Source organism: Streptomyces sp. LARHCF249 (assembly GCF_052871255.1).
In genome coordinates this window covers 56,523-111,896 of the sequence record NZ_JBIXJQ010000006.1, presented here as the reverse complement: position 1 = coordinate 111,896, position 55,374 = coordinate 56,523, and the positions used below count along the sequence as shown (strand labels likewise).

The window sequence follows — 55,374 nt, the reverse complement described above, 5'->3', positions numbered from 1 at the left end:
GCACCAGCCGGGCCGGGTCCGCGAGGCCCGAGGAGACGGCCCATTCGCGGACCGCCGCGATGTCCTCGAGCTCGATCAGGCCGACTCGGTGCTTGAGGGCGTCCGTCCAGGCGCGGCCGTAGCCGGTCGAGCCCCGGTAGTTGACCCGGACGACCGCGAAGCCGTGGTCCAGCCAGGCCGCCGGGGTCGCCGCGAAGGCGTCGCTGTCGTGCCAGGTGGGCCCGCCGTGGATCTCGAAGACCGTCGGGAAGGGGCCGTCGCCGTGCCCGGCCGGCCGCTGCGCGAGCGCATGGATCCGCCCGCCGGGGCCCTCCACCCAGACGTCCTCCACCGGCATCGAGCCGGGCGCCCGGAAGCCGGGCGGGTCCAGGACGGTCAGGCCCGAGGTGGACCGCACGGCCGGCGGCTCGGCCGCCGAGGACCACTGGAACTCCACCGTCCCGTCGGGGCGCGCCGTCGCACCCGACACCGTCCCCGGCGGCGTGTCCACGCGCATGAGCTCCCGCGCGGCCAGGTCGTAGCGCCAGAGCTCGCTGCGCGCCTCGAAGTCGTGCGCGATCAGCAGGGCGGAGCCGTCCGGGTACCACTCGGCGCTGACGTCGCCCGGCAGGTCGATCGCGAGCTCCTCCTCGGTGCCGGTGGCCACGTCCCACACCATCGGCTCCCAGCGGCCGCGCCGCTGGTGGCCGACGAGCAGCCGGGTGTCGCCCGGGACCGGCGCGAAGCCCAGTACCTCCAGGCCCAGGTCCTCGGAGCCGCCCCGGGAGTCGTCCAGCTCGGCGACGGTGGCGCCGTCGAGGGTGACCACGCGCAGCGCGGAGTGCATGGCGTCACCGTGCTCGGTGTGCTCGATGGCGACCAGGGTCCCGTCGTGGGACAGGTCGCCGACCCCGGCCGACTCGCGGTGCCGGTAGATCACGGCGGGCGCGGCGCCGTCCGGCCGGACCACGTGGATGGTCGTGCCGTCCTCGTCCGTGGAGCGGCCCACGACGGACGTGCCGTCGCGGCCGATGGCCAGCCCGGCCGGGTAGGAGGGCTCCAGCCCCGGGGTGGCCGGCTCGTCGGGGCCGCCGGCGAAGGGCTGGCGCACCCAGGTGCCGAACTCGTCGCCGTCGGTGTCGGAGAACCACCAGACCCACTCGCCGTCGGGGGAGAGGGTGCCGTCGGTGGTGCCGTTGGGGCGGTCGGTGGCCTGCCGCTGCACGCCGGTGGCGCGGTCCCAGGCGTAGAGCTCGAAGGTCCCCGTCGCGTTCGAGACGAAGAGCGAGCGGTCCGGAGCGTCCTCGGCCCACTCGGGCAGTCCGACGCGCGGTGCGCGGAACCGCTTCTCCCAGGCGGGCATCTCGGCAGCGGCGGTCTCGCCGGTGGTCAGTTCGGTGTCGCTGGTCATGCCCCCCATTCTTGCCGGACGCCGAGCCGGGATGCCGACTGCTCCGAACGGGCGCACAGTGGAACCCGTACGCGTGTTCCGTGTTCAGTGTTCCGAGGAGGAGTGATCATGGCCAAGAAGGCTCGCACCGGACACCACGGCCACCAGGATTCCGAGCGCGCGATGGCGAAGAACACCGCGGCCGAGGCGCGTGCCAAGGCCGCCGTCAGAGACGTGCAGTCGCTCTCCGCGAAGACGCGGGGCATGCAGCAGAAGGCTCAGGCCAAGCGCGGCTGAGTCCGGCACCGGTCACCGGCCCGCGCCCTCCCACGAGGGCGCGGGCCGCGTGCGTACGCTGACCGCATGCGGATGATCGTCCGGGGTGCCCGGCTGCTGCACGCCCACGGCCCGTCCGACGGCCTGTCCGACGGCCTGTCCGACGTGGAGGTCGCCGAGGACGGGCGGATCGCGCGGGTGATCCCGTACGACGACCAGAAGGAGCCGCCCGCCACGGGGACCCTCATCGAGGCCCACGGCTCGCTGCTCACCGCTCCCTTCGTCGAGCCGCACATCCACCTCGACACGGCCCTGACGGCCGGCGAACCGCGCCCGAACGCGTCCGGCACCCTCTGGGAGGGCATCGCCTGCTGGAGCGAGCGCAAACGGACGCTGACCCGCGAGGACGTGGTCGCGCGGGCCACCGAGGTGCTGCGCTGGCAGGCGGCGCAGGGCGTGCTGCACGTACGGACCCACTGCGACGTGACCGACCCGGCGCTCACCGCGCTCGACGCGCTGCTGGAGGTGCGCGACCGGGTCCGGGACGTCATGACCCTGCAGATCGTGGCCTTCCCGCAGGAGGGGATCGTCTCCTTCCCGGACGGCGAGGCGCTGCTGCGCGAGGCCGTGGCGCGCGGGGCGGACGTCGTCGGCGCCATCCCGCACTTCGAGGACACCCGGGAGGACGGGGTCGCGTCGCTGGGCATCGCCTTCGCGCTGGCCGAGGCGAACGGGCTGCGCGTGGACGCGCACTGCGACGAGATCGACGACGAGCAGTCCCGCTTCGTGGAGGTGCTGGCCGCCCTCGCGCTGCGCTCGGGCCTGCGCGAGCGCGCCACGGCCTCCCACACGACGGCCATGGGCTCCTACAACGGCGCCTACAGCTACAAGCTCCAGCGGCTGCTGTCGCGGTCGGGCGTCAACCTGGTCGCCAACCCGTTCGCCAACCTCAACCTCCAGGGCCGCTTCGACGCCTATCCCAAGCGGCGCGGGCTCACCCAGGTCAAGGAGATGCTGGCGGCGGGGGTCAACGTGGCCTTCGGGCACGACGACGTCATGGACCCGTGGAACGCGCTCGGCACCGGCAATCCGCTCCAGACCGCCCTCGTCGGGCTGTACGCAGCCCAGCTCACCGGTGCGGAGGAGATCCCGCTGGCCTTCTCGATGGTGACGGAGCGTGCGGCGCGGGTCCTGGGCCTGTCGGACGGGGAGTACGGCATCAGGGAGGGCGCCCCCGCCTCCTTCGTGCTCCTCCCGGCTCCGACCCCGCAGGAGGCGATCCGCCGCCAGGTCCGGCCCCGGTACGTCGTCGCGCACGGCACCGTCCTGGCCCGCACCCCGCCCGCCCCGGCCCTGCTCAGCTGGCCGGGGGAGCCCGAGGCCGAAGTCGACTTCAGCCGGTCCTAGGCTGACGCCCCATGACATGGACCCTTGACACCGCCGCGGCCCGGGCCGCCTTCCAGGTCGCCTCGGAGTACGCGGACGCGGCTCTGCTCGCCCACTCGGTCCGCTCGTACGCCTTCGGGGCCGACCACGCGCAGCGGCACGGCCTGGAGTACGACGCCGAGCTCCTCTACGTGTCGGCCCTGCTGCACGATCTGGGGCTGACGGCCCCGTTCGACAGCCATACCCTCCCGTTCGAGGAGGCGGGCGGCCACGTCGCGCGCGTCCTGACGGCAGGCCTGGGCTGGCCCGCGGCGCGCCGGGCCCGCGCCGCGGAGGTGATCGTCCTGCACATGAGGGACGACGTGACCGCGGCCGAGGACGTCGAGAGCCACCTCCTCCAGGTGGGGACGAGCGCCGACGTGTCGGGACTGCGCCTCGGCGAGTTCGACCCGACCTTCACTGCGGAGCTGCTCGCCGCGCATCCGCGGGGCGGCTTCGGCGCCTCGTTCCTCGCCCTGGCCGAGGACCAGGCGAAGCGCAAGCCCGACTGCGCGGCGGCCGCCTTCGTCGCGGGCGGCGCGGCCCTGCGCATCGCCGCGAACCCCCTGGACGCGGCCGCCGGCTAGCCCCAGGGCCCGGATCCCGGTCAGAGGCCGCGCTCGATCATGCCGATCAGGTCCTGGCCGGCGTCGTGGGCCTGGGCCCCGGTGACTCCGCGCAGCGGGCCGTCGATCATCAGGACGGCCAGGCCGTGGACCGCCGACCAGGCGAGGAACTCCGCGCCCGGGCGGCGTTCGGCGGGCAGCAGGCCCGTCTCCACGAGGCCGTCCAGGGCGGCGCCCAGGAGCTCGAAGGGGGTCAGCCCGCCCGCTCCGGCCCCGGTGGTGTCCGTGGCGTGGGCCATGTCGGCCGGGACGTGGAACGCGGTGCGGAAGAGGCCCGGCTCGGTCACGGCGAAGCGGATGTAGCCGGTCCCGACGGCGCGGAAGCGGGCGCGGGCGTGGGCGGCGCGGTCGCCGCCGGGGCCGTCGACGGGGGCCAGCCGGTCGATCTCCTCCTCCATCGTGAGCGCCGCCCGGGCCATGGCCGCCTGCGAGACCCCGTGCACCAGGGCCGCGCGGTCGGCGAAGTGCCGGTACGCGGCGTTGGGCGAGACCCCGGCGCGCCGGGTGACCTCGCGCAGCGAGACGGCGTCGGGCCCGCCCTCGCGGGCCAGCTCCAGCGCCGCGTCGAGCAGGGCGCTGCGGAGGTTGCCGTGCCGGTACGTGCTGCGCTTGATCGGCGGTGGAGGCGGCTCGGCGCCGGGTGTCGTCGCGGGCATGTTCTTTCTCCGCTCGATGTGGAGATGTGGACGGTGTTTACTTCCGGACATAGCCTACGGGCGAGAAGTGGACGCCGTCCACATTGCCTGCGGCCGGAGCGGCGCGGGCGGGTTCCCCGTGTGAGAACCGGGTGCGCGGGGCCCCGCCGGATAGCGTGCCCGCATGTCGTGGGACGAGGACGGAACACCGCACCCGCTCGCACTGCGCCGCGCCGGCCGCAGCGAACTGGAGCCGGACCGGCTGCCCGAGGTCCGGGAGCTCGAGGTGCTGGGCTGGGAGCCCGCGCCCGAGGAGCTGCGCTGGGCCTTCCTCCCGTACGTCTGGCCCCCGGCGGCCCGCACGTGGATCCCGGACCGGTCCACGCACTGGGCGGTGGAGACCTTGCTGGACGGCCAGGGCCACATCACGGCGGTCGAGGCCGCCCCGCTCCCCGAGGCCGACCTGCACGACCTCGAGGGCGAGACCGACACCGTCCTCGCCGGCCTGGGCCTGCCGCCCCGACCCCGGGGCCGGCTGTGGCTGCTGCGCCCGGTCGGCCCCTTCGCCACCGTCGGCGAACTCCTCGGCCACCTCGACGCGCTGGCCGCCTCACGGGGCGTGGAAACCCGGGCCTGCGCCGCGTTCCTCGCCCTGGTCCGCGCCGAACTCGAGGCTCTCGACAGGACCTAGGGAGAGGGCTGGTTCGTCGGGACCCGGAGGCTTCCGTAGCGTTCCATCCGCTGCCAGTGCAGGCGTGAACCGGCGATCGCGGTGAACACCGACTGGATGACGACCAGGTACATCAACTGGCGGTAGACGAACTGCTGGAGCGGAAGGCTCCACAGCGGCCCGGGCCGTTCCTTGTCGAGGTGGAAGGCGTAGAGCCCCATCAGGACCTGCAGGAGCAGGAAGGCGCACCACAGGCCGATGATGCGGACCGGGTCGAGGAAGATCAGGCCGAAGACGGCGAAGACGTCCACGACGGGCGCGAGCAGCGGCAGCAGGACCTGGAACATCAGCAGGTAGAGCAGGCCGCGGCGGCCCAGCTTGCCGGCCTGGCCCCGCTGGGTGAGGGCGCCCCGGTGCTTCCACATGGCCTGCAGGGTGCCGTAGCACCAGCGGTAGCGCTGCTTCCACAGTGCGCCGAGCGTGGCGGGCGCCTCGGTCCAGGCGACGGCCCGCTCCTCGTACACCACCCGCCAGCCGTTGCGGCACAGCGCCATGGTGAGGTCGGTGTCCTCGGCGAGGGTGATGTCGCTGACCCCGCCGACCCGCAGCAGCGCCTCGCGGCGGAACGCGCCGACCGCGCCGGGCACGGTGGGCATGCACTCCGCGAGGTCGAAGAGGCGCCGGTCGAGGTTGAAGCCGACCACGTACTCGATGTGCTGCCAGCGCCCGAGCAGGCCGCCGCGGTTGACGACCTTCGCATTGCCGGAAACGGCGCCGACGCGCCGGTTGGCGAAGGGCTGGACGATCATGCGGACCGCGTCCGGCTCGAAGACGGTGTCGCCGTCCACCATGACGAGCAGGTTGCACGTGGCCGCGGCTATGCCGGTGTTGAGCGCCGCCGGCTTGCCGGCGTTCTGCTGGCGGATGACCCGTACGCCGCGCAGGTTCAGGGCTTCGACGATGTCGGCGGTGCCGTCGGTGGAGCCGTCGTCGACGACGATGACCTCCACCTGGTGGTCCGACGCGAGCAGGGAGCGGACGGCCGCCTCGATGCCGGCGCTCTCGTTGTAGGCGGGCACGATGATGCTGACCGGCTCGGTGACCGGCCTGCCCCACGGCCTGCGGCGCGTACGGACATGACGGCGCGCGGCGACGAACACCGCGATCGCGCGCAGCACGCTGAGGGCGCCTGCCGCCCACAGCAGCCAGCCGAGCGCGTCGAGCACCCAGCCGCTGGCGCGCAGCGCGTTGATGAGGGCGAGCCCCTGCCACTCGTCGACGGTGGAGGCCGGCTTCACGGGTGCCGGCAGGCCCACCGCGTCGCTGACCGTGGCGAATCGGAAGCCCGCCTTCTTGAGGTCGGGCAGGAGCTGCTCCAGCGCCGCGACGGTCTGCGAGCGGTCGCCGCCCGCGTCGTGCATCAGCAGGATCTGGCCGTCCGTGCCCCGGGGAGTGGAGTTGGCGACGATCTGCGCGGTGCCCGGGCGGCGCCAGTCCTGGCTGTCCTGCGTGGTGAGGACGGTGAGGTAGCCGTCCTGCCCGGCCTCCACGACGGTGTTCCAGTCGGCGTCGGTCAGCGCCTCGTTGGTCGAGGAGTACGGCGGCCGCAGCAGCGGGGTGGTGACGCCGGCGGCGCCCGCGATGACGAGCTGGCTCTCGCGCAGCTCCAGGGAGCGCCGCCACGCGGAGGCCGCGCCGAGGTCGGTGTGGGTGAAGGTGTGGACGCCGATCTGGTGGCCGTCCTCGACGATCCGCCGGGCCAGCTCGGGATGGGCGGCCACCTGGGCCCCGACGGTGAAGAACGTGGCCGGCACCTGGTGGCGGCGCAGGACGTCGAGGATCTTCGGGGTCCAGACCGGGTCGGGGCCGTCGTCGAAGGTCAGGGCGATGGTGCGGGGTCCGGGACCGGCCACCCGTCCGGCCGCGCCCTCGACGACCGGGCCGCCGGAGCGGATCTGCTCGGGCACGGACGCCGACGAACCGGCCTCGCGCGGTGCCCCGTCGGCGGTCGTGTCGAACATGTGGTGGGCGTAGCCCTGGAGGAGCAGCGCCGCCGAGAGGGTCACGACGAGCACGGTCAGCAGCAGCCAGTGGGTGCGCAGGGGGACGTTGCGCACCGTGCTGTGCCGCCCGCGGGGGAGTCGGCGCCGGTTCTTCGACACGGGAGGGAGTGCTTCCTGCCTGTGGGGACGGGGTCGGGGTCTACGGGTGGGCGGTGGGTTTGCCGCCGCCTTGGCCGGGCCGGGCCGTCGGCTTGCCCTGGCCGGCCGAGCCGGAGCCCGGCGACGCCCCGTTCCCGTTGGGGGCGGGGGGCGTCGGGGCGGCCGTCGGGGCACCCGACCCGGTGGTGGCCTGGGATGCGGGGGCAGGGGGCGCGGGAGCCTGGGAGGCGGCGGGCGCCGCCGGAGTGCGGCGCGGTGCGGCCGAGGCCGACGGGCTGCCGGGCTCGGCCGCCGGGGCCTTGCTCGGGGCTGCGTCCGCACTACGGGGGGCGGGCAGGAACGGCGACTTGAGCGTCGGCCCGCCGAACAGCGAGCTGAGTACGAGGACCACGTACCCGGCGGCGGGCACGACGAGCAGCCACCCCAGGCGGCGGACCCGGCGCTGGCGCCGCCCCGAGGAGTCCACGAACACCGGGCTCGGCTCGGCCGCTCCGGCGGTGCTCGGGGAGGCCGCGCGGACACGCGGAAGCTCCAGCGTGTCGTCGTCCGCGTAACCCGGTTGTGGTCGCATCAGTGGGGTCTGCCTCTACGGGATGGGGCGGGTGGTCGGGGTGTCGTCGCGAGGCTGGGGCGGCGTCGGGCCGGTGCTCGGCAGGCCGGTCGGGCGGCCGGTCGGACGGCTGCCCGGGCCGGCTGGTGTACGGGTCGCTTCCGGATCCTCGGGGCGCTTGCCCGGCTCGGGCTTCCCGGACGGCTTCGGGGAGGCGGAGGCGGAACCGGAGGCACCGCGCGGTCCGGACGTCGGCTGCGCGGTCGGCGGGCTTCCGGGGGGCGCGTCCTGCCCGCCCAGGACGGGGGCGCAGTAGCCGGGTACGTCGGCCGGTCCTCCGGCCGCCGCGACCAGCGGGGCGAAGCGGCGCTCCGCGAGCACCTCGGCGGGCCCCCGCGTGCTCGGGGCGCTGTCCGCGGCGTAGGCGCGGCAGAGCTCGGCGAGAGCGGCGGGTACCGCCTCCGGCGAGTCGGCGAGCACCCCCGGGGGCAGCTCCCCGGGCCGGGAGGCCGACGCGGAAGCGGAGGGCGCCGGGGCGCTGCTCGCGGGCCTGCCGCCCAGGGCGGCGGGCAGATGGCCCGTGCCGGCGGCCACGGCGACTCCGCCGAGGGCGGTGGCCACGACGGTGGCCGCGACCTTCGCGCTCAGGAGCATCGCCGGGGTGAGCATGTTCCGCTTCCTGGGGGTGGCCACGGGGGTGGAGGCAGTGGGGGACGCAGGGATGGACGCAGCGGTGGAAACCTGGGCAAGACGGGCAGACCGAAACGCCGCCACGGCCGCTTGCTCGCCGGGCAGTTCACCGTCGCCCATGGGCGCGCAGACGGCGGCGAGCAGTCCCGCGAGGGCGTCGTCGCCGGGTACCGCACCGGCCCTGGCGCCGGCGAGCAGCTGCTCGGCCGTGTCGCGGTTGATCCGGCGGGATCGGTTGGTGCTCATCTCGCATCCTTCAGCGTCGAAGACGTCGTCGGTGTCACTTCCGGGGCGAAACTTGCTTCGAGCGGCTGCTGAGCACCGCCGGGGTCGGCATTCCGGTCTTCCTGCTGTTCGAGGAGCTTGGCGAGCTTGCGCAAACCCCGGTGCGCGGCCGTGCGCACCGCACCGGCCCGTTTGCCGAGCACGCGCGCCGCGCTCTCCGCGTCGAGGTCCATGACCACGCGCAGCAGCACGGCCTCGCCCTGCTCGCGGGGCAGCCGGGCTATCAGGGCGAGCGCGTCGGTGGTGGCGACCGTGGCCAGCGCGCTCGACTCGGTGTCCTCGGGGGCCCGCCGGTCGAGCAGGTACTCGACCGGCAGGTCGGCTGTCGGGCGCCGGCGCCGACGGCGCAGCAGGTCCAGCGCCCGGTTGCGGCCGATCGTCGTCACCCAGCCGCGGAACCCGTCGAAGTCCCCGTCGAACGTCCCCAGGTCGCGGGCGACCTGAAGCCAGGTCTCGGACGCGACGTCCTCGGCCTCCTGCCCGACCAGCACGGTCAAGTAGCGCAGCAGCCGCGGCTGCACCTGCCGGAAGAGCGCCCGGAAGGCCGCCTCGTCCCCCCGTTGCGCCGCTCCGACCTCCCCGGACATGTCTTCCGGGCGTCCTGCCTCGCTGTCGGCCTCGCCGAACTCCTCCGCACTGTGCACGCGGGCCATGATGCGGCACATGAATCCGGCAGTTCACCCGATGATCCAGATATCACCTGGTGTTTGCGCGAGGAGCACGCCCCAAGGCCTGGCCAAAGCCCGCCGGGTTGGGCAAGGATCGCGTCCGCACCACGCCACGCAGGTTCTTCCGGCACATCACGCCCTTCACAGGAGGATGTTCATGCCTCGCCGTACACCCAGCGGCCTGATCGCCGCGGCCGCCGCGACCGCGGCACTCGCCCTGGCCGCACCCGCCTCGGCGTCCCCGGCCGCCCCGGCCGCATCCCTCCCCCAGGGCCGCGTCTTCATGGTCAACCCCGTCCAGTCCTCCGGCGACCAGGCGCTCGCCGACGCCAAGGACTCCGCCGCCTCCGTGCCCGTTTCCGCGTACGCCACGGCCGCGCTGCGCAACCTCGACGCGAGCGGCGGGCTGTCGGGCAGGTGGGCCCGTGTCAGGTCGGACACCGGGACCTCCGCCAAGACCGCGGACGCGGCCTCGTACGACCGCCACGACGACCAGTTCGAGCAGGTCATGGCCTACTTCTGGGTCAACGAGGCGCAGGAGTACCTGCAGGGCCTGGGCTTCGGCACGGAGCTTCCCGGGGCCAACGACCGGGTCCAGCCGGTGCGCATCAACCAGTGGGGCGCCGACAACTCCTACTTCACGGACAAGAAGGACGAGATCCGCTTCGGCAAGGGCGGCGTCGACGACGCCGAGGACGCCGAGGTGGTCGTCCACGAGTACGGGCACGCGGTCCACGAGGCCCAGGTCCCCGGCTTCGGCACCTCCCCGGAGGCCGGCGCGATCGGTGAGGCCTTCGGCGACTACCTGGCCGTCGAGGTCGGCACGCACGCCGTCGCCCGGTACGGCTGGGTCCGTACGGCCGACGAGGCGTGCGTCGCGGACTGGGACTCGATCACCTACAGCGAGGCCCCGCACTGCCTGCGCCGGATCGACGGTTCCAAGGTCTACGCGGACCGGGTGGGCGAGGTCCACGCGGACGGCGAGATCTGGTCCCGCGCGCTCTTCGACATCCGGGGAGCCCTGGGAGCCAGGACCGCCGACCGCGTCATCGTCAACGCGCAGTTCGCCTTCGCGGCGGACACCAGCTTCACGGACGCGGCGCTGAAGACGATCGCGACCGCCGAGCGCATGTACGGCAAGAGCACGGCGGACGCGGTGCGCGGCGCGTTCCGGGCCCGTCAGATCCCTGGCGTCTGAGGGCCGTTGGCGGACGCCGCTCGGCCCCGGAGCCCAACGGGCCCCGGGGCCAAGCGGAATGTTCCGTTTTTGACCGTTGAGCGGACATGAAAATCCTCTCTCCGGACAAGAGCTCGTCAAATTCTTGTTGCATACCTGTCAATCGGACCCTCCTTCCTGGCACGCTCGCTGCCGCCCCCACGGCAACACAAGGAGACCGAGTGACCACCCACATGTCCTCATCCCCCACCTCCCGCAGCCGGACCCGCGTGCTGCGCACCGCCGCCCTCGTCGCGTCCGCGGCGATGGTCGCGATCGCCGTCCAGAGCGGCTCCGCCAACGCGGCCGCCGAGCGCGAGGAAGGAGCCACCGCCCTCCGGCTGTCGGCCTCCGCGCGCGCCCAGGCGATCGCCGCCGCGCAGACCGGAGCGGTCGGTACCGCGCGCGCCATCGGCCTCTCCGACCAGGAGGGCCTCGTGGCCCGCGACGTGGTCAAGGACGCGGACGGCACGGTCCACACCCGCTACGAGCGCACCTACGCCGGCCTGCCCGTCCTCGGCGGCGACCTGGTCGTCCACCAGAAGAAGGACGGCAGCCGCAAGACCACCAAGGGCACCGAGGCCCGCATAGCCCCCGCAGCCGCCCGCTCCCCGAAGGCCGCGCCCGCCGGCGCCCGCCAGGTGGTCTGGGCCGCGGAGGGCACCCCGGTCTTCGCCTACGAGGCCGTAGTCACCGGCACCCAGCCCGACGGCACCCCGAGCGAGCGCCACGTCATCACGGACGCGGCCACCGGCGCCGAGCTCTGGTCGTACGAGGCCATCGAGACCGGCAGCGGCACCAGCCAGTACTCCGGCTCGGTCCCGGTCGGCAGCACCCCGAGCGGGTCGGCGTACAACCTGGCCGACGCGGGCCGCGGCGGCCACAAGACCTACGACCTGAACGGCGGCACCACCGGCACCGGCAGCCTGTTCACCGACGCCGACGACACGTGGGGCGACGGACTGGCGACGAACCGGCAGACCGCCGCCGTCGACGCCCACTACGGCGCGGCCGTCACCTGGGACTTCTACCAGGCCGAGCTCGGCCGCAACGGCATCGCCGGCGACGGCAAGGCCGCGTACTCCCGGGTCCACTACGGCAACGCGTACGTCAACGCCTTCTGGTCCGACAGCTGCTTCTGCATGACCTACGGCGACGGCGCGGGCAACCTCAAGCCGCTCACCTCGCTGGACGTCGCCGGCCACGAGATGACCCACGGCCTGACCGCCGCCACCGCCAAGCTGAACTACAGCCGCGAGTCCGGCGGCCTCAACGAGGCCACCAGCGACATCCTCGGCACCTCGGTGGAGTTCTTCGCCAACAACCCGGCCGACGCCGGCGACTACCTCATCGGCGAGAAGATCGACATCCGCGGCAACGGCACCCCGCTGCGCTACATGGACAAGCCCAGCAGGGACGGCTCCTCCGCCGACTACTGGTCGAAGACCGTCGGCCGGCTCGACGTCCACCACTCCTCGGGCGTCGCCAACCACTTCTTCTACCTGCTCTCCGAGGGCAGCGGCGCGAAGACGATCAACGGCGTGTCCTACGACTCCCCGACCTACGACGGCTCCACCGTCACCGGCATCGGGCGGACCAAGGCCTACAAGATCTGGTACAAGGCGCTGTCGACCTACATGACGTCGACCACCAACTACGCGGGGGCGCGCACCGCGACCCTGCAGGCGACGGCCGACCTGTACGGAACGTCCGGCACCGAATACCAGCAGGTGGCGGCCGCGTGGACGGCCGTCAACGTCAAGTGACGCACTGACAGCCCGGTGCCGGGGCCGGGACACCGTCCCCCTCGGCACCGGTCGGCCCCCGCGTCCGCCCGGTCGCGCCGCCGGGGGACGGGGCGTCACGGCCCGGCGGAGAGCTCGCCGCTGAGGGTGCCGTGGATGCGGGCGCTGGCCTCGTTCAGGCCGGTGATCTCGACGGTCTTGCCCCGCTGGGCGTACCGGTGCTCGATCGCGTCCAGCGCGGCCACCGAGGACGCGTCCCAGATGTGTGCGCCGCTGAGGTCGATGACCACCCTGTCCGGGTCGCCGGCGTAGTCGAACTGCCCGACCAGGTCGTTGGAGGAGGCGAAGAACAGCTCGCCGGTCACGCAGTAGACCACCTGGCCGCCGTCCGGATCGAGGACGGAGGTGACGTTCGCCAGATGGGCGACCCGCTTCGCGAAGATGACCATCGCGGTGACGGAGCCCACGACGACGCCCACGGCCAGGTTGTGGCTGACGACCACGCACACGACGGTGACGACCATGACGGCGATCTCCCCGGTGGGCAGCCGCTTGAGGGTCTTCGGCGCGAGGGAGTGCCAGTCGAACGTCGCGAAGCACACCATGACCATGACCGCGACCAGCGCCGCCATCGGGATCTCGGAGACGACCGGCCCGAAGGCGATGCACAGCACCATCAGGAAGGCGCCCGCGAGGAAGGTCGACAGCCGGGTACGGGCTCCGGACACCTTCACGTTGATCATCGTCTGGCCGATCATGGCGCAGCCGCCCATGCCGCCGAAGAACCCGGTGACGATGTTCGCGATGCCCTGGCCGATGGACTCCCGCGTCTTCGAGGAGCGCGTGTCGGTTATCTCGTCGACCAGCTTCGCCGTCATCAGCGACTCCATCAGCCCGACGAGGGCCATGGCCAGCGCGTACGGGGCGATCAGGGTCAGCGTGTCCAGGGTGAGCGGCACGTCCGGCAGGCCCGGCACCGGCAGCGAGGACGGCAGCGCGCCCTTGTCGCCGACGGTGGGGACGGCGATGCCCGCGGCCACGGTGATCACGGTGAGGATGACGATGGACACCAGCGGCGCCGGCACCGCCTTCGTGACCTTCGGGAAGAACACCATCAGCGCCAGACCGCCGGCCAGCAACGGGTAGACGGCCCACGGAACACCGAGCACCTCGGGCACCTGGGCCATGAAGACCAGGATGGCGAGGGAGTTGACGAAGCCCACCATCACCGAGCGCGGGATGAACCGCATCAGCTTCGCCACCCCCAGCGCGCCGAGCACGATCTGGAAGACACCGGCCAGGATCACCGCCGCGATCAGGTAGCCCAGCCCGTGCTCCCGGTTCAGCGGAGCGATCACGAGGGCGACCGCACCGGTGGCGGCGGAGATCATCGCCGGCCGGCCGCCCACGACGGAGATCACCACGGCCATCGTGAACGAGGCGAACAATCCGATCGCCGGATCCACCCCGGCGATGATCGAGAACGAGATGGCCTCGGGGATCAGCGCGAGCGCGACCACCAGACCGGCGAGCACCTCGGTCCGCAGCACCTTGGGCGAGAGCCAGGCCGGCCGCGCCGGACGGCGGACGCCGCGCAGCCGCGCGGACCCGGACACGGGGGAAGAAGACACGGGCACAGACCTCGGGCTCGGGTGCACCCGAACCGGAAGACGGGCGCGCGGAAACGACAGGAAGGGCCTGATCCACTGAGTGGATCAGGCCCTTGACCTGGTCTTACGAAGTCGGGGTGGCGGGATTTGAACCCACGACCTCTTCGTCCCGAACGAAGCGCGCTGCCAAGCTGCGCTACACCCCGATCGCCACCCTTGCAGCGCTTGCTGCCCTGGCGACATCGATTACTTTAGCGGACCCTCGGCCGGAGACGAAATCCGGTTTTCACGGGGCCTTCGGCGTCAGCGTCAGGAGCGTCGCTTCCGGCGGACACGCGAAGCGGACCGGGGTGAACCGGTTGGTGCCGCAGCCGGCCGAGACGTGGAGGTACGCGCGGTGGCCGCCCGCCTCGTGCGCGGAGAGGCCCTTCACCCGCTTGGTGTCCAGGTCGCAGTTGGTGACCAGCGCCCCGTAGAAGGGGATGCACAGCTGCCCGCCGTGCGTGTGCCCGGCGAGGATCAGCGGGTACCGGTCGGCGGTGAAGGCCTCGAGGACCCGCAGGTACGGGGCGTGCACCACGGCCATCGAGAAGTCCGCGTCCGGCTCCGGGCCGCCCGCGACCTCCTCGTAGCGGTCGCGCTTGATGTGCGGGTCGTCCAGCCCGGTGAAGGCCAGCTCCAGGCCCTCCACCTTCAGTCGCGCCCGGGTGTTGGTGAGGTTGCGCCAGCCCGCCGCGTCGAAGGCGTCCCGAAGCTCCTCCCAGGGGTTGTGCACGGCCCCGACGACCGGCTTGTTGCCGTTCAGCCCGTGCCGGCCCTGGGCCTTCTCGAGCAGGTAGCGCCCGGGGTTGCGCAGCCGGGGCCCGTAGTAGTCGTTCGACCCGAAGACGTACACGCCGGGGAACTCCATCAGGGGGCCCAGCGCGTCGAGCACCTCCGGGATGCCCTCGGTGTCCGAGAGGTTGTCGCCGGTGTTGACGACGAAGTCGGGTCGCAGCCCCGCCAGGGACTGCAGCCAGGCGCGCTTCTTGCGCTGCCCGCCGACCATGTGGATGTCCGAGACCTGGAGCACGCGCAACGGGCGCATCCCCTCGGGGAGAACGGGCACCGTGACCCGGCGCAGTCGGAACGACCGCGCCTCGAAACCGGCGGCATAGGCCACGCCCGCGGCCCCCACCGCGGCGATTCCGGCAGCTGCCTTCAGGGGGACTCCGTAACGCGCACGCATGGCCCCATCGTCGCAGACCCGGAAAACCTGCGGGCGCCACCGCCCCCGCAGGTGGCAGACTCAGCTCATGACCACGCTCAAGGCCAAGCTCCAGGAAGACCTCACGACCGCCATCAGGGAGCGGAACGAGCTGCACTCGTCCACCCTGCGGCTGACCCTCTCCGCCATCACCAACCAGGAGGTCGCGGGCAAGGAGGCACGTGTCCTCTCCGACGAGGAAGTCCTCAAGGTGATCGCCAAGGAGGCGAAGAAGCGCCGCGAGGCCGCCGACGCGTTCGCCCAGGGCGGCCGTCCCGAGCAGGCCGCGCGGGAGACCGCGGAGGGCGAGTTCCTCGACACGTACCTGCCCAAGCAGCTGACCGACGACGAGCTCGTCGCGATCGTGGCGCAGGCCGTCGAGGAGGCCAGGGCGGCGGGCGCCGAGGGGCCGCGGGCCATGGGCGCCGTCATGAAGATCGTCAACCCGAAGGTCGCCGGGCTGGCCGAGGGCGGGCGCGTCGCCGCCGTCGTCAAGCAGCAGCTCTCCTGAGCCGTACGTGAAGAGGGGGCCCTCAGCCGGATCCGGCTGAGGGCCCCCTTTCGTTGCGCTGCCGCCTACTCGGTGTCGCGGCCGCCGATCATGCCGGGCGGCATCGAGATGCCGGGGAACGGGTTGTCCGGCGTGGTGCCGCCCGTCGTACCGCCGTCCGTCGTACCGCCGGGCCGTTCGCCGGGCTTGTTGTCTCCGCCCGGCTTGCCGGGCTTCGCGGGCCTGCTCGGGCTCGTGGCCGGCCGTCCGCCGTTGCCGGCGCCCGGGAGCGCGGGTTCCGGGATGCTGACGGTGGTGAAGGCGGGGGCCTCGCGTCCGGCCAGCGCGCCGGTGATCGCGTCCTTCCAGATCGGGCCGGGCAGACCGCCGCCGAAGACCTTGTTGTAGTACCGGCCGCCGATCTCGATGTTCTCCATCGTGATCTTCTTCGCGCCGCCCGAGCCGACCCACACCGCGCCCGAGATGTTCGGGGTGTAGCCGACGAACCAGGCGTTGTACCGGGAGTCCGTCGTACCGGTCTTGCCCGCGCTGTCGCGGTCGGTCAGGCCGGCCCGCTCACCGGTGCCGGAGTCGACCACTCCGCGCAGCAGGGTGTTGATGGTGTCGGCCGTCTCCGGAGCCATCGCCCGGTCGCACTTGGCCTTCGGCACGGCGAGCGCCTTGCCGTGCGCGTCGGTGATCGACTCGATGGCGACCGGGGTGCAGTAGACACCGCGGTTGGCGAAGGTCGCGTACGCGTTGGCCATCGTCAGCGGGGAGAGCTCGGCGGAGCCGAGCGCGATCGAGGGGGCCTCCACCAGCTTCTCGCCGTTGGCCGAGACCACCCCGAGCTTCTGCGTCATCTCCGTCACCGGGCAGAGGCCGATCTCCGAGATCATCTGCACGAAGTAGGTGTTGATGGACTTCTCCATCGCCGTCCTCATCGCGTACGGACCGATCTCGTCCTCGGTCTCGTTCTCGGCCGTCTGGAGCTTGCCGTTGACCGGCAGGTTGAGCCAGTTGCTGCCGTCGCACTTCTGCACCGGGCTCGGGTAGTCCATCTTGTTCGGCGCCGGGTACACCTTGGTCGGCGGCATGCCCCGCTCTATGGCGGCGGCCGCGATGAACGGCTTGAACGTGGAGCCGACCTGGAAGCCGAAGTTCGAGCCGCCCATCCGCTTGTCCACGGAGTAGTTGATCTGGGTCTCGTTCTTCCCGAAGCCGTACGGCTTGGACTGCCCCATCGCCAGCACCCGGCCGGTGCCCGGCTGGACCATGGTCACGGCCGTCGCGATCGAGTCCTCCTGGTAGACGTGGTCCTTGATCGACTCGTTGGCCGCGTCCTGGGCCTGCGGGTCCAGGGTGGTGCGGATCGTCAGGCCGCCCTGGTTCCAGACCTTCGCCCGCTCCTCGCGCGTCTTGCCGAAGACCGCGTCCGTCAGGAAGGAGTTCTTCACGTAGTCGCAGAAGAAGCCGGCGCCCTTGACCGCGGTGATGCAGCCGTTCTTGGGCTTGGTCACCTTCAGTACGACCGGCTTGGCCTTCGCCGCGTCCGCCTCCGCCTGGGAGATGTCCTTGATGTCGGCCATCCGCTGCAGGACGAGGTTGCGGCGCTTGGTCGCCTCGGTCACGTCGTTCACCGGGTCGTACCGGCTCGGTGACTGGACGACGCCCGCCAGCAGCGCGGACTCCTCCAGGGTCAGGTCCTTGGCCGGCTTGCTGAAGTAGCGCTGGGCGGCGGATTCGATTCCGAACGCCTGCTGCCCGAAGAACGTGATGTTCAGGTAGTTCTCGAGGATCTTCTTCTTCCCGAGCTCCTCCTCGACCTGAATCGCGTACTTCAGCTCGCGGATCTTGCGCCCGAGGCTCTTCTCCTGGGCCGCGCGAACCTTCGTCTCGTCGTCACCGGCCTCTTCGACGAAGACGTTCTTCACGTACTGCTGGGTGAGCGTCGAGGCACCCTGTGCCGCGCCGCCCTCCTGCGCGTTGCGGTTGACCGCGCGCAGGATGCCCTTGAGGTCGACCGCGCCGTGCTCGTAGAAACGCGAGTCCTCGATGGCGACGATTGCCTTCTGCATGTACGGGGAGATCGCCGTGAGGGGGACCACCTGCCGGTCCCGCGAATAGACAGTGGCGATCAAGCCACCTTCGGAGTCCAGAATGGTGGTCCGCTGGCTGAGCGGCGGAGTCTTGAGATTGGCCGGGATCTCATCGAATCCCTCGACCGTGCCCTTGGCCGCGAGCCCCAGGGCGCCTGCCGCCGGAATCGCCATGCCGGCCAGCACAACTCCGGAGAGAACGGACACCCCGAGGAACTTGGCGGCCTGCTGGCTCCCCGTGAGCCCGCCGCCCGAGCGCTTCTTTCCCATGGAGGGCAGCCTACGTTCTCATTCGCCGGACACGCGCGAATGCCTTGGCCTAAGCTGTCCTCAACTGTCACAGCAGCGCGGTGCGACATCAACCCCCCGGCTTGATTTTCACCCTTCCCGAATGGGGTGGACTCATGTCCGAATCCCGCTGTTGTGATGAGCACGCCCCGCTGGCGACTCGGTGATTTCACCCGAATCGCCGGAATGGTCGGGCATGTCGTCCGATCACTCCGTCGGGTGATCTGCCGCTTACCCATAGTCCGTTCGGACCATTCAAGATTGGGCCCGTCGGGGGTGTTGCACTGTGCTCGCCTTCCGTAACGTCCTCAACTGGCAGCGGTGAATATGCCGCTGCCGCCGTGGGGGAGCCTCGATTCGGGAGAGGACGGCGCCGGGATGGGCTGGGTTACCGACTGGAGTGCGCAGGCAGCCTGCCGCACTACCGATCCGGATGAACTGTTCGTTCAAGGAGCGGCACAGAACAGGGCCAAGGCGGTGTGCACCGGATGTCCGGTGCGGACCGAGTGCCTGGCCGACGCGCTCGACAATCGCGTCGAGTTCGGCGTGTGGGGCGGAATGACCGAGCGGGAACGCCGTGCGCTGCTGCGCAGGCGTCCCACCGTCACCTCGTGGCGACGGCTGCTCGAAACCGCACGCACGGAGTACGAGCGCAGTACGGGCATCCTGACCATGGATGCCGACGAGGAGATCGACGTTCCGTACGAGACGTACGCGGCAGCCGGGTAGATCACCCGGGCGCCACGTCGTACGAACGGCGAACGCCTATGCTCCGGCCGGAACCCCGGCCGCGAGTCGCTCTCCGATGGCCCGCAGCCCGGCGAGGTCGTGCACATCGCCGGGCAGGGCCGCCACTTCGGCCACTGCCACCTCGGGGTGCAGCGAGGTGAAGCGATCGCGTGTGCGCCGTTCGCGCGCGATCACCTGCATCCGTTCGGCGTGCAGCCGCAGCAGTCCTGCCGTGATCTCGTCCACGTCGGGGGCGGGGGAGCCGTCGTCGGCGGAGTCACGAAGTCCAGCTTTCCCGGACTCCTGATCGACAATGCCGCCGTCTTCAAGATTCTCTGCGGCGGCCAGGGCCCGTTCGGCGGACAGCTGGTCGGCGCCGCTGCCGTGCACCCGGTTCAGTACCAGACCGGCCAGCGGCATCTTCTCCGCGGCCAGCCGCTCCACGAAGTACGCCGCCTCGCGCAGGGCGTCCGGTTCGGGAGCCGCGACCACGAGGAAGGCCGTACCCGGAGCCTGGAGCAGCCGGAAGGTGGCGTCCGCGCGCGTGCGGAAACCGCCGAACATGGTGTCCATCGCGGCCACGAAGGTCTGGACGTCCTTCAGGAGCGAGGCACCCATCAGCTTGCTCAGCGTGCCCGTCATCATCGACATGCCGACATTCAGGAACTTCATCCCGGCCCGGCCGCCCACCTTCGCCGGAGCCATCAGCACACGGATGAACTTCCCGTCCAGGAAGGACCCGAGCCGCTTCGGCGCGTCCAGGAAGTCCAGGGCGGACCGGCTCGGCGGGGTGTCCACGATGATCAGGTCCCAGTCGTCCCTGGCCCGCAGCTGCCCCAGCTTCTCCATCGCCATGTACTCCTGCGTGCCCGCGAAGCCGGCCGACAGCGACTGGTAGAAGGGGTTGGCGAGGATGGCCTGCGCCCGCTCGCCGTCCGCGTGCGCCTCGACGATCTCGTCGAAGGTCCGCTTCATGTCCAGCATCATGGCGTGCAGTTGGCCGCCGTCCGCCGCTCCGGTCCCCACCCCGGCGACCCTGCGCGGGGTGTTGTCCAGCGAGTCGATCCCCATCGACTGCGCGAGCCGCCGTGCCGGGTCGATGGTGAGCACGACCGCCTTCCGCCCGCGCCCGGCCGCCCGTACGCCCAGCGCCGCGGCGGTGGTGGTCTTGCCGACCCCGCCCGCCCCGCAGCACACGATGATCCGGGTCTGCGGATCGTCCAGCAGCCCGTCGACCTCCAGCCGCGGCGGAGTGTCCAGGCCCACGGTGTCCACCCCCTCGCTCATGCGACCACCGACTGCTTCCGCAGTTCCTTGGCCAGCTCGTACAACCCGGCCAGATCCATCCCCGCGCCGAGCAGCGGGAGTTCGTACGCCGGCACGTCCAGCTCCGCCAGTACGGCGCGCTGCGCACGCTCCAGCTCCACCCGGCCCGCGTGCTCGGCGGCCTGTGCGAGCAGCGGTTCCACCAGCCGCTCGGCCAGCCCGCCGCGGCGCGCGCCGCCCAGGCCCGCCCGGGACAGCGCCTGGGCCACTCCGGCCCGGTGGTCCTCGGCCGCGGCCCGCAGGGTGTCCTCGTCCAGGTGGTGCGGGCGCACCATGTTGACGACGACCCGTCCGACGGGCAGCCCGGCCTGCCGCAGTTCCTCGATCCCGTCCGCGGTCTCCTGGACGGGCATCTCCTCCAGGAGGGTGACCAGGTGCACGGCCGTCTCGGGGGACTTGAGCACCTTCATGACGGCCTGGGCCTGGTTGTGGATCGGCCCGAACCGGGCCAGGCCCGCCACCTCGTCGTTGACGTTCAGGAACCGGGTGATCCGCCCGGTCGGCGGCGCGTCCATGATCACGTGGTCGTAGACGAACCGGCCAGCCTTGTCCTTGCGCCGCACAGCCTCACAGGCCTTGCCCGTCAGCAGCACGTCGCGCAGCCCGGGCGCGATGGTCGTCGCGAAGTCGATCGCGCCGAGCTTCTTGAGCGCGCGGCCCGCCGAGCCGAGCTTGTAGAACATCTGGAGGTAGTCCAGCAGCGCCCGTTCGGCGTCGATGGCGAGCGCGAAGACCTCGCCGGTGCCGCCGGGCGCTACGGCGATCTTCCGCTCCTCGTACGGGAGCGCCTCCGTCCCGAAGAGCTGTGCGATGCCCTGCCTGCCCTCGACCTCCACCAGAAGAGTCCGCTTGCCCTCGTGTGCGAGGGCGAGCGCGAGTGCCGCGGCGACCGTGGTCTTGCCGGTGCCGCCCTTGCCGCTGACCACCTGGAGCCTGCTCACAGCGTCCGAGCCTAATTCCTTCGCCTCGGACCGCAGGCACTACCCTCGCTCCCATGACCAAGAAGTTCGAATACGCGACCGTCCCGCTGCTGGTCCACGCCACCAAGCAGATCCTGGACACCTGGGGCGAGGACGGCTGGGAGCTCGTCCAGGTCGTGCCCGGGCCGAACAACCCCGAGCAGCTCGTGGCCTACCTCAAGCGGGAGAAGGCATGAGCGGCGTCGTCGAGGCGAAACTGGCCGAGCTCGGCCTGACCCTGCCCGAGGTCGTCCCGCCGCTGGCCACGTACCAGCCGGCCGTCCGGTCGGGCTCGTACGTCTACACCGCGGGGCAGCTCCCGATGGTCAAGGGCAACCTGCCGGTCACCGGCAAGGTCGGCGCCGAGGTCTCGCCGGAGCAGGCCAGGGAGCTGGCCGCCACGTGCGCGCTGAACGCCCTGGCCGCCGTCAAGTCGGTCATCGGCGACCTCGACAAGATCGCGCGCGTCGTGAAGGTCGTCGGCTTCATCGCCTCGGCCCCGGACTTCACCGCCCAGCCGGGCGTGCTGAACGGTGCGAGCGAGCTCCTGGGCGCCGTCCTCGGCGACAAGGGCGTCCACGCCCGCAGCGCGGTGGGCGTGGCGGTCCTCCCGCTGGACGCCCCGGTGGAGATCGAGATCCAGGTAGAGCTGGCAGCCGGAGCCTGATCCGCCCGGCGGGGCCGGGTTGCCCCAGGGCAATTCCAGCCCCGCCGGCGCGTGAGGCGCGGGGTGCGGGGCGGAGCCCCGGGAGGCCCGGCGCAGCGGGGTGCCCTCGAACATCGGGCCGGATGGTCGTAGCATCCGGCCATGTCGAATGGTCAGCAGCAGCCCAAGGCCCAGCCCCCCGCCGGAGGCCAGTGGTACCCACCGGAGTGGCCCGACCGCATCCGCGCGCTCTCCGACGGTTCCCTCGTCCCGGTGGAACCGAAGCGCGCCGCCACCGTGATGCTGCTGCGCGACACCCCTGCCGGTCCCGTCGTGCACATGCTGCGCCGCCGCGCCTCCATGGCCTTCGCCGGAGGCGCGTACGCATACCCCGGCGGCGGCGTCGACCCCCGCGACGAGGAACACCAGGTCGGCTGGGCGGGCCCGAGCCAGGACGAGTGGGCCCACCGCCTCGGCACGGACGCCCGTACCGCCCAGGCCATCGTCTGCGGCGCCGTACGGGAGACCTTCGAGGAGGCGGGCGTGCTGCTCGCCGGGGAGACCCCCGACTCCGTCGTCGGCGACACCACCGGCGACGACTGGGAGGCCGACCGGCAGGCCCTGGTGGCGCGGGAGCTGTCCTTCGCCGAGTTCCTGGACCGCCGCGGCCTGCGGCTGCGTTCCGACCTGCTCGGGGCGTGGGCGCGCTGGATCACCCCGGAGTTCGAGCCGCGCCGCTACGACACCTGGTTCTTCGTCGCCGCCCTCCCGGAGGGCCAGCGCACCCGCAACGCCTCCACCGAGGCCGACCGGACCGTCTGGATCCGCCCGGCCGACGCCGCCGACGGGTACGACAAGGGCGAGCTCCTGATGATGCCGCCCACCATCTCCACCCTGCGCTCCCTGGAGCCGTACGGGAGCGCCGCCGAGGCGCTCGCCGCGGCCGGGGCGCAGGACCTGGCCCCCGTACTGGCCCGGGCCGCCCTGGAGAACGGCGAGCTGGTGCTCAGCTGGCCCGGCCACGACGAGTTCACCAAACGAGTGCGCCACGGAGGCCCCTCATGACCGATGCCGCCGCACTCCCCGGCCAGCCCCGCGGAATCGTCACTTCCGGGCCCGCCACCGCCCGGGCCGTCAACATCCTGGCCCCCAACGCCTCCGCGATGACCCTGGACGGCACCAACACCTGGCTGGTCTCCGAGCCCGGATCCACCCAGGCCGTCGTCATCGACCCCGGCCCGCTGGACGAGGGCCACCTCCGCACGGTCATCGACGCCGCCGAGCAGGCCGGGAAGCGGATCTCCCTGACCCTGCTCACGCACGGCCACCCCGACCACGCCGAGGGCGCCGGCCGCTTCGCCGAGCTCACCGGCACCAAGGTCCGCGCCCTGGACCCGGCGCTGCGGCTGGGCGACGAGGGGCTGGCCGCCGGGGACGTGATCAGGACGGGCGGCCTGGAGCTGCGCGTGGTCCCGACCCCCGGGCACACCAGCGACTCGCTCTGCTTCCACCTGCCCGCCGACCGTGCCGTCCTGACCGGAGACACCATCCTCGGCCGCGGCACCACCGTCGTCGCGCACCCCGACGGCCGCCTGGGGGACTACCTGGACTCCCTGCGCCGCCTGCGCTCGCTCACCGTCGACGACGGCGTGCACACCGTCCTGCCGGGCCACGGGCCGGTCCTGGAGGACGCCCAGGGCGTCGTCGAGTTCTACCTGGCCCACCGCGCCCACCGCCTCGCCCAGGTCGAGACCGCCGTCGAGGACGGCTTCACCACCCCGGAGGCGGTCGTCGCCCACGTCTACGCGGACGTGGACCGCTCCCTGTGGCCGGCCGCGGAATGGTCCGTACGGGCGCAGCTGGAGTACCTCCAGGAGCACGGCCTGATCCCCGGCGGCCCCGAGCTCTAGGGAGCGTCGTCAAAGCGTCGGCCGCGGGGTCTTCCTGCCGTGCCGGGCCGTGTACTCGTCCGCGAGCCACGGTCCGAGGTCTTCGATGTACGTGCGCAGCACGGCCGGGTCCGCGACCGGATCCAGCGCCACGGCGGCCGCGGCCCGCATCTGGGCCGCGCGCTCCGGGTAGTACGTACCGAAGACCTCCGCGGACTCGGCGAGGTCGCTGGTCCAGCCGCCCCACCGCGGCATGACCAGGGTGAATCCGGTGCGCACCAGGCGCCGCGCGAAGATCCGGCTCAGCTTCCGGTACTCGTCCGGGGTCGAGGCGGCCTGCGCCCTGGCCCGCCAGGAGGGCAGGAGGTCGGCCAGGTCGCCGTTGGTCTCCCGGGCGAGGAGGCCGTCCGGGCGGTACCGGGGCAGGTGCTCGGCCAGGTCGGCGCCGAGCAGCGGGGTGCACAGGCAGGCGAGGAACCAGCCGAGGTCGTACCGTTCCGGCTCGCTGAGCAGGGTGTCCTTGTCGTAGAGCAGGATGCCGGCCCCGTCGATCACCGGGAAGTCCTCGTCGAGCCCGCGCGCCAGCACGTCGGCGGCGGCCCGGTCCTCGTCGGCGGGTTCGTGGTGCAGGGCGAGCAGCAGGTCGAGGTCGGACCGCCCGGGCCGGGCCGCCCCGCGCGGCACGGACCCGTACAGGTAGGCGCTGTGCAGCCGCCGCCCGTAGGCCTCGCTGATCCGCTCCCGCGCGGCGGCGACGACGGCCCTGAACTCCCCGGGCACCTTCCCGAGGGACCCCTCCCGCTCGAAGTACCCGTACGCGTCGAGACCCCTGTGCTCCATGCATTCCACTGTGCCTGACCAACCCGGCCCGGCCCGGGCACCAACCCGGCCCGGCCGGCGTGCGGAGCCCCTGCAACGGCGCCGCACCCGGACACGCGAAAGGGCCCCGCCTGTACCGGCAGGGCCCTTCACGAAAGGTCAGCGCGACCGCTTCGCGAGCCGCTCCACATCGAGCAGGATCACCGCGCGAGCCTCGAGGCGGAGCCAGCCGCGCCCCGCGAAGTCGGCCAGGGCCTTGTTCACGGTCTCGCGGGAGGCGCCGACGAGCTGCGCGAGCTCTTCCTGCGTGAGGTCGTGCACCACGTGGATGCCCTCCTCCGACTGCACGCCGAACCGGCGCGACAGGTCGAGGAGCGCCCGCGCCACACGGCCGGGGACATCGGAGAAGACCAGGTCGGACATCTGGTCGTTGGTCTTGCGCAGGCGCCGCGCGACGGCGCGCAGCAGCGCGGTCGCGACCTCGGGCCGGGCGTTGAGCCAGGGCTGGAGGTCGCCGTGCCCGAGGCCGAGGAGCTTGACCTCGGTCAGCGCGGTGGCGGTGGCGGTGCGCGGGCCCGGGTCGAACAGCGACAGTTCGCCGATCAGCTCGCCGGGGCCGAGGACGGCCAGCATGTTCTCGCGGCCGTCGGGGGAGGTGCGGTGGAGCTTCACCTTGCCCTCGGTCACGACATACAGCCGGTCGCCGGGATCGCCCTCGTGGAACAGGGCGTCACCGCGTGCGAGGGTCACCTCGCCCATGGAGGCGCGGAGCTCCGCGGCCTGCTCGTCATCGAGCGCCGCGAAGAGCGGGGCGCGCCGCAGAACGTCGTCCACGAGTTTCTCTCCTATGTCGACCAGCTCAGGGGACCGGTCCCCCATTTTGCCGGACGGCTCAAACAGTGCGATCAATCACTACCAAGGATGCCGGACGGACGCCCGTGCTGTGTGGTGAGAGACCAATCGGGGTGGTGTTACCTGAGGTCCGGGCGGGTGTCAGCGCCCGGCCTTAGGCTGGCCGGGTGTCCAATAAGCCGGTGAGAGCACAGGCCAAGGGGTCCGCGGGAGTGGTGGCGGCCCATAATTCAGCTGTGGGCGAACAAGCCTCCACGGGGCCGTCTGCGAAGGTCCCGCCCGCCTCCCAGGGCAAAGGTTCGGCCAAAAAACCCGCCGCGAGCCCTTCCGCGGCGAAGCCGGAATCCCGCCTGGCCATGGTCCGCCGGGCCCGCCGGATCAACCGCGAGCTGGCCGAGATCTATCCGTACGCCCATCCGGAGCTCGACTTCCGCAACCCGTTCGAGCTGCTCGTCGCGACCGTGCTGTCCGCGCAGACCACGGACCTGCGGGTGAACCAGACGACCCCGGCCCTCTTCGCGGCCTACCCGACCCCCGAGGACATGGCCGCGGCCGCTCCGGAGGATCTGGAGGAGCTGATCCGGCCGACCGGGTTCTTCCGGATGAAGGCCAAGTCCCTGCTCGGCCTCTCGCAGGCCCTGCGGGACAGGTTCGGCGGCGAGGTGCCGGGGCGGCTCGAGGACCTGGTGACCCTGCCCGGTGTCGGCCGCAAAACCGCGAACGTGGTCCTCGGCAATGCGTTCGGCGTCCCGGGCATCACCGTGGACACCCACTTCGCGCGTCTGGTGCGCCGCTGGAAGTGGACCGTGCAGGAGGACCCGGTGAAGATCGAGGCGGACATCTGCGCGATCTTCCCCAAGAGCGAGTGGACGATGCTCTCGCACCGCGTCGTCTTCCACGGCCGCCGGATCTGCCATGCCCGCAGGCCGGCCTGCGGGGCCTGTCCGATCGCCCCGCTCTGCCCGGCGTACGGGGAGGGCGAAACGGACCCGGAGAAGGCGCGCAAGCTGCTGAAGTACGAGAAGGGCGGCCAGCCGGGCCAGCGCCTGACCCCGCCCCCGGACTACCCGGGCCTCCCGGCCCCGCCGCTGGGCGCCCCGGCGCCGTAACAGGAACGAATCGGTACCCGCACCGCGTTTGGCGGTGTGGGAGACGGCGTGACGGAAAGACGTGGACAGGGGTGCCTATGACGCGCGGTAGCGACACACGGGACGAGACGGCGGCGGGAGCCCGTACGGGCGGCAGCACGACGCTGAGCACCGACGGCCTGCCCGCCTGGCTGGATCCCGTCGTCGAGGCCGCGCGGACCATCGAGCCGCCGCAGCTGAGCCGGTTCCTGCCGCCAGAGGACGGCCGCGGGCGGCAGTCCGCCGTGCTCGTACTGTTCGGCGAGGGCCCCCGCGGGCCCGAGCTGCTGCTCATGGAGCGTGCCGGCACCCTCCGCTCGCACGCGGGCCAGCCCTCCTTCCCGGGCGGCGCCCTCGACCCGGAGGACGGCGATCCGCACACCACCGGCCCGCTGCGCGCCGCGCTGCGCGAGGCGGAGGAGGAGACCGGACTCGACCCGTCCGGGGTCCAGCTCTTCGGGGTGCTGCCCCGGCTCTACATCCCGGTCAGCGAGTTCGTCGTCACCCCTGTCCTCGGCTGGTGGCGCACCCCGAGCCCGGTCGGCGCCGTGGACCCGGCCGAGACGGCCCGCGTCTTCACGGTGCCCGTGGCGGATCTCACGGACCCGGAGCACCGGGTCACGGCCGTCCACCCCAGTGGCCACCTGGGGCCGGGTTTCACCGTCGAATCGGCTCTGGTCTGGGGTTTCACCGCCGGGGTGATCGACCGGCTGCTGCACTTCGCGGGCTGGGAGCGTCCCTGGGACCGCTCGCGGCAGGTCCCGCTCGACTGGCGCGCGTGAGACGGTGACCCAGTGAACGTGCTGGACATCTTGTTGCTGCTCGCGGCCGTGTGGTTCGCGATCGTCGGCTACCGCCAGGGCTTCGTCGTCGGCATCCTGTCGGTGATCGGCTTCCTCGGCGGCGGCCTCGTCGCCGTGTCCCTGCTTCCGCTGATCTGGGACCGGGTGACCGACAACGGCACCCAGGTGTCCACCACGGTCGTCGTGATCGCCGTCGTCGCGATCATCGTCTGCGCCTCGATCGGCCAGGCCCTGACCACCCACCTCGGCAGCCGGCTCCGCCGCCACATCACCTGGTCGCCGGCGCGCGTACTGGACGCGACGGGCGGGGCCCTGGTCAACGTGGTCGCGATGCTGCTGGTGGCCTGGCTGATCGGCTCCGCGCTCGCCGGGACCTCCCTTCCCACGCTGGGCAAGGAAGTCCGCAACTCCAAGGTGCTGCTCGGCGTGTCGCGTGTGCTGCCCGCGCAGGCGAACACCTGGTTCTCGGACTTCAGCTCCACCCTCGCGCGCAACGGCTTCCCGCAGGTGTTCAGCCCGTTCTCCAACGAGCCCATCACCGAGGTCAGGGCGCCCGATCCGGCGCTCGCCCGAAGCCCCGTCACCGAGCAGGCCAAGCGCTCGATCGTGAAGGTCGTCGGCACGGCGCCCAGCTGCAGCAAGGTGCTGGAGGGCACGGGATTCGTCTTCGCGCCCGGCAAGGTGATGACCAACGCGCACGTCGTCGGCGGGGTCGGCGAACCGACCGTGCAGATCGGCGGAGAGGGCAAGCTCTACGACGGGAAGGTCGTGCTCTACGACTGGGAGCGCGACATCGCCGTCCTGGACGTGCCCAATCTGAAGGCCCCGGCGCTGGAGTTCGCCGACCGGCCCGCGGCCAGCGGCAGCGACGCGATCGTCGCCGGCTTCCCCGAGAACGGCGCGTACGACATCCGTGCCGCGCGCGTGCGCGGCCGGATCAACGCCGACGGCCCGGACATCTACCACCGGAGCACGGTGCGGCGCGACGTCTACTCGCTGTACGCGACGGTCCGGCAGGGCAACTCAGGCGGTCCGCTGCTCACGCCCGACGGCAAGGTGTACGGGGTCGTGTTCGCGAAGTCCCGTGACGACTCGAACACCGGCTACGCCCTGACCGCGGACGAGATCCGCGACGACATCCGGCTCGGCCGGAGCGCCGAACAGCGGGTCGACAGCCAGGGCTGCGCCCTCTGACACCGAGACGCCGGGCCCGCGTCGGGCCCGGCGAACCCGACGGTTCCTACGTCCGTGGATGGCGCAGGCGCGCCGAGACCCAGAGGGCCCGGCGGCGCAGGATGCGCGGAATCCCGAGGCGGAGGTCGTGGCCGTCGCGGCCGGTCCTCCCGCGGGGGCCCGGCGTCGCTGCCGAGCGGCGTTCGTGTGCGGTGTCACGGTAGTCGTGCGTCCAGCCCATACTCCGAGCTGTGCCCGTGCCCCATGGTCGGTAACCCCGTACAGGGCGGCCAATTGGCCTATGCGCGAGGCAATTGAATGCTTGTCATACTCATCAGCGGTCCGGTTCGGGGTCCTTGAGCCAGTTCACCAGCTCTGTCGAGAAGGCCACCGGGTCCTCCTCGTGCGGGAAGTGCCCGAGGCCGTCGAACAGCCGCCACCGGTACGGGGCTTCGACGTACTGGCCGGATCCGGCCGCGCTCCGCGTGCGCATCACCGGGTCGAGCGAGCCGTGCAGGTGCAGGGTCGGCACCCGCACCGGCCGCTTCATCCGCCGGTTGAACTGGAGGCCGTCGGGCCGCGCCATCGACCGCATCATCCAGCGGTACGGCTCGATCGAGCAGTGAGCGGTGGACGGGATGCACATCGCCCGCCGGTACACGGCCAGTGCCTCCTCGTCGGCGCCGTCCTCCTGGAGGCCCGGCCCGGACCAGTCGCGGATCAGCTCCGCCACGAGCGCCCCGTCGTCGGCGACGAGCTGCCGCTCGGGGACGAACGGCCGCTGGAAGCCCCAGATGTGTGAACTCGCCCGGGTCTGACCGAAGTCGGACAGCATCGCCGAACGCCAGCGGCGCGGGTGCGGCATGGAGGAGACGACCAGGCGGCGCACCAGCTTGGGCCGCATCACGGCCGCCGTCCAGGCGAGGTAGCCGCCCAGGTCGTGCCCGACGAGCGCGGCGTCCGGCTCGCCGAGGGACCGTACGACCCCGGTGATGTCGAGTGCCAGATTGGCCGGGTCGTAGCCGCGCGGCGTGCGGTCGCTGCCGCCGACTCCGCGCAGGTCCATCGCGACCGCCCGGTAGCCGGCGTCCGCGAGCGCGGTCATCTGGTGCCGCCAGGTCCACCAGAACTGCGGGAAGCCGTGCAGCAGCAGCACCAGCGGCCCGTCGCCGAGCTCGGCGACGTGGAAGCGGGCGCCGTTGGCGGCGACGTCCCGGTGCGTCACCGCCCGGCCGCCGGGCAGATCGAGCCGGATCGCCGAGGCAGCGGTGGGCGGATTGCCGGGGTCGGACGAGGGGGCTGTCATGAGGACGAGCGTGCCACACCCAAGGCCTTGTCACTCACCGGCCGCGCGTGGGGCTTGACGGTCCCGACGAGCGCCGCGGTCTGCTTGACCGATTCGATGGTCCTCACCGGCGGCTTGACCTTCTTGAACTTGACCACGGCGAGCAGCCCGACCAGGCCCGCGAGCAGCCAGAACGCCCCGCCGACGATGAGGAAGGACCACGCGAGGCCGAGCCCGAGGTTATGGATCCCGTAGGCCGCGGCGAAACTCAGTACGGGGAGGGAGAACAGCACGAGCACGCCGGCGACGATCGCGGCACCGCTTCCGATGCCCGCGCGCTTGACGTCCTGCTTGATCTCCGCCTTGGCGAGGGCGATCTCGTCGTGCACCAGGGCCGACATCTCGGCGGTGGCCGAGGCGACCAGCTGGCCGAGTGTGCGCTCGGCTCCTTGCGCCCCTTGGTCCACTGCGCTCATCGCTCTCTCCCTCTGTCGTCTGCCGCGTCTGTACGCCGTCCTCCGTCAGATCATGCCGGACGGTCGCCCTCGATGCTGGACCCGGCCGCCGCTTCGGCCCTGCGCCGGTGCTCCGCGGCCTTCTCCTCGTGGATCTTCGCCATCCTCAAGTGGTACGCCGGGGTGTGCTCCTCGTAGATGTCCGGAATGCCGTCGCGGTCCTCGTCGCGCTCCTCGGCCTCGGTGAGGGCCCGGTAGATGCGGTCGCGGCGCTTGAGCAGGGCGCAGGCGAACACGGCGGCGATGAGGGAGCCGATGAGGACCGCGGCCTTGATCTCGTCGGTGAGGACCGGATCGCCGGCGAAGGCGAGTTCGCCGATCAGCAGCGAGACGGTGAATCCGATCCCGGCGAGGGAGGCGACGGCGAGTACGTCCGGCCAGGCGAGGTCGTCGTTGAGCTCGGCCTTGGTGAAGCGGGCGGCCAGCCAGGTGCCGCCGAAGATGCCCACTGCCTTGCCGACGACCAGGCCGAGGACCACGCCGAGGGTCTCCGGCCGGGTGAAGACCTGGCCGATGGACTCGTCGGAGAGGGAGACCCCGGCCGAGAAGAGGGCGAAGAGCGGTACGGCGAGACCGGCCGAGATCGGCCGTACGAGGTGCTCGATGTGCTCGCCGGGGGAGCGGGTCTCGCCGTCGTTGCGGGTGCAGCGCAGCATCAGGCCCATGGCGACGCCGGCGATGGTGGCGTGGACGCCGCTGTTGTACATAAGGCCCCAGATGGCCAGGGCGAGCGGTACGTAGACGTACCAGCCGCGGACGCCCTTGCGGAGCAGGAACCAGAACAGCACGAGTCCCACGACCGCGCCGCCGAGGGCCAGGAAGTCGATCTCGCTGGTGAAGAACACCGCGATGATGACGATCGCGAAGAGGTCGTCGACGACGGCGAGGGTGAGCAGGAACGCGCGCAGGGCGGAGGGCAGCGAGGTGCCGATGACCGCGAGGACGGCGAGCGCGAAGGCGATGTCGGTGGCGGTCGGAACCGCCCAGCCGTCCATGGACCCGTTGTCGAACACGTTGACGAGGGCGTAGACCCCGGCCGGGGCGGCCATGCCGCATATCGCGGCGATGACGGGGAGGGCGGCGGCCTTGGGGTCGCGCAGGTCGCCCGCGACCAGCTCGCGCTTGAGCTCGATGCCGGCCACGAAGAAGAAGACCGCCAGCAGGCCGTCGGCCGCCCAGTGCTGGATCGAGAGGTCCAGGCCGAGGGAGCCGGGGCCGATGTGGAAGTCCCGGACGGTCTTGTAGCTCTCCGTCAGAGCGGGGGTGTTCGCCCAGACCAGGGCGGCGACGGCGGCGACGAGGAGCAGAACACCGCCGACGGTCTCGGCGCGCAGGGCGTCCGCGACGAACCGGCGCTCGGGCAGCGACAGCCGGCCGAGGAGCTTGTGGCTCTGGTGGTCGGTGGGGTTGGGCGCGGCCACGGGGGGACACCTCCGGTTGGTCGACGGCATGCTTCATGCAGTTGCCGACCAGACTTCCCGGCGCACCCTGAGATGTTTCGAACGTCGAATCTTGACGCTTCTCTTACCTTACACAGGGTCGCGCAGTCGTATCGGGTGATCTTCACCTTAAACGGGAGGGGGGCGTCCGGCGCGCTGTGCGCCGGACGCCCCCTTCGGGCCCGATGGTGCCGCTGGTCCCGCTCCGCCGTCGCTCAGTCCTCGCTGGACGCGGACGGCAGCTTGCTCTGGATCAGGTCCATGACCGAGGAGTCGGCGAGCGTGGTGACGTCACCGACCGCGCGGTTCTCCGCCACGTCGCGCAGCAGGCGGCGCATGATCTTGCCCGAGCGGGTCTTCGGCAGCTCCTGGACCGGCAGGATCCGCTTCGGCTTGGCGATCGGGCCGAGCGTGGCGCCCACGTGGTTGCGCAGGTCGGCCACCAGGGTGTCGGTCTCCGAGGCGCTGCCCCGCAGGATGACGAAGGCCACGATGGCCTGGCCGGTGGTCTCGTCGTTGGCGCCGACCACGGCCGCCTCGGCGACCGAGGGGTGCGAGACGAGCGCCGACTCCACCTCGGTCGTCGAGATGTTGTGGCCGGACACCAGCATGACGTCGTCCACCCGGCCGAGCAGCCAGATGTCGCCGTCCTCGTCCTTCTTGGCGCCGTCGCCCGCGAAGTACCTGCCCTCGAACCGCGACCAGTAGGTGTCGATGAACCGCTGGTCGTCGCCCCAGATGGTGCGCAGCATCGACGGCCACGGCTCGGTCAGGACCAGGTAGCCGCCTCCGCCGTTCGGGACCTCGTTCGCCTCGTCGTCCACGACGGTGGCGGAGATTCCGGGCAGCGCGCGCTGCGCCGAGCCCGGCTTGGTCTCCGTGACGCCCGGCAGCGGGGAGATCATCATCGCGCCGGTCTCGGTCTGCCACCAGGTGTCCACGATCGGGCAGCGGTCGCCGCCGATGTGCTTGCGGTACCAGATCCAGGCCTCGGGGTTGATCGGCTCGCCGACCGAGCCCAGCACGCGCAGGCTCGACAGGTCGAACTTCGCGGGGATGTCCTCGCCCCACTTCATGAACGTACGGATGGCCGTGGGAGCCGTGTAGAGGATGGTGACGCCGTACTTCTGGATGACCTCCCAGAACCGGCCCTGGTGCGGGGTGTCCGGCGTGCCCTCGTACATCACCTGGGTGGCGCCGTTCGCGAGGGGCCCGTAGACGATGTACGAGTGCCCGGTCACCCAGCCGATGTCGGCGGTGCACCAGTAGACGTCGGTCTCCGGCTTCAGGTCGAACACCGCGTGGTGGGTGTACGCCGCCTGCGTGAGGTAGCCGCCCGAGGTGTGCAGGATGCCCTTCGGCTTACCCGTGGTCCCCGAGGTGTACAGGATGAAGAGCGGGTGCTCGGCGTCGAAGGCCTGCGGCGTGTGCGCGGCGGACTGCCGGCCGACCACGTCGTGCCACCAGACGTCGCGGCCCTCGGTGAAGGCGGTCTCCTGGCCGGTGCGCTGCACGACGAGCACGTGCTCGACCTGCGGGCACTTGCCGACGGCCTCGTCGATGGCCGGCTTCAGGGCGGTGGCCTTGCCGCGGCGGTAGCCGCCGTCGGCGGTGATGACCAGCTTGGCGTCGGCGTCCTGGATGCGGGAGGCGACGGCGTCGGCGGAGAAGCCGCCGAAGACCACGGAGTGCGCGGCGCCGATACGGGCGCACGCGAGCATCGCCACGACCGCCTCGGGGATCATCGGCAGGTAGACGGCGACGCGGTCGCCGGCCTGGACGCCCAGCTCGGTCAGGGCGTTGGCGGCCTTGGACACCTCGTCCTTGAGCTGCGCGTAAGTGATCGAGCGGCTGTCGCCGGGCTCGCCCTCGAAGTGGATGGCGACGCGCTCGCCGTTGCCGGCCTCGACGTGCCGGTCCACGCAGTTGTACGCGACGTTGAGCTTGCCGTCCGCGAACCACTTCGCGAAGGGCGGGTTCGTCCAGTCGAGCGTCTCGGTCGGCTCCGTGGCCCAGGTCAGCCGCCGGGCCTGGTCGGCCCAGAAGCCCAGCCGGTCCGCGGCGGCCTGTGCGTACGCAGCCTGTGTCACGTTGGCGGCGGCGGCCAGATCGGCAGGCGGTGCGAACCGCCGCTCCTCCTTGAGCAGATTGGCCAGGCTTTCATTGCTCACGACATATCCCTTTCCCAGGGTGTCCGTTGTGTCCCCGGCATAGCTCATCAGCCGGCGGCCCGGGTGACAAGAGGTAGCCGAGAATTGGTTTAGACCTATAGCACGTCCAGATGCGTGCGACGGCCCCTTCCCGCTGCAGGGTGCGGAAAGGGGCCCAAACGATGGCACGGATACCGGAGGCTACCGGTTCGAACATGCCGTGAGGTTGTCGCGAATCAGGCGTTCTGGCCGACGGTGTCGAAGACCCGGCAGTCGAAGAAGTCCTCGCCCTCGGACAGCAGATAGGCCTGCGCCTCGCCCACGTGGAAGTACATCCCGTGCAGCTCCAGCGTGCCCTCGGCGAGCCGCCGGGCCACCGATTCGTGCGCCCGCAGGTGCTCCAGCTGCTGCACGATGTTGGTCAGGCACAGCTGCTCCACGGCGTCGGCCGGGAGCCGGCCCGAGATCCTGGCCCAGGCGTGGTGCCGACTGGCCATCCGCTCCAGGCTGGGCAGCCCGTGCCGGAGCCAGCGGCGCAGCGGGGTCAAGGGCGTTCCGGGAGAGGAGTTGAGCAGCGCCTGCATCGCGCCGCAGCCCGAGTGCCCGCACACCGTGATGCTGTCCACCTTGAGCACGTCCACCGCGTACTCGATGGCCGCCGCGACGGAGTCGTCGGTGGACTCGGCGCCGGGCAGCGGGACGAGGTTGCCGACGTTGCGGACGGTGAACAGGTCGCCCGGTCCGCTGGCCGTGATCATGCTGGTCACCAGGCGGGAGTCGGCGCAGGTGAGGAAGAGCTGGGAGGGCCGCTGCCCCTCGCGGGCCAGGCGGGCCAGCTCGTCCCGTACGTGCGGTGCGGTGTCGCGCTGGAAGGCGCTGATCCCGTTTGCCAGTTGACCGGCGCCGCGCCGCCGCGGAGCCGGCGCCGCGGCCGCCGGTACGGCTGCGGTGGCCGCGGCCGGGTCTGCGGGCGTGTCGTCGGCGCGGTGGTCGCAGTGGTTCTGCCACGGGGTCCAGGGGCGGCAGCACTGGTGCCCTCCGCGCTGCGGGGTGCGCCGGGCCGGGTCGGAGTGCTGGGACCCGTCGGCCCGGCGGCCGGTGACTTGCACCGATCCGCCGTGGGCGAGGTGGGAGTCCTGCCAGTCCCGCAGCGTCTCGTATGCCGCGTGGTCCATGAACGAGCCGTCCAGCTCGACCACCGCGCGCCCGTCGTGCGGGATCTGGTTCAGTACCCGGCTCAGCCGGGGCACCGCGAGGAAGGTCAGCTGCCCGCGCGCCCAGACCCGGTGGACGCCGGTGTCCAGCTGCTCCACCGTGATCCGGGTCCGGGCCAGCCGGTGCAGGGCCAGGGCGACCGCCACCGCGATGCCGATGGCCACGCCCTCCAGCACCCCGCCGAGGACCACGGCCACGATGGTCGTCGCGTAGACCGGGATCTCCCGGTGCCGGGTGACGCTGCGCAGGTGCGTGATGCTCACCATCTGCACGCCCACCGCCATGACCAGGGCGGCCAGCGCGGCGAGCGGGATCAGGTCGAGGACCGGGACCAGCAGTCCGGCCGCGAGCATGACCCAGAAACCGTGCAGCATGGCCGATTTCCGGCTGGCCGCGCCGGCCTTGACGTTGGCCACGCTGCGGACGGCCACGCCGGTGATCGGCAGTCCGCCCAGCGCCCCGGAGACGATGTTCGCCGCGCCCTGCCCGCGCAGTTCGCGGTTGAGGTCGGCGCGCGGCGGGCGGTTGCCCGTACCGCGCTCGGAGGAGATCAGCTTGTCGGTCGCGACCGCGGAGAGCAGCGACTCCACGCTGCCGACCAGGGTGATGGTCAGCACGGCGGCGATGATGCCGAGGACCGGCCCTTCGGGCAGCTCGGGCAGGGCGTGGCTGCGCCAGGACGGCAGGTCGACCCGGGGCAGGGAGAGTCCGGCCAGGGCGGCGAAGGCGGTGGCCGTCGCGACGGCGGCGAGCGCCGCCGGCACTCTGCGCAGGGCGCGGCCCGTCCGTCCGGGCAGCCGCGGCCAGCCGAGCAGGACGACGAGCGTCAGCACGCTGACGCCGAGCGCGACGGGGTGCAGATCCGCCAACTGGCCCGGCAAGCCGAGGACGTTCGCCACGGCGGAGCTCTGCGGGGTGCCGCCGAGCACGATGTGGAGCTGGGCCAGCGCGATGGTCACGCCGATGCCGGCGAGCATGCCGTGCACGATGGCCGGGCTGACCATGAGCGCCGACCTGGCGGTGCGCAGCAGGGCGAGGCCCAGCTGGCAGAACCCGGCGAGCACGGTGATGGCGCACGTGGTGCGCCACCCGTAGTGCTGGATCAACTCGGCGGTGACCACGGTGAGTCCGGCTGCGGGGCCGCTCACCTGGAGCGGGGCTCCGCCGAGCCGGCCGGCCACGATCCCGCCGGCGGCCGCCGCGACCAGTCCGGCCTGGAGCGGGGCGCCGGTGGCCAGGGCGATGCCGAGGGAGAGCGGCAGGGCGATCAGGAACACGGCGACGGAGGCGGAGAGGTCCGCCGGCAGGTCCTTGCGGGCCTGTTTGCGGGGCGTGGTGCGGATCTCTTCGTCCGCTGCGGGTGTGCGTGAAGTGGCTGTCATAAGGTCCCGTCTCCTCGGGGGAGGGATGAAGCGGCGGGAGTCTCAACACTCGGTAAATGGATGGTAATGGAGAGTAAAGGGCTGTGGTGGGAAATACGCGCAAATGGCCTACGAATTAACCCCACAGAGTGATTAAGCATTTTGTACGGCTTGTCATACCTTCCTCGCGGCGGACCGCATGGGACGTTGCGGCGCGGAAGTCCTGCGATGGAACTGCGAGGGAGAGGTGGGGCGGATGATCGCCGCCACGAAGAAGATCGCCGGCGGCCTGGTCGCCACGGCGCTGGTCCTGGGCGTCGCCGGGTGCAGCGGCTCGGAACCGGTCAAATCCTCGGCCCCCGGCCCCCAGAACGCCCGGAAGGGCGCCGCCCCCGAGGCCCCCGGCAGCGTCAACCGGCCCATCGGTGACGGTTCGACCGCGTACACCGGCGCGCAGCCGAACGTCGGGACGGTGCAGAAGCTGAAGCCGGGTGAGAAGCCTCCGCAGTTCGTGGTGTTCTCGTGGGACGGGGCGGGCGAGGACAGCCAGAAGCTCTTCTCCCACTTCCGCGAGGTCGGCAAGAAGTACAACGCCCGGATGACGTACTTCCTCAGCGGCGTGTACATGCTCCCGGAGGAGAAACGTTCCCTCTACATCGCCCCGCAGCACGGGCCCGGCCGTTCGGACATCGGCTTCGGCGACCTCCAGGGCATCAAGGACACCGCCACCCAGGTGCGCGCGGCCTGGCTCGAGGGCAACGAGATCGGCACCCACTTCAACGGCCACTTCTGCGGCCCCGACGGCGGTGTCGGCACCTGGTCCGTGGACGAGTGGAAGAGCGAGATCAGCCAGGCCAAGTCCTTCGTCAAGAACTGGAAGACGAACGCGGGCCTGAAGAACATGGAGGCGCTTCCCTTCGACTACGACAAGGAGCTCGTCGGGGCCCGCACCCCCTGCCTCGAAGGCCAGAAGAACTTCATGCTGGCGGCGAAGGGCCTGGGCTTCCGCTACGACTCCAGCGGCATCAGCAAGCAGATCTGGCCCAAGAAGACGGACGGGCTCTGGGACATCCCCCTGCAGCTGGTCCCCGTGCCGGGCCGCGCCTTCGAGACCCTGAGCATGGACTACAACTTCATGACGAACCAGTCCGGAACGACCTCGCAGGGCGACCCCTCGCAGCACGCGTACTGGGGCGACCAGATGCGCGACGGCCTGCGCCAGGCCTTCGACCGCGTCTACCAGGGCAACCGGGCGCCGCTGATCATCGGCAACCACTTCGAGTCCTGGAACGGCGGCACCTACATGCGCGCCGTCGAGGAGTCCATCAAGGGGATGTGCACCCAGAAGGAGGTCCGCTGCGTTCCGTTCCGCGAGCTGGCGGACTGGCTGGACGCCCAGGACCCCAAGGTCCTGGAGTGGATGCGCACCCTCGACGTCGGCGAGGCGCCGAAGGAGGGCTGGGCGAAGTTCCTGACCGCGGGGCCGCCGCCCGCACCGCCGACGGCCCCCGCCGGGGTCACGCCGGCTGAGGAGCCGGCTGAAGCCGGGGCGGACGAGGACTGACGAGGTCCTCGACTCCCTCTTCGGTCCCTTGCGCCCCCTCGCGCAGGACGAAGCCGGGGTCGACCTGGTCCGCCAGGTCGACCCCGGTCTTGGCGTTGCCCCAGCTCTCCGCGTTCTTCAGGTGGAACCGCACCATCTGCTCGGTGTACCGGTCCCAGTCGCGCTGCGCGTACGAGTCGTCCGCCGCGTCCTGGAGGGACTGGAGGGCGAGCCGGTTCGTCGCCTCCAGCAGCTCGAAGGCGGCCGGCCGGCCCTTCTCCATGGCCCGCACCCAGTCGGAGTGCCCGACGGTGACCAGCAGGTCCTCGCCGACCTCGTCCTGGAGGAACTCGATGTCCTCGGGGCCCTGCACCTTGTTGCCGACGACCTTGAGCGCGACCCCGAAGTCCCGCGCGTACTCCTTGTACTGGCGGTAGACGGAGACGCCCTTGCGGGTCGGCTCGGCGACCAGGAAGGTCACGTCGAAGCGGGTGAACATGCCGGAGGCGAAGGAGTCGGAGCCCGCGGTCATGTCGACCACGACGTACTCGTCGGGGCCGTCGACGAGGTGGTTGAGGCAGAGCTCGACCGCCCCGACCTTGGAGTGGTAGCAGGCCACGCCCAGATCGGCCTCGGTGAACGGCCCCGTGGCCATGAGCCGCACGGGCTCCCCGTCGAGCAGGAGCGTGCGCGCGCAGGCCTCGTACACCGGGTTGTCCTCGGTCACCCGCAGCAGGCGCGAGCCCCGGCCGGGCGGGGTGGTCTTGATCATCGTGTCGGCGGAGGCGATGCGCGGGTTGGAACCCCGCAGGTAGTCCTTGATCAGCGGCAGGTGCGCGCCCAGGGCGGGCAGTTCGGCGGCCTCGTCCTCGCCGAGTCCGAGGGCGGAGCCCAGATGCTGGTTGATGTCGGCGTCCACCGCGACGACGGGGGCCTCATTGGCGGCGAGGTGGCGGATGAAGAGGGAGGACAGCGTGGTCTTGCCGCTGCCGCCCTTTCCCACGAAAGCGATCTTCATGTTCACCAAGCGTAGTGGGTCGACAGCGCTGAGTTGTCAAGGTGAGTGAAGAAGACCACTCCAAGGAGGGGTCGGTGCTAAGGGCGCGCAGTGCGTAGGCTCCCTACTTATGAGTAGCGCTTCTGACCCGTTGGCCGCCCTGGCCGGGCTGCCGGGTGTCGCCGATTCCGTGGATTCCGTACGCAAGGCCGTGGACCGCGTCTACGGGCACCGGGTCATGCGCCGCCGCAGCGGCGAGATCACCTCGGAGGCCGCACTGCGCGGCGCCCGCGCGAGTGCGGCCCTGTCCGGCGCCGACTGGGCGCTGGAAGAGGTGCGGCGCCGGACCGACTTCGGGGCGGAGGCCGAGGCGCTGACGGTGGGCGCCGCGCTGCGGCTCACGGCGGAGGCCGGTCAGCTGCTGAGCATCTGGCGGCAGTCGCCGCTGCGGGTTCTGGCCCGGCTGCACCTGGTGGCGTCGGGGTCGGCAGCCGAGGGGGACGTGGTCGGCCGGCCCCGCCTGGCGGGCGAGACGGTGGACGAACCGCTGATCGAGCTACCGCTGCCGAGCGCGGAGGAAGTCGCGGGCCGGCTGGACGGCCTGTCCCGCCTGATCATCGCGGGCGGCTCCGCTCCGGCGCTGATCACGGCGGCGGTGGTGCACGGGGAGCTGCTGGCCCTGCGTCCCTTCGCCACCTGCAACGGCCTGGTGGCGCGGGCGGCCGAGCGCATCGTCCTGATCAACAGCGGTCTGGACCCGAAGGCGATCTGCCCGGCGGAGGTCGGTCACGCGGAGCAGGGCCGGGACGCGTACCTGGCGGCCTTCGAGGACTACGTCTCCGGCACCCCGGAGGGGATGGCCGCCTGGATCGCCCACTGCGGTCGGGCGATCGAACTCGGTGTGCGCGAGTCGACGGCGGTCTGCGAGGCGCTGCAGCGCGGGGCGGCCTGAGGCTCCCGGGGTTTTTGCCCCGACATGGGTTGCGGCGACACCGTACTGCTTTGGTGTCGCCGCTGGCACTTACGCCGAGTTACCAAGCGTCCTCGATGGTTGCCCATCAGGTCGGGAACTTTGCCCGTCACCTGGTGCGGCTGGCCCGTAATCGACGGGTCGACGTCGCGTGGGTGCTCGGCGTTCATGCTTCGGTCCGTGGGCCTTACTGCGTTTTAAAGATGATCCTCTCGGATGTTCTTTGGTCTCGCGGGCCGTTGCTTTATTTGTACTCCGCTTGGGAGCCATGCGAAACCCCTGGCTCCAGTTTTTACTTTCCAGGGCGAGTCGGGGCGAACCGGACGGGCCGTATCCCCACAGGTCGGGGACATTCGGTCAAGGTGCTCAGGCGGACGTGGCCGCGGCCAGCGCGCCGGCCCGGCGCCGGCTCGCGTACCAGACCAGCCCGGCGGTGACGGCGGCCGCGCCCACGGCGGCAGCGGCGACGAGCGCGGGCCGCGCCGGCATCGACAGCCCGGGCAGCCGCTGCTTCAGCCGCACGGGACGGTTGAAGACGAGAACCGGCCACTCCCGGGCCAGCGCCTCACGGCGGAGCGCGCGGTCCGGATTGACGGCGTGCGGATGTCCGACCGCCTCCAGCATCGGGATGTCCGTGACCGAGTCGCTGTAGGCGTAGCACCGGGCGAGGTCGTACCCCTCGGACTCGGCGAGCTCGCGGACGGCTTCCGCCTTCGTGGGGCCGTAGGCGTAGTACTCGATCTCGCCGGTGAAGCAGCCGTCCTCGCCCACGACCATGCGCGTGGCGACGACGCGGTCGGCGCCGAGCATCTCGCCGATGGGCTCGACCACCTCCGCGCCGGAGGTCGACACGATCACCACATCGCGGCCCGCGGTGTGATGGGCCTCGATGAGGGACGCGGCCTCGTCGTAGATGATCGGATCGATGAGGTCGTGCAGTGCTTCCGCGACGATCTCCCGGACCTGCTGCACGTTCCACCCCTTGCAGAGGGCGGAGAGGTACTCGCGCATCCGCTCCATCTGATCGTGGTCGGCGCCGCCGGCCAGGAAGATGAACTGGGTGTACGCGGTGCGCAGCACGGCTCGCCGGTTGATCAGGCCGCCCTGGTAGAAGGACTTGCTGAACGTCAAGGTGCTCGACTTCGCAATGACCGTCTTGTCCAGGTCGAAGAAGGCTGCGGTGCGAGGCGAGGAGTGCGGCAAGGGCTGATTTTCCACGCTCCGAGCATATGCGCCCACCATTCGGCGTAAGGTGTGGCGCGTGGGTTTGCCTGAGAAGGCTCTCGGGTACACCATGGAAGTCACGGATCGTTCGCGACCGTGCTAACCCGGTCTGGCTCCTCCCCCCCCGAGTCGGACCGTGGGGACGACCCCCGCTCTCCCCCCCGGCGGGGGTCGTCGCATGTCCGGACGCGGTTCGCGTCCCTGCCTTCGGCCCAAGTGACCACCCTTGCGGCCCTCCTTGTCGTACGGAGCCTTCCCGGCGAAGGCCCCCACCTCTCCAGACTCGTGACGGTGCGTAGTGGTTCCGCCGCGCTCCGGAACTCACCTGTGAGGGTGACCGGGTTATTCACAATCGACTCGGTGTCCACAGTTTTCGAGCTAGATCCACTTCTTTTTCCCGATCGCTGCACGGTGATTCCGGCCGCGAAGTCCGCGGTGCTGGATTTCGCAGGGAGAAGGGGGCGGAGATCGTGGCTCGATCGAAGTCGTGTGAAACACCGGAGGCCGTGGCGGCCGGAGCGGGGACCGCGTCCGCGGCGACGGCCCGGTGCGCCGGCGGGCGTCCGCTGATCATCACCGAGGATCCCCTGCTGCTCGACGATCTGCTGCGGCTGTGCGCCGCCGCGGGCGCCGAGCCGCACGTGCACCACGAGGTGCCGGAGCCGAGCGGCGAGGGTGGTCCCGGCGGGGGCGCCGGCTGGGAGTCCGCGCCGCTCGTCCTGGTCGGGGACGACGCGGCCCGGCGGGTGCGCGGGGCGCCGCGCCGGGACGGCGTGTTCCTCGTCGGCCGGGACCTGGACGACCCCGTGGTGTGGCAGCGGGCGGTGGAGATCGGCGCCGAGGAGGTGCTGAGGCTCCCCGACGCCGAGAACCGCCTCGTCGACCGGATCGCCGACGTCGTGGAAGGAGCCGGGCGGCCCGCCCTCGCCGTCGGGGTGATCGGCGGCAGCGGCGGGGCCGGGGCCTCCACCCTCGCCTGCGCCCTCGCCGTGCGGGCCGCGCGTACGGGCGAGCGGACCATCCTCATCGACGGGGATCCGCTGGGCGGCGGCATGGACGTCCTGCTCGGCGGCGAGGCCGCGGAAGGACTGCGCTGGCCCGACTTCGCGGGCTCGCGCGGACGGGTCGGCGCCGGAGCCCTGGAGGAGTCCCTGCCCGAACTGCACGCGCTGCGCGTGCTCAGCTGGGACCGCGGGGACCGGGTGGTGGTGCCGCCCGCCGCGATGCGGTCGGTGGTCGCCGCCGCGCGGCGCCGGGGCGGGGTCGTGGTGGTCGACCTCCCGCGGAGGGTGGACGAAGCCGTGGCCGAGGTGCTGGCCCAGCTCGACCTGGTGCTGATGGTGGTCCCGGGCGAGCTGCGGGCGGTGGCCGCCGCGGGCCGGGTGGCGGCCGGGGTGCGGATGGTGGCCCGGGACGTGCGCGTCGTCGTACGGGGGCGCTGCCCGGGCGGCCTCGAACCGGAGGCCGTGGCCGAGCTCCTGGGGGCGCCGCTGGCCGGTGAGGTGCCGGTCGAGGTGGGGCTCCCAGGCCGGGTGGCCGAGGGGGAACCGCCGGGGGCGCAGGGGCGGGGTGCACTGGCCCGCTTCTGCGACGGTTTCTGGCAGCGCGCGCTCGGCTCCGCCCAGGGGGTGCCGGCATGAGCGCGGTGCTCCTGGACGCGGTGCGCAGGCGGCTCGCCGAGACGGGGGCGGAACCGACCCCGGCGCGGGTGGCGGCGGCCCTGCGGGCGCAGGGCCGGCTGCTGGGCGACGCGGAAGTGCTCGGAGCAGCCGCCGAGTTGCGGTCCGAGCTGGTCGGTGCGGGCCCGCTGGAGCCGCTGCTCGCCGACCCGGAGGTCACCGATGTGCTGGTGGCGGCCCCCGACCGGGTGTGGGTGGACCGCGGCGGCGGCCTGGAGCTGACCGGGGTGACCTTCGAGGGCCCCGAGGGCGTGCGCAGGCTCGCCCAGCGGCTGGCCGCCGTGGCGGGCCGCCGGCTGGACGACGCCCGGCCCTGGGTGGACGCCCGGATGCCGGACGGCACCCGGCTGCACGCGGTGCTCCCACCGGTCTCCGTGGGATCGGCCTGCCTCTCGCTGCGTGTGGTGCGGCCGCGGGCGTTCACCCTGGAGGAACTGGTCGCGGCGGGCACCCTGCCGCCCGGCGGTCACCGGCTGCTCCGGGAGATGGTCGAGGCCCGGCTGTCGTTCCTCGTCTCGGGCGGGACCGGGACGGGCAAGACCACCCTGCTCAGCGCCCTGCTGGGGCTGGTCGGACCAGGCGAGCGGATCGTGCTGGCCGAGGACTCGGCCGAGCTGCGCCCCGATCATCCGCACGTGGTGCGGCTGGAGACCCGGCCCGCCAACCAGGAGGGCGCGGGCCTGGTCACGCTGGCGGACCTGGTGCGCCAGGCACTGCGGATGCGCCCCGACCGGCTCGTGGTCGGCGAGGTCCGCGGAGCTGAAGTCGCCGATCTCCTGGCCGCTTTGAACACCGGGCACGAGGGAGGCTGCGGCACCGTCCACGCCAACGCTGCCGCGCACGTACCCGCCCGGCTGGAGGCCCTGGGTACGGCCGCCGGGCTCGACCGGGCGGCTCTGCACAGTCAGTTGGCGGCCGCCCTGACCCTGGTGGTCCACCTCGTCCGGGACCGGGAAGGGCGGCGCCGGGTGGCCGAGGTGCACGTGCTGGAGCGGGATGCCGCCGGGCTGGTGGTCACCGTACCGGCGCTGCGCTGGGCCGCACGGGGCTTCGTACGGGAGCGGGGCTGGGAGCGGCTGCGCCCGCTGCTGCGAGGTGGCCGGTGAGCCCCGGGGCGGCGCTGCCCGTGCCGGTGCTCGCCGGGGTGCTGTGCGCCGTGGCGGCGGCCTGGGGGCTGACGGGCGGAGACCGGGTGTCCCGGCGGGCCCGGGTGGTGCTGGCCGGGGGCGGTCCGGTGGCGCCTCGCGGTCCGGGTCATGTGGAGCGGCTGCTGGCCGGCGTACGGGTGCGGTCGGCGCGGTGGCGGGAGTGGGCCGGCCTCGGGGCCGGGCTGCTGGTCGCGGTGCTCGGCGGGTCGCTGATCCCGCTGCTGGCCGGGGCCGCCGCGGTGCCGCTGGTGCGGCGGTGGCTGCGGACGCGGGCGCAGGAGCGGGCCCGGGTGGCCCGGGCCGCCGAGGTGGTGGCGCTGTGCGGTGCGGTGGTGGGGGAACTGCGGGCGGGAGCCCAGCCCGGGCAGGCCCTGACGGCGGCGATACGGCGGACGGCGCCCGGCCCCGGCGGACCCGGGGCGGCGGAGGCAGGGGTGCTGGCCGCCGCGGCGTTCGGCGGGGACGTGCCCGGGGCGCTGCGCCAGGCGGCCCGCGAGCCCGGCGCGGAAGGGCTGGCCGGGATGGCCGCCTGCTGGCGGGTGTCGGTGGACGGCGGCGCGGGCCTGGCCGCCGGGCTGGACCGGCTGGAAGGCGCCCTGCGGGCCGAGCGGGACCGGCAGGAGTCGCTGCGGGCCCAATTGGCGGGGGCGCGCTCCACGGCGGTGGTGCTCGCCCTGCTGCCCCTGGCGGGGCTGTTGATCGGCACCGGGCTGGGTGCGGATCCGCTGCGGGTGCTGCTGCACACCCCGATCGGGTGGGGGTGCCTGGTCGCGGGTGCGCTGCTGGAGGCGCTGGGCCTGGTGTGGTGCCGGCGGATCGTACGGATGGGGGAGCGGTGATGGGCGGCTTCGCGGTCCACAGCCTGGGGATGACGCTGTGGCTGGTGGTGGCGGCGCTGTGCGCGGTGTCGGCGCTGGCGGCCGGGCTGCGGGACCGGCGGGCCCGGCGCAGGATCGGGCTCCTGCTGGGGGTGCGTCCGGCCCGGCGGGAGCCGGTGTGGGGAGCCCGGTTGCGCGGGGCGGTGGCCAGGTGGGCCGGGCCGGGCGGGGCGCTGGTGGCGGGCTGGGTGCTCGTCGGCGGGGTGGCCGGTCTCGCCGTCGGCGCTCTGGCGGCACTCGGGGCGTGGCGCTGGCAGGCCAGACCGCGCCCGCCGGCGGGGGTGGATCCACAGGAGGCGGAACGTCAGCTGCCGTTCGCCGCAGACCTGTTGGCCGCGTGTCTGGCGGCCGGAGCCGGGCCGGTGGAAGCCGCGGAGGTCGTGGGGGAGTCGCTCGGCGGGCCGGTGGGCGAGCGGCTGGCGCGGGCCGGGGCGGAACTGAGGCTCGGCGGTGAGCCGGGCGCCGGGTGGGGGAGGTTGGCGGAGATACCGGGTGCCCGCGCCCTCGCGGAATGCCTGGAGCGGGCCGCCCGCACCGGAGCTCCCGCGGCGGAACCGGTCTCCCGGCTCGCCTCCGCCCTTCGCGAGGAGCGGGCCCGGCGGGCAGGTGCCAGGGCGCAGCGGGCGGCGGTGCTCGTCACGGCCCCGGTCGGGCTGTGTTTCCTCCCCGCATTTCTCGCGATCGGGGTCGCGCCGGTGGTGATCGGAATGGCCTCCAGCCTTCTCTCGAACACCTGACGTCACATTAACCACTCACCACACCAACGGAAATCAACAGGAGGTTGTCATGAGGATCATCTGGTTTCGGGTGCGGACGGCACTGCGCGGTCGCGGAGGCGATGCGGGGATGTCCACTTCGGAATACGCCATGGGCACGATCGCGGCCTGTGCATTCGCCGCGGTCCTGTACAAGGTGGTGACGAGTGAAGTGGTCTCCACGGCCCTTCAGTCGACCATCGGGAAGGCGCTCGATGTGCCGTTCTGAGGACGACTCCGGAGCAGCCCGGAAAACGGCTGACCGGGGATATGTGACGGCTGAAGCCGCCCTGGTTATTCCGGCGCTGGTGCTCTTCGCCGCGCTGCTGGTGTGGGCGTTGATGGCGGCGGCCGCGCAGATCCGGTGCGTGGACGCGGCACGGGCCGGCGCCCGGGCGGCGGCCCGGTCGGAGCCCGCGGAGGTGGCGCTTGCGGCGGCCCGGGCCGCCGCGCCGCCGGGGGCACGGGTGGAGCTGGAGCGGGAGGGCGACCTCTGGCGGGTGCGGGTGGCGGCCCCCGCCCCGGGCCCGCGCGGACTGCAGGTACGGCTCGGGGCGCAGGCGGTGGCCCTGGCCGAGGACAGCGTGGGGCCGCCGCCGTGAGCCGGGACCGGGGTTCGGCGACGGTGTGGGCGGTGCTGGTGGCGACGGTGCTGGGGGCGGTGTTCGGCGGTGTGCTGCTGCTCGGCCAGGCGGTGGCGGCCCGGCACCGGGCGGCGGCCGCCGCGGACCTGGCGGCGCTCGCGGCGGCGGCGTCCTGGGCCCACGGGCCGGAGAGGGCCTGTGGAGCGGCGCTGCGGGTGGCCCGGGCACAGGGCGCGGCCCTGGCCGCCTGCACCCTCCGGGGCGAGGTCGCGGAGGTCACGGCCCGTCCGGCGGCCGGGACCTTCACCCCGGCGGTCCGGGCCCGGGCGGGCCCGCCTCGGGAGGAGATTGCGCCAGGAGGCGGGTGAGGAGCCGGATCGCGCCGCGTTTGTGGAGCGGGTCGTTGCCGTTGCCGCACTTGGGCGACTGGATGCAGGAGGGGCAGCCGGCCTCGCATTCGCAGGCCGCGATGGCGTCGCGGGTCGCCGTCAGCCAGGCGCGGGCCGTGTGGAAGGCCCGCTCCGCGAATCCGGCGCCGCCGGGGTGGCCGTCGTAGACGAAGACCGTGGGGAGGAGGGTGTCGGGATGCAGCGGCACGGAGACGCCGCCGATGTCCCAGCGGTCGCAGGTGGCGAACAGCGGGAGCAGGCCGATGGAGGCGTGTTCGGCGGCGTGCAGGGCGCCGCCGAGGATCTCAGGGTTGATCCGGGCCTCGTCGAGCTGGTCCTCGGTCACCGTCCACCACACGGCCCTGGTGCGCAGGGTGCGGGGCGGCAGGTCCAGCTTGGCCTCGCCCAGCACCTCGCCGGTGATCAGTTTGCGCCGCAGATAGGAGACGACCTGGTTGGTGACCTCGACGGAGCCGTAGCAGAGCCGGGCCGGGCCCCAGGGGACCTCGGTCTCGGTCTCCAGGACGGAGATGGAGGTGATGTCGCGGGCGGTCGTGGAGTAGGGCGGGTTCGCCTCCTCCACGAGGGCCGCCGCGTCCTCCAGGTCCAGGTGCTGCACGAGATAGGTGCGGCCCTGGTGGAGGTGGACGGCCCCCTCATGGACGGCGGTGTGCGCGGCCGACTCGTCGACCGTGCCCAGCAGCCGCCCGGTCGAGGCCTCGACGATCTGCACCGGGCGGCCGCCGCCGCCCCGGATGTCGGTCAAGTCCGAAGCCCGCTCCCGGCGGGTCCAGTGCCAGGCCGTGGCCCGCCGGCGGAGCAGCTTCGCCGCTTCGAGCTGGGGGAGGAGGTCCCTGGTCGCCGGACCGAAGAGGTCCAGGTCCGCGTCGGTCAGCGGGAGCTCCGCCGCGGCCGCGCACAGGTGGGGGGCGAGGACGTACGGGTTGTCCGGGTCCAGCACGGTGGCTTCGACGGGCTGCCGGAACAGCGCCTCGGGGTGGTGGACGAGGTAGGTGTCCAGCGGGTCGTCGCGGGCGATCAGCACGGCCAGGGCGCCCTGGCCCGAGCGCCCGGCGCGGCCCGCCTGCTGCCACAGGGAGGCCCTGGTGCCGGGGTAGCCGGTGATCAGGACGGCGTCCAGGCCCGAGACGTCCACGCCCAGTTCCAGGGCGGTCGTGGCGGCCAGGCCCAGCAGCTCGCCGGAGTGCAGGGCCCGCTCCAGGGCCCGGCGCTCCTCGGGCAGGTAGCCGCCCCGGTAGGCGGCGACCCGCCGGGCCAGCGAGCGGTCCACCGCGGAGAGGCGTTCCTGGGCGATCACCGAGATCAGCTCGGCGCCGCGCCGGGAGCGCACGAAGGCGACCGTACGGACCCCCTGGACGACCAGGTCGGTCAGCAGGTCCGCGGTCTCGGCCGTGGCCGTACGGCGCACGGGCGCGCCCTTCTCGCCCCGCAGCTCGGTGAGGAGCGGCGGCTCCCACAGGGCGAAGACCAGCTCGCCGCGCGGCGAGGCGTCCTCGGTGATCTCGATCACTCGGATTCCGGTCAGCCGGGAGGCCGCCGCCGCGGGATCACTGGCGGTGGCCGAGGCCAGCAGGAACACCGGGTCGGAGCCGTAGCGGGCGCACAGCCGCCGCAGCCGGCGCAGTACCTGCGCCACGTGGGAGCCGAAGACCCCGCGGTAGCTGTGGCACTCGTCGATCACGACGTAGCGCAGGGCCTTCAGGAAGGAGGACCAGCGCGGGTGGGCCGGGAGGATGCCGCGGTGCAGCATGTCGGGGTTGGTGAGGACGTAATTGGCGTACTGGCGCACCCATTCGCGTTCTTCTACCGGCGTGTCGCCGTCGTAGACGGCGGGGCGGACCGCGTTGCCGAGCGGGGCGGCCAGTTCCCGTACGGCGCGCCGCTGGTCGGCCGCCAGAGCCTTGGTGGGGGCCAGGTAGAGGGCGGTGGCACCGCGGCCGTTCGGGGCCTCGGCGCCGTCCGCGAGGGCGGAGAGGACGGGCGCCAGATAGGCCAGGGACTTGCCCGAGGCGGTACCGGTGGCGACCACGACGGAGTCTCCGTCCAGGGCGTGCTCGGCCGCCGCGGCCTGGTGTTCCCACGGATGGTCGATCCCGGCTGCCTGAATCGCGGCTACGACATCCGTTCGGATGCGGTCGGGCCAGACTGCATGACGGCCCTCCCGAGGGGGCAAGTGCTCCGTATGGGTGATGCGCGCAGCCCGGGAAGACCCCCGTGACAGCCGGTCGAGGACCGTGCCGGGGGTGGGTCTGGGGTCCGCGGGTGCCGTGGGCCGACCGGGACGGTGAGTATGGGCCATTGGAACCGAGTGTGTCACTGGCGTGCGGGACAATGGGCCCAAGGCGTCGTGCGCGCCTGCCGGTAAGTGATTGAATGCCATCGCGGCAGCCAATCCCTCGCCTACCTTCGGGTGGGGAGGCCCCTGGGGGGCGCCGCTCGATAGCAAGGTGCTGGAGGATCCGTGGACCTGTCCCTGTCGACTCGCACTGTCGGCGACCGTACGGTCGTAGAGGTCGGTGGCGAGATTGATGTGTATACCGCGCCCAAGCTGCGCGAGCAGTTGGTCGAGTTGGTGAACGACGGCAGCTACCACCTGGTTGTCGATATGGAGCGAGTGGACTTCCTCGACTCCACCGGACTTGGTGTGCTCGTGGGAGGCCTCAAGCGCGTCCGCGCGCACGAGGGTTCGCTGCGTCTGGTGTGCAACCAGGAGCGCATCCTGAAGATCTTCCGCATCACTGGTCTGACCAAGGTGTTCCCGATCCACACCTCCGTGGAAGACGCCGTCAACGCCACCGACTGACGGCTCCCGAAGACAAGGAGCCGAAGGAGAGCGGGGGTACCGGGCCACTGATGGCCCGGGCCCCTGTCAAGGCACGCCCGTAGTCCGAGGGGGACGCGCATGGCCACCGTTGAACTGCGCTTCAGCGCCCAGCCCGAACACGTCCGAACGGCCCGCCTCGTCGCGGCCGCCGTGGCGCGCCGGGCCGGAGTGGAGGAAGCCGTCCTCGACGAGGTCCGCCTCGCCGTGGGCGAGGCCTGCTCGCGCGCCGTCGGACTGCACCGCAGCAACGGGCTGACCGCGCCCGTCCGGGTCGTCCTGACCGAGGAGGAGAAGGTGTTCTCCATCGAGGTCGGCGACGAGGTTCCCGGACCGGCCGGCGGCCCGGCGGATGCCGTGTCCGGCATCGCTGCCGTCCTGGACCCCGACATCGACGGCGAGGACGAGATGGGTCTCGCGGTGATCAGCGGGCTCGTCGACGACGTCGAGGTGACCAGTGGGGAATCGGGCGGGACCATCCGGATGAGCTGGCCCGTCGCGGGAGCCCCCGAGCTGCCGTAGATCCACTGCGCGCGGAATCCTTCGTATCTTCCGATCTTTATCAAAGCCCTGCTGAGCAGGGCTTTTTTCATTTCCCTAGATCAATGACCAGGCGTCAATGCCTTTGCCCCATTACCACTTTCGAGGGTAATGGAGTGACGCGATCTATTGCTGAGGAGCAGGAGCACGCCAATTCCGTTTCCTGCGCACTGTTTTGATCAGGGCGCGCTCCCTACAATCCGTCCACATCTTGAGCTCATCACGTCAAGGAGGACGAATGACGGGGCTCTTCACCCCTATCGCGCCGGATCGCACCTCTGATCTGGCAGCCGCAGTACTCACCGATGACAACCGGCTCATCGTGATCGTCATCGCGGCCGTGGCACTCGCCGCGCTCGTCGTCGCGCAGATCCTGGTCCGCCAGGTCCTCGCCGCCGACGAGGGAACCGACAGCATGAAGAAGATCGCCGCGGCCGTGCAGGAGGGCGCCAACGCCTACCTGGGACGTCAGCTGCGCACCCTCGGCGTCTTCGCCGTCGTGGTGTTCTTCCTGCTCTTCCTGCTTCCCGCCGACACCTGGTCGCAGCGGGCGGGACGCTCCGCCTTCTTCCTCGTGGGCGCCCTCTTCTCGGCGGCCACCGGCTACATCGGCATGCGGCTCGCGGTCCGCGCCAACGTCCGCGTCGCCGCCGCCGCACGCGAGGCCACCCCCGCCGAGGGCGAGCCCGCCAAGGACCTGACCGAGGTCTCCCACAAGGCGATGAAGATCGCCTTCCGTACGGGCGGCGTGGTCGGCATGTTCACCGTCGGCCTCGGCCTGCTCGGCGCCTCGTGCGTCGTCCTCGTCTACGCGGCCGACGCTCCCAAGGTCCTGGAGGGCTTCGGCCTCGGCGCCGCGCTGATTGCGATGTTCATGCGTGTCGGCGGCGGCATCTTCACCAAGGCCGCCGACGTCGGCGCCGACCTGGTCGGCAAGGTCGAGCAGGGCATTCCGGAGGACGACCCGCGCAATGCCGCGACCATCGCCGACAACGTGGGCGACAACGTCGGCGACTGCGCCGGAATGGCCGCCGACCTCTTCGAGTCGTACGCCGTCACCCTGGTGGCCGCGCTCATCCTCGGCAAGGCTGCCTTCGGCGACCTGGGGCTGGCCTTCCCGCTGATCGTCCCCGCGATCGGCGTGATCACCGCGATGATCGGCATCTTCGCGGTCTCCCCGCGCCGCAGCGACCGCAGCGGAATGACCGCCATCAACCGCGGCTTCTTCATCTCCGCAGTGATCTCGCTGGTGCTCGTCGCGATCGCCGTCTACGCGTACCTCCCGGCCACCTACAAGGAGCTCGTCGGCGTCGAGAGCGCCGCGATCACCAGCCACTCCGGAGACCCGCGCGTCCTGGCCGTCGTCGCCGTCGCGATCGGCATCGTGCTGGCGGCCCTGATCCAGCAGCTGACCGGCTACTTCACCGAGACCAACCGCCGTCCCGTCCGGGACATCGGCAAGTCCTCCCTGACCGGAGCGGCCACCGTCGTCCTCGCCGGCATCTCGGTCGGCCTCGAATCAGCGGTCTACACGGCGCTGCTGATCGGCCTCGGCGTCTACGGGGCGTTCCTGCTCGGCGGTACGTCGATCATGCTCGCGCTCTTCGCGGTGGCCCTGGCCGGCACCGGCCTGCTCACCACCGTCGGTGTGATCGTCGCCATGGACACCTTCGGGCCGGTCTCCGACAACGCCCAGGGCATCGCCGAGATGTCCGGCGACGTCGAGGGCGCCGGGGCCCAGGTCCTGACCGACCTGGACGCGGTGGGCAACACCACCAAGGCCATCACCAAGGGCATCGCCATCGCCACGGCCGTGCTCGCGGCGGCCGCGCTGTTCGGCTCGTACAACGACGCGATCGCCACCGCGGTCCGGGAAGTCGGGGCCAAGGCCGGGGAGATGAACCTCAGCCTGGACATCGCACAGCCCAACAACCTGGTCGGGCTGATCCTGGGCGCGGCGGTCGTGTTCCTGTTCTCGGGCCTGGCCATCAACGCGGTGTCCCGCTCCGCGGGCGCCGTGGTCTACGAGGTGCGCCGCCAGTTCCGCGAGCACCCCGGGATCATGGACTACTCCGAGAAGCCCGAGTACGGGCGCGTCGTGGACATCTGCACCAAGGACGCGCTGCGCGAGCTCGCCACGCCCGGCCTGCTCGCCGTCCTCACCCCGATCGCGGTGGGCTTCTCCCTCGGCGTCGGCGCCCTCGGCTCCTTCCTCGCGGGCGCCATCGGCACGGGCACGCTCATGGCGGTCTTCCTCGCCAACTCCGGCGGTGCCTGGGACAACGCGAAGAAGCTCGTCGAGGACGGCCACCACGGCGGCAAGGGCTCCGAGGCCCACGCGGCGGTCGTCATCGGCGACACGGTCGGCGACCCGTTCAAGGACACCGCCGGTCCGGCCATCAACCCGCTGCTCAAGGTCATGAACCTGGTGGCGCTGCTGATCGCCCCGGCGATCGTGCAGTTCAGCTACGGCGCCGACAGCAGTGCGACCGTACGGGCGGTCGTCGCGGTCCTCGCGATCGGCGTCATCATCGGTGCGGTGTACATCTCCAAGCGGCGCGGCATCGCCGTCGGCGAGGAGAACGAGGGCGGAGCCGCCGAGCGGGTGGGCCAGCAGGCCGACCCCGCGACGGTCTCCTGACCCGAGGCACGACAGCGGTAGGGGCAGGGGTACGGGCCGGGCAGGGCCGGCCGTACGACCGTACGCCCGAACGGCGGACAGGCGGCGCGGACTGACGCGCCGTCTGTCCGCCTTTGTGCGGAGCCGGATGGCGGCCGTGTATCTTCCGGGCCGAGAGCCTTCGAAGGGACCAATCCGGTGAACAACAAGCTTGCGGCCGCATTGTCGGGCGGTGCGGTACTGATGCTCGTCCTGTCCGGCTGCGGCGGGGACGACAGCGACAAGAAGGCCGACGCCTGGGCCAAGAAGGTCTGCGACCAGTGGCAGCCCGAACTCAAGAAGGTCGAGGCGGCCAACGCCGAGATCAAGCGCGTGGCGACGGAGAGCAGCAAGCCCGAGGAGGTCCAGAAGACCGACTCGGCGGCGTTTGCGACCATGTCCGAGTCGTACAAGACGATGGGGGCCGCGCTGCAGGGGGCGGGAGTTCCGCCGGTCAAGAACGGCCAGGCGACCCTGGACGCGGCGGTCAAGGGCTTCGAGGACACCTCCAAGGGCTACGCCGACCTGAAGGCCAAGATGGACGCGCTCGACGTCAAGGACCAGACGAAGTTCGCCGAGGGGCTCAAGGAGCTCGCGGGCGGCCTCCAGGAGGCCACGAAGGGCGGCAAGGACGCACTCGCCGAGCTCAACGCGGGCGGTCTGGACAAGGCCATGAACAGCCAGAAGGGCTGCCAGGTGGCGGCACCCTCGCCGTCGCCCAAGTAGCCCGGTGAGCCGGTGAGCTGACGACGGCCCAGGGCGGCCGCGTCCCCGAGGGGGCGCGGCCGCCCTGCCGCGTCCGGCGCCGGCCGGCGGCTCGGTCGTCCAGCCGCCGTCCGGCCCCGTCTTCGGGCTCGTCGCGCCGTCGGCCGCGCGGGCACACGGATTGTCGGCCCCAGCGGCCACAATGGTGGGGTGAGTACCACCAGCCTTCCCTCGCCCGACCACGCCGCCGAACTGCGCGCCGCCCTGCTGGCCGCCGGCTTCACCGCCGACGGGCTGCTCGACCTGCTCGGCGCCCCCGCCTACGCCGCGCTCGCCCGCAGCGAGACGGTCCCCGCCCTGCGCGCCACCCGAAGCCGCGGCAACGGCCTCGCCAGCCTGGTCCGGCTGTTCCTGCTGCAGCAGCCGGAGCCGTACGTGCACGCCGCGGAGGCGCTGCCCGTCGAGGCAGCGCTGGCCGACGGCTGGCTGCGCCGGGAGGGCGACGAGGTGCACGCCACCGTCGACGTGCGCCCGTACGGCGGACCCGACGGCGAGGACTGGTTCATCGTCTCCGACCTCGGCTGCGCCGTCGGCGGGGCCGGCGGGATCGGCAGCCGCGAGGAGGGTGTGGTCCTCGGGGTCGGCGGCGCTTCCACCACGCTGGCCGGGATCACCGTCCGCGTCCCGGTGGGCTCCGCCCTCGACCTCGGCACCGGATCGGGCATCCAGGCGCTGCACGCGGCCCAGCACGCCACCCGGGTCACTGCCACCGACGTCAACCCCCGGGCCCTGGAGTTCACCCGGCTGACGCTGGCGCTGTCCGGCGCCCCGGAGGCCGAGCTGCTCACCGGGTCGCTCTTCGAGCCGGTCGGGGACGCGACGTACGACCTGATCGTGTCCAACCCGCCGTTCGTGATCTCCCCCGGCGCCCGGCTCACCTACCGGGACGGCGGCATGGGCGGTGACGACCTGTGCCGGACCCTGGTCCAGGAGGCCGGCGCGCACCTCAACCCCGGCGGGTACGCGCAGTTCCTCGGAAACTGGCAGCACGTGGAGGGCGAGGACTGGCGCGACCGGGTCCGCGCCTGGGTGCCGCGCGGCTGCGACGCGTGGATCGTGCAGCGCGACGTACAGGACGTGACGCAGTACGCCGAGCTGTGGCTGCGGGACGCGGGCGACCACCGCACCGACCCCGCCGAGTACGCGCGGCGGTACGAGGACTGGCTGGACGAGTTCGAGGCCCGCAAGACGAAGTCCGTCGGCTTCGGGTGGATCACCTTGCGCCGGACGGACGCGGCCGAGCCCTCGATCGTGGTGGAGGAGTGGCCGCACTCGGTGGAGCAGCCGCTCGGCGAGACCGTCCTGGCCCACTTCGCCCGGCAGGACTACCTGCGCGAGCACGATGACGCGGCCCTCCTGGCGGGCTACTTCCAGCTGGCCGGCGAGGTCGTGCAGGAGCAGGTCGGCGCGCCCGGCTCGGAGGATCCGGAGCACGTCGTACTGCGGCAGAACCGCGGAATGCGCCGCGCGACCAAGGTCGACACGGTCGGAGCGGGCTTCGCCGGAGTGTGTGACGGCTCACTGACCGCGGGCCGGATCCTGGACGCGATCGCGCACCTGGTGCGGGAGGATCCGGTCGTCCTGCGGGACCGGACTCCGGAGGCGATCCGGATGCTGGTCGAGCAGGGTTTCCTGGAGCCTGTCACGGGCCCCGCGCAGTAGCCGGAACCGGGATGTAACCCCGGGTTTGCCCGCTGTACCCGAAAGGCTGGAAGGCTCTCGCCCAGCGGGATCCGGGGGGATCCCGTGAGCGGCCCAGGGGTAGGGAGAGCGGCATGGAGAGCGGCCCGGCGATCTTCGCGGGTGCCGTGTTCCTGCTGTTCGGGGCCGCTCTGCTGGCCTGGACGGGGGCGCGCGCCCTGCTCGGCGCGCCGGTGGCCGAGGGCGTGCGCCCCGTCGTGGCCGTACCGCTGGCGCTGCTCGTCGGCGGTGCGTCGCTCGCCCTCGGGGCGTGGTGTCTCGCGAGGCTCTGACGCGGGGGCCCCGGCCGGCCCGATCGGACCGCGAAAGCCGATGTGGGAGCCGGTGTGAAAGCCGGTGTGAAGCCGGTGTGGGAGAGGGCC

General features: G+C 72.1%; 51 protein-coding genes and 1 tRNA gene (1 of these 52 cut by a window edge). 30 read left to right on the top strand and 22 right to left on the bottom strand.

What is annotated here, in order from left to right; translation table 11 throughout:
• A protein-coding gene (locus tag ACIPUC_RS18430; RefSeq protein ID WP_446590590.1) for a S9 family peptidase crosses the window boundary here: on the bottom strand, positions 1-1,390 show its 5' portion. It extends 434 nt beyond the left edge of the window; 1,390 of the gene's 1,824 nt are visible here — the first part of the coding sequence; its start codon is at positions 1,388-1,390; the stop codon falls past the left edge of the window.
• A gap of 108 nt (positions 1,391-1,498) precedes the next feature.
• On the opposite strand from ACIPUC_RS18430, the gene ACIPUC_RS18425 reads away from it, so the two are divergent.
• From ACIPUC_RS18425 to ACIPUC_RS18415, 3 genes are all read left to right on the top strand, one after another.
• Positions 1,499-1,666, top strand: coding sequence for a hypothetical protein (locus tag ACIPUC_RS18425; protein ID WP_215143325.1), 168 nt, complete (start codon positions 1,499-1,501; stop codon positions 1,664-1,666).
• Between the two features lie 66 nt (positions 1,667-1,732).
• Complete coding sequence (gene codA, locus ACIPUC_RS18420) at positions 1,733-3,052, top strand: cytosine deaminase (protein WP_446590589.1); 1,320 nt, start codon at positions 1,733-1,735, stop codon at positions 3,050-3,052.
• Positions 3,053-3,063: 11 nt separating this feature from the next.
• Positions 3,064-3,657, top strand: coding sequence for an HD domain-containing protein (locus ACIPUC_RS18415; protein ID WP_446590587.1), 594 nt, complete (start codon positions 3,064-3,066; stop codon positions 3,655-3,657).
• A gap of 20 nt (positions 3,658-3,677) precedes the next feature.
• Here the strand turns inward: ACIPUC_RS18415 and ACIPUC_RS18410 are convergent, their stop codons facing one another.
• Positions 3,678-4,352 (bottom strand): TetR/AcrR family transcriptional regulator, encoded by a 675-nt coding sequence (locus ACIPUC_RS18410; protein WP_446590586.1) that lies wholly within the window; start codon positions 4,350-4,352, stop codon positions 3,678-3,680.
• A 163-nt stretch (positions 4,353-4,515) separates the two neighbouring features.
• Here ACIPUC_RS18410 and ACIPUC_RS18405 point away from each other — a divergent pair, with 163 nt between their 5' ends.
• Positions 4,516-5,022 (top strand): DUF5956 family protein, encoded by a 507-nt coding sequence (locus ACIPUC_RS18405; RefSeq protein WP_446590584.1) that lies wholly within the window; start codon positions 4,516-4,518, stop codon positions 5,020-5,022.
• Here the strand turns inward: ACIPUC_RS18405 and ACIPUC_RS18400 are convergent.
• The 4 genes from ACIPUC_RS18400 to ACIPUC_RS18385 are packed head-to-tail and all read right to left on the bottom strand — an operon-like array spanning position 5,019 to position 9,341.
• The gene (locus ACIPUC_RS18400; protein ID WP_446590583.1) at positions 5,019-7,163 is read right to left on the bottom strand and encodes a bifunctional polysaccharide deacetylase/glycosyltransferase family 2 protein; all 2,145 of its coding nucleotides are present in this window, start codon (positions 7,161-7,163) and stop codon (positions 5,019-5,021) included. The two genes, ACIPUC_RS18405 and ACIPUC_RS18400, sit on opposite strands and share 4 nt — an antisense overlap.
• Before the next feature lie 40 nt (positions 7,164-7,203).
• A complete protein-coding gene (locus ACIPUC_RS18395) occupies positions 7,204-7,734 on the bottom strand; it encodes a hypothetical protein (protein ID WP_446590582.1) in 531 nt (176 codons plus the stop codon).
• Between the two features lie 15 nt (positions 7,735-7,749).
• Positions 7,750-8,649, bottom strand: a complete 900-nt coding sequence (locus ACIPUC_RS18390) for a hypothetical protein (protein ID WP_446590581.1) — start codon at positions 8,647-8,649, stop codon at positions 7,750-7,752.
• Positions 8,646-9,341, bottom strand: coding sequence for an RNA polymerase sigma factor (locus ACIPUC_RS18385; protein WP_446590579.1), 696 nt, complete (start codon positions 9,339-9,341; stop codon positions 8,646-8,648). Before ACIPUC_RS18385 ends, ACIPUC_RS18390 begins: the two co-directional genes overlap by 4 nt.
• A gap of 172 nt (positions 9,342-9,513) precedes the next feature.
• Between ACIPUC_RS18385 and ACIPUC_RS18380 the strand changes: the two genes are divergently transcribed.
• Both ACIPUC_RS18380 and ACIPUC_RS18375 read left to right on the top strand, forming a co-directional pair.
• Positions 9,514-10,554: a M4 family metallopeptidase gene (locus ACIPUC_RS18380; protein ID WP_446590578.1), complete on the top strand. Its 1,041-nt coding sequence runs from the start codon at positions 9,514-9,516 to the stop codon at positions 10,552-10,554.
• Between the two features lie 212 nt (positions 10,555-10,766).
• Positions 10,767-12,338 carry a M4 family metallopeptidase gene (locus tag ACIPUC_RS18375; RefSeq protein ID WP_446591154.1) on the top strand — a complete coding sequence of 524 codons (1,572 nt, stop codon included), beginning with the start codon at positions 10,767-10,769 and terminating at the stop codon, positions 12,336-12,338.
• 95 nt (positions 12,339-12,433) lie between these two features.
• Here the strand turns inward: ACIPUC_RS18375 and ACIPUC_RS18370 are convergent, their stop codons facing one another.
• The 3 genes from ACIPUC_RS18370 to ACIPUC_RS18360 all read right to left on the bottom strand — a co-directional run bounded on the left by ACIPUC_RS18370 (position 12,434) and on the right by ACIPUC_RS18360 (position 15,155).
• The gene (locus ACIPUC_RS18370) at positions 12,434-13,933 is read right to left on the bottom strand and encodes a SulP family inorganic anion transporter (RefSeq protein ID WP_446591153.1); all 1,500 of its coding nucleotides are present in this window, start codon (positions 13,931-13,933) and stop codon (positions 12,434-12,436) included.
• Positions 13,934-14,059: 126 nt separating this feature from the next.
• A tRNA-Pro gene (locus tag ACIPUC_RS18365) sits at positions 14,060-14,133 on the bottom strand.
• Between the two features lie 80 nt (positions 14,134-14,213).
• Positions 14,214-15,155 (bottom strand): metallophosphoesterase, encoded by a 942-nt coding sequence (locus ACIPUC_RS18360; protein ID WP_446590576.1) that lies wholly within the window; start codon positions 15,153-15,155, stop codon positions 14,214-14,216.
• Positions 15,156-15,222: 67 nt separating this feature from the next.
• Between ACIPUC_RS18360 and ACIPUC_RS18355 the strand changes: the two genes are divergently transcribed.
• Complete coding sequence (locus tag ACIPUC_RS18355) at positions 15,223-15,684, top strand: GatB/YqeY domain-containing protein (RefSeq protein WP_446590575.1); 462 nt, start codon at positions 15,223-15,225, stop codon at positions 15,682-15,684.
• A gap of 65 nt (positions 15,685-15,749) precedes the next feature.
• On the opposite strand, the gene ACIPUC_RS18350 is transcribed toward ACIPUC_RS18355, so the two are convergent.
• Positions 15,750-18,032 (bottom strand): transglycosylase domain-containing protein, encoded by a 2,283-nt coding sequence (locus tag ACIPUC_RS18350; RefSeq protein WP_446590574.1) that lies wholly within the window; start codon positions 18,030-18,032, stop codon positions 15,750-15,752.
• A gap of 396 nt (positions 18,033-18,428) precedes the next feature.
• On the opposite strand from ACIPUC_RS18350, the gene ACIPUC_RS18345 reads away from it, so the two are divergent.
• Complete coding sequence (locus ACIPUC_RS18345; protein ID WP_257559391.1) at positions 18,429-18,779, top strand: WhiB family transcriptional regulator; 351 nt, start codon at positions 18,429-18,431, stop codon at positions 18,777-18,779.
• Between the two features lie 36 nt (positions 18,780-18,815).
• Here ACIPUC_RS18345 and ACIPUC_RS18340 read toward each other — a convergent pair whose 3' ends face one another.
• Together ACIPUC_RS18340 and ACIPUC_RS18335 are read right to left on the bottom strand one after the other, a co-directional pair.
• Positions 18,816-20,066: an ArsA family ATPase gene (locus tag ACIPUC_RS18340; protein WP_446590572.1), complete on the bottom strand. Its 1,251-nt coding sequence runs from the start codon at positions 20,064-20,066 to the stop codon at positions 18,816-18,818.
• Positions 20,063-21,046, bottom strand: coding sequence for an ArsA-related P-loop ATPase (locus ACIPUC_RS18335; protein ID WP_446590570.1), 984 nt, complete (start codon positions 21,044-21,046; stop codon positions 20,063-20,065). The genes ACIPUC_RS18340 and ACIPUC_RS18335 overlap by 4 nt, the downstream gene beginning before the upstream one ends.
• Before the next feature lie 53 nt (positions 21,047-21,099).
• Between ACIPUC_RS18335 and ACIPUC_RS18330 the strand changes: the two genes are divergently transcribed.
• From ACIPUC_RS18330 to ACIPUC_RS18315, 4 genes are all read left to right on the top strand, one after another.
• A complete protein-coding gene (locus tag ACIPUC_RS18330; protein ID WP_007264966.1) occupies positions 21,100-21,261 on the top strand; it encodes a DUF4177 domain-containing protein in 162 nt (53 codons plus the stop codon).
• Complete coding sequence (locus ACIPUC_RS18325; protein ID WP_446590569.1) at positions 21,258-21,731, top strand: RidA family protein; 474 nt, start codon at positions 21,258-21,260, stop codon at positions 21,729-21,731. Before ACIPUC_RS18330 ends, ACIPUC_RS18325 begins: the two co-directional genes overlap by 4 nt.
• Before the next feature lie 141 nt (positions 21,732-21,872).
• Positions 21,873-22,775, top strand: coding sequence for an NUDIX hydrolase (locus ACIPUC_RS18320; protein WP_446590568.1), 903 nt, complete (start codon positions 21,873-21,875; stop codon positions 22,773-22,775).
• Positions 22,772-23,620, top strand: a complete 849-nt coding sequence (locus ACIPUC_RS18315; protein WP_446590567.1) for an MBL fold metallo-hydrolase — start codon at positions 22,772-22,774, stop codon at positions 23,618-23,620. The genes ACIPUC_RS18320 and ACIPUC_RS18315 overlap by 4 nt, the downstream gene beginning before the upstream one ends.
• A 9-nt stretch (positions 23,621-23,629) precedes the next feature.
• Here ACIPUC_RS18315 and ACIPUC_RS18310 read toward each other — a convergent pair whose 3' ends face one another.
• Positions 23,630-24,439 (bottom strand): nucleotidyltransferase, encoded by an 810-nt coding sequence (locus tag ACIPUC_RS18310; RefSeq protein ID WP_446590565.1) that lies wholly within the window; start codon positions 24,437-24,439, stop codon positions 23,630-23,632.
• 138 nt (positions 24,440-24,577) lie between these two features.
• Complete coding sequence (locus ACIPUC_RS18305; protein ID WP_003981529.1) at positions 24,578-25,252, bottom strand: Crp/Fnr family transcriptional regulator; 675 nt, start codon at positions 25,250-25,252, stop codon at positions 24,578-24,580.
• A gap of 254 nt (positions 25,253-25,506) precedes the next feature.
• Between ACIPUC_RS18305 and nth the strand changes: the two genes are divergently transcribed.
• The 3 genes from nth to ACIPUC_RS18290 all read left to right on the top strand — a co-directional run bounded on the left by nth (position 25,507) and on the right by ACIPUC_RS18290 (position 28,394).
• Entirely contained in the window at positions 25,507-26,379 is an 873-nt protein-coding gene (gene nth, locus ACIPUC_RS18300; protein WP_446590564.1) for an endonuclease III, read from the top strand.
• Between the two features lie 77 nt (positions 26,380-26,456).
• On the top strand, positions 26,457-27,179 hold the full coding sequence (locus ACIPUC_RS18295) for an NUDIX hydrolase (RefSeq protein WP_446590562.1): 723 nt from the start codon (positions 26,457-26,459) through the stop codon (positions 27,177-27,179).
• Between the two features lie 12 nt (positions 27,180-27,191).
• Complete coding sequence (locus tag ACIPUC_RS18290; protein WP_446590561.1) at positions 27,192-28,394, top strand: MarP family serine protease; 1,203 nt, start codon at positions 27,192-27,194, stop codon at positions 28,392-28,394.
• A 313-nt stretch (positions 28,395-28,707) separates the two neighbouring features.
• Here the strand turns inward: ACIPUC_RS18290 and ACIPUC_RS18285 are convergent, their stop codons facing one another.
• From ACIPUC_RS18285 to ACIPUC_RS18265, 5 genes are all read right to left on the bottom strand, one after another.
• A complete protein-coding gene (locus ACIPUC_RS18285) occupies positions 28,708-29,679 on the bottom strand; it encodes an alpha/beta fold hydrolase (protein ID WP_446590559.1) in 972 nt (323 codons plus the stop codon).
• Complete coding sequence (locus tag ACIPUC_RS18280) at positions 29,676-30,134, bottom strand: phage holin family protein (protein WP_446590557.1); 459 nt, start codon at positions 30,132-30,134, stop codon at positions 29,676-29,678. The genes ACIPUC_RS18285 and ACIPUC_RS18280 overlap by 4 nt, the downstream gene beginning before the upstream one ends.
• A gap of 50 nt (positions 30,135-30,184) precedes the next feature.
• The gene (gene nhaA / locus ACIPUC_RS18275) at positions 30,185-31,594 is read right to left on the bottom strand and encodes a Na+/H+ antiporter NhaA (protein ID WP_446590555.1); all 1,410 of its coding nucleotides are present in this window, start codon (positions 31,592-31,594) and stop codon (positions 30,185-30,187) included.
• A gap of 233 nt (positions 31,595-31,827) precedes the next feature.
• On the bottom strand, positions 31,828-33,831 hold the full coding sequence (gene acs / locus ACIPUC_RS18270; RefSeq protein ID WP_446590554.1) for an acetate--CoA ligase: 2,004 nt from the start codon (positions 33,829-33,831) through the stop codon (positions 31,828-31,830).
• A 167-nt stretch (positions 33,832-33,998) separates the two neighbouring features.
• Entirely contained in the window at positions 33,999-36,359 is a 2,361-nt protein-coding gene (locus tag ACIPUC_RS18265) for a SulP family inorganic anion transporter (protein WP_446590553.1), read from the bottom strand.
• Positions 36,360-36,594: 235 nt separating this feature from the next.
• On the opposite strand from ACIPUC_RS18265, the gene ACIPUC_RS18260 reads away from it, so the two are divergent.
• Positions 36,595-37,902 carry a hypothetical protein gene (locus ACIPUC_RS18260; protein WP_446590552.1) on the top strand — a complete coding sequence of 436 codons (1,308 nt, stop codon included), beginning with the start codon at positions 36,595-36,597 and terminating at the stop codon, positions 37,900-37,902.
• Here the strand turns inward: ACIPUC_RS18260 and ACIPUC_RS18255 are convergent.
• Complete coding sequence (locus tag ACIPUC_RS18255) at positions 37,856-38,899, bottom strand: ATP-binding protein (protein ID WP_446590550.1); 1,044 nt, start codon at positions 38,897-38,899, stop codon at positions 37,856-37,858. The genes ACIPUC_RS18260 and ACIPUC_RS18255 overlap by 47 nt on opposite strands.
• A 109-nt stretch (positions 38,900-39,008) precedes the next feature.
• Here ACIPUC_RS18255 and ACIPUC_RS18250 point away from each other — a divergent pair, with 109 nt between their 5' ends.
• Positions 39,009-39,830 carry an oxidoreductase gene (locus ACIPUC_RS18250; RefSeq protein ID WP_446590549.1) on the top strand — a complete coding sequence of 274 codons (822 nt, stop codon included), beginning with the start codon at positions 39,009-39,011 and terminating at the stop codon, positions 39,828-39,830.
• A 384-nt stretch (positions 39,831-40,214) separates the two neighbouring features.
• Here the strand turns inward: ACIPUC_RS18250 and ACIPUC_RS18245 are convergent, their stop codons facing one another.
• Positions 40,215-41,090 (bottom strand): HAD family hydrolase, encoded by an 876-nt coding sequence (locus ACIPUC_RS18245; RefSeq protein ID WP_446590548.1) that lies wholly within the window; start codon positions 41,088-41,090, stop codon positions 40,215-40,217.
• A 488-nt stretch (positions 41,091-41,578) separates the two neighbouring features.
• Between ACIPUC_RS18245 and ssd the strand changes: the two genes are divergently transcribed.
• Genes ssd through ACIPUC_RS18210 form a run of 7 tightly spaced genes read left to right on the top strand, consistent with a single transcriptional unit; the run spans position 41,579 to position 46,484 of the window.
• Positions 41,579-42,712 carry a septum site-determining protein Ssd gene (ssd, locus tag ACIPUC_RS18240; protein ID WP_446591150.1) on the top strand — a complete coding sequence of 378 codons (1,134 nt, stop codon included), beginning with the start codon at positions 41,579-41,581 and terminating at the stop codon, positions 42,710-42,712.
• A complete protein-coding gene (locus tag ACIPUC_RS18235) occupies positions 42,709-43,857 on the top strand; it encodes a TadA family conjugal transfer-associated ATPase (RefSeq protein WP_446590547.1) in 1,149 nt (382 codons plus the stop codon). Before ssd ends, ACIPUC_RS18235 begins: the two co-directional genes overlap by 4 nt.
• On the top strand, positions 43,854-44,738 hold the full coding sequence (locus tag ACIPUC_RS18230; RefSeq protein WP_446590545.1) for a type II secretion system F family protein: 885 nt from the start codon (positions 43,854-43,856) through the stop codon (positions 44,736-44,738). Before ACIPUC_RS18235 ends, ACIPUC_RS18230 begins: the two co-directional genes overlap by 4 nt.
• Positions 44,738-45,514: a type II secretion system F family protein gene (locus ACIPUC_RS18225; protein ID WP_446590543.1), complete on the top strand. Its 777-nt coding sequence runs from the start codon at positions 44,738-44,740 to the stop codon at positions 45,512-45,514. The genes ACIPUC_RS18230 and ACIPUC_RS18225 overlap by 1 nt, the downstream gene beginning before the upstream one ends.
• A gap of 49 nt (positions 45,515-45,563) precedes the next feature.
• Positions 45,564-45,761 carry a DUF4244 domain-containing protein gene (locus ACIPUC_RS18220; RefSeq protein ID WP_257555616.1) on the top strand — a complete coding sequence of 66 codons (198 nt, stop codon included), beginning with the start codon at positions 45,564-45,566 and terminating at the stop codon, positions 45,759-45,761.
• Positions 45,748-46,134 carry a TadE family type IV pilus minor pilin gene (locus ACIPUC_RS18215; protein ID WP_446590541.1) on the top strand — a complete coding sequence of 129 codons (387 nt, stop codon included), beginning with the start codon at positions 45,748-45,750 and terminating at the stop codon, positions 46,132-46,134. Before ACIPUC_RS18220 ends, ACIPUC_RS18215 begins: the two co-directional genes overlap by 14 nt.
• On the top strand, positions 46,131-46,484 hold the full coding sequence (locus ACIPUC_RS18210; RefSeq protein ID WP_446590540.1) for an Rv3654c family TadE-like protein: 354 nt from the start codon (positions 46,131-46,133) through the stop codon (positions 46,482-46,484). Before ACIPUC_RS18215 ends, ACIPUC_RS18210 begins: the two co-directional genes overlap by 4 nt.
• Here the strand turns inward: ACIPUC_RS18210 and ACIPUC_RS18205 are convergent.
• Entirely contained in the window at positions 46,420-48,906 is a 2,487-nt protein-coding gene (locus tag ACIPUC_RS18205) for a DEAD/DEAH box helicase (protein WP_446590539.1), read from the bottom strand. The two genes, ACIPUC_RS18210 and ACIPUC_RS18205, sit on opposite strands and share 65 nt — an antisense overlap.
• Before the next feature lie 81 nt (positions 48,907-48,987).
• Here ACIPUC_RS18205 and bldG point away from each other — a divergent pair, with 81 nt between their 5' ends.
• From bldG to ACIPUC_RS18175, 6 genes are all read left to right on the top strand, one after another.
• Positions 48,988-49,329: an anti-sigma factor antagonist BldG gene (gene bldG, locus ACIPUC_RS18200; protein ID WP_069920854.1), complete on the top strand. Its 342-nt coding sequence runs from the start codon at positions 48,988-48,990 to the stop codon at positions 49,327-49,329.
• 99 nt (positions 49,330-49,428) lie between these two features.
• The gene (locus ACIPUC_RS18195) at positions 49,429-49,869 is read left to right on the top strand and encodes an ATP-binding protein (protein ID WP_446590538.1); all 441 of its coding nucleotides are present in this window, start codon (positions 49,429-49,431) and stop codon (positions 49,867-49,869) included.
• A 256-nt stretch (positions 49,870-50,125) separates the two neighbouring features.
• Positions 50,126-52,528, top strand: a complete 2,403-nt coding sequence (locus ACIPUC_RS18190; RefSeq protein WP_446590536.1) for a sodium-translocating pyrophosphatase — start codon at positions 50,126-50,128, stop codon at positions 52,526-52,528.
• 177 nt (positions 52,529-52,705) lie between these two features.
• Entirely contained in the window at positions 52,706-53,272 is a 567-nt protein-coding gene (locus ACIPUC_RS18185) for a small secreted protein (RefSeq protein WP_446590535.1), read from the top strand.
• A 189-nt stretch (positions 53,273-53,461) separates the two neighbouring features.
• Positions 53,462-54,973: a DUF7059 domain-containing protein gene (locus ACIPUC_RS18180; RefSeq protein WP_446590534.1), complete on the top strand. Its 1,512-nt coding sequence runs from the start codon at positions 53,462-53,464 to the stop codon at positions 54,971-54,973.
• Between the two features lie 113 nt (positions 54,974-55,086).
• Positions 55,087-55,284: a hypothetical protein gene (locus ACIPUC_RS18175; protein WP_446590533.1), complete on the top strand. Its 198-nt coding sequence runs from the start codon at positions 55,087-55,089 to the stop codon at positions 55,282-55,284.
• Positions 55,285-55,374 lie beyond the last annotated feature (90 nt).

What these genes read in the sequence shown, in the direction of transcription:
- ACIPUC_RS18425 (WP_215143325.1), top strand. Translation starts at nt 1,499, where the DNA reads ATGGCCAAGAAGGCTCGCACCGGACACCACGGCCACCAGGATTCCGAG.
- codA (WP_446590589.1), top strand. Translation starts at nt 1,733, where the DNA reads ATGCGGATGATCGTCCGGGGTGCCCGGCTGCTGCACGCCCACGGCCCG.
- ACIPUC_RS18415 (WP_446590587.1), top strand. Translation starts at nt 3,064, where the DNA reads ATGACATGGACCCTTGACACCGCCGCGGCCCGGGCCGCCTTCCAGGTC.
- ACIPUC_RS18410 (WP_446590586.1), bottom strand. Translation starts at nt 4,352, where the DNA reads ATGCCCGCGACGACACCCGGCGCCGAGCCGCCTCCACCGCCGATCAAG.
- ACIPUC_RS18405 (WP_446590584.1), top strand. Translation starts at nt 4,516, where the DNA reads ATGTCGTGGGACGAGGACGGAACACCGCACCCGCTCGCACTGCGCCGC.
- ACIPUC_RS18395 (WP_446590582.1), bottom strand. Translation starts at nt 7,734, where the DNA reads ATGCGACCACAACCGGGTTACGCGGACGACGACACGCTGGAGCTTCCG.
- ACIPUC_RS18390 (WP_446590581.1), bottom strand. Translation starts at nt 8,649, where the DNA reads ATGAGCACCAACCGATCCCGCCGGATCAACCGCGACACGGCCGAGCAG.
- ACIPUC_RS18385 (WP_446590579.1), bottom strand. Translation starts at nt 9,341, where the DNA reads ATGGCCCGCGTGCACAGTGCGGAGGAGTTCGGCGAGGCCGACAGCGAG.
- ACIPUC_RS18380 (WP_446590578.1), top strand. Translation starts at nt 9,514, where the DNA reads ATGCCTCGCCGTACACCCAGCGGCCTGATCGCCGCGGCCGCCGCGACC.
- ACIPUC_RS18375 (WP_446591154.1), top strand. Translation starts at nt 10,767, where the DNA reads ATGTCCTCATCCCCCACCTCCCGCAGCCGGACCCGCGTGCTGCGCACC.
- ACIPUC_RS18360 (WP_446590576.1), bottom strand. Translation starts at nt 15,155, where the DNA reads ATGCGTGCGCGTTACGGAGTCCCCCTGAAGGCAGCTGCCGGAATCGCC.
- ACIPUC_RS18355 (WP_446590575.1), top strand. Translation starts at nt 15,223, where the DNA reads ATGACCACGCTCAAGGCCAAGCTCCAGGAAGACCTCACGACCGCCATC.
- ACIPUC_RS18350 (WP_446590574.1), bottom strand. Translation starts at nt 18,032, where the DNA reads ATGGGAAAGAAGCGCTCGGGCGGCGGGCTCACGGGGAGCCAGCAGGCC.
- ACIPUC_RS18345 (WP_257559391.1), top strand. Translation starts at nt 18,429, where the DNA reads ATGGGCTGGGTTACCGACTGGAGTGCGCAGGCAGCCTGCCGCACTACC.
- ACIPUC_RS18340 (WP_446590572.1), bottom strand. Translation starts at nt 20,066, where the DNA reads ATGAGCGAGGGGGTGGACACCGTGGGCCTGGACACTCCGCCGCGGCTG.
- ACIPUC_RS18330 (WP_007264966.1), top strand. Translation starts at nt 21,100, where the DNA reads ATGACCAAGAAGTTCGAATACGCGACCGTCCCGCTGCTGGTCCACGCC.
- ACIPUC_RS18325 (WP_446590569.1), top strand. Translation starts at nt 21,258, where the DNA reads ATGAGCGGCGTCGTCGAGGCGAAACTGGCCGAGCTCGGCCTGACCCTG.
- ACIPUC_RS18320 (WP_446590568.1), top strand. Translation starts at nt 21,873, where the DNA reads ATGTCGAATGGTCAGCAGCAGCCCAAGGCCCAGCCCCCCGCCGGAGGC.
- ACIPUC_RS18315 (WP_446590567.1), top strand. Translation starts at nt 22,772, where the DNA reads ATGACCGATGCCGCCGCACTCCCCGGCCAGCCCCGCGGAATCGTCACT.
- ACIPUC_RS18310 (WP_446590565.1), bottom strand. Translation starts at nt 24,439, where the DNA reads ATGGAGCACAGGGGTCTCGACGCGTACGGGTACTTCGAGCGGGAGGGG.
- ACIPUC_RS18295 (WP_446590562.1), top strand. Translation starts at nt 26,457, where the DNA reads ATGACGCGCGGTAGCGACACACGGGACGAGACGGCGGCGGGAGCCCGT.
- ACIPUC_RS18285 (WP_446590559.1), bottom strand. Translation starts at nt 29,679, where the DNA reads ATGACAGCCCCCTCGTCCGACCCCGGCAATCCGCCCACCGCTGCCTCG.
- ACIPUC_RS18280 (WP_446590557.1), bottom strand. Translation starts at nt 30,134, where the DNA reads ATGAGCGCAGTGGACCAAGGGGCGCAAGGAGCCGAGCGCACACTCGGC.
- acs (WP_446590554.1), bottom strand. Translation starts at nt 33,831, where the DNA reads ATGAGCTATGCCGGGGACACAACGGACACCCTGGGAAAGGGATATGTC.
- ACIPUC_RS18265 (WP_446590553.1), bottom strand. Translation starts at nt 36,359, where the DNA reads ATGACAGCCACTTCACGCACACCCGCAGCGGACGAAGAGATCCGCACC.
- ACIPUC_RS18260 (WP_446590552.1), top strand. Translation starts at nt 36,595, where the DNA reads ATGATCGCCGCCACGAAGAAGATCGCCGGCGGCCTGGTCGCCACGGCG.
- ACIPUC_RS18255 (WP_446590550.1), bottom strand. Translation starts at nt 38,899, where the DNA reads ATGAAGATCGCTTTCGTGGGAAAGGGCGGCAGCGGCAAGACCACGCTG.
- ACIPUC_RS18250 (WP_446590549.1), top strand. Translation starts at nt 39,009, where the DNA reads ATGAGTAGCGCTTCTGACCCGTTGGCCGCCCTGGCCGGGCTGCCGGGT.
- ACIPUC_RS18245 (WP_446590548.1), bottom strand. Translation starts at nt 41,090, where the DNA reads ATGGTGGGCGCATATGCTCGGAGCGTGGAAAATCAGCCCTTGCCGCAC.
- ACIPUC_RS18235 (WP_446590547.1), top strand. Translation starts at nt 42,709, where the DNA reads ATGAGCGCGGTGCTCCTGGACGCGGTGCGCAGGCGGCTCGCCGAGACG.
- ACIPUC_RS18225 (WP_446590543.1), top strand. Translation starts at nt 44,738, where the DNA reads ATGGGCGGCTTCGCGGTCCACAGCCTGGGGATGACGCTGTGGCTGGTG.
- ACIPUC_RS18220 (WP_257555616.1), top strand. Translation starts at nt 45,564, where the DNA reads ATGAGGATCATCTGGTTTCGGGTGCGGACGGCACTGCGCGGTCGCGGA.
- ACIPUC_RS18215 (WP_446590541.1), top strand. Translation starts at nt 45,748, where the DNA reads ATGTGCCGTTCTGAGGACGACTCCGGAGCAGCCCGGAAAACGGCTGAC.
- ACIPUC_RS18205 (WP_446590539.1), bottom strand. Translation starts at nt 48,906, where the DNA reads ATGGCATTCAATCACTTACCGGCAGGCGCGCACGACGCCTTGGGCCCA.
- ACIPUC_RS18195 (WP_446590538.1), top strand. Translation starts at nt 49,429, where the DNA reads ATGGCCACCGTTGAACTGCGCTTCAGCGCCCAGCCCGAACACGTCCGA.
- ACIPUC_RS18190 (WP_446590536.1), top strand. Translation starts at nt 50,126, where the DNA reads ATGACGGGGCTCTTCACCCCTATCGCGCCGGATCGCACCTCTGATCTG.
- ACIPUC_RS18175 (WP_446590533.1), top strand. Translation starts at nt 55,087, where the DNA reads ATGGAGAGCGGCCCGGCGATCTTCGCGGGTGCCGTGTTCCTGCTGTTC.